The sequence below is a fragment of the Pseudomonas sp. MF09150 genome (assembly GCF_059862355.1).
On record NZ_JCBCUS010000005.1, the window covers coordinates 168,597 to 226,267 of the forward strand.

General features: G+C 60.7%; 50 protein-coding genes (2 of these 50 cut by a window edge). 15 read left to right on the forward strand and 35 right to left on the reverse strand.

What is annotated here, in order from left to right; translation table 11 throughout:
- Positions 1–437: the 5' portion of an XRE family transcriptional regulator gene (locus AC19YX_RS19730; protein ID WP_078470086.1), read on the reverse strand. It extends 307 nt beyond the left edge of the window; the window shows 437 of its 744 coding nt (coding positions 1–437); its start codon is at positions 435–437; its stop codon lies off the left edge, out of view.
- Between the two features lie 188 nt (positions 438–625).
- On the opposite strand from AC19YX_RS19730, the gene mutS reads away from it, so the two are divergent.
- Positions 626–3,205 (forward strand): DNA mismatch repair protein MutS, encoded by a 2,580-nt coding sequence (mutS, locus tag AC19YX_RS19735; protein WP_500606826.1) that lies wholly within the window; start codon positions 626–628, stop codon positions 3,203–3,205.
- A gap of 143 nt (positions 3,206–3,348) precedes the next feature.
- Entirely contained in the window at positions 3,349–3,672 is a 324-nt protein-coding gene (gene fdxA / locus AC19YX_RS19740) for a ferredoxin FdxA (RefSeq protein ID WP_020296593.1), read from the forward strand.
- Between the two features lie 522 nt (positions 3,673–4,194).
- Here the strand turns inward: fdxA and rpoS are convergent.
- From rpoS to AC19YX_RS19780, 8 genes are all read right to left on the reverse strand, one after another.
- On the reverse strand, positions 4,195–5,202 hold the full coding sequence (rpoS, locus tag AC19YX_RS19745) for an RNA polymerase sigma factor RpoS (protein ID WP_020296594.1): 1,008 nt from the start codon (positions 5,200–5,202) through the stop codon (positions 4,195–4,197).
- A 105-nt stretch (positions 5,203–5,307) separates the two neighbouring features.
- Positions 5,308–6,141, reverse strand: a complete 834-nt coding sequence (locus AC19YX_RS19750; RefSeq protein WP_020296595.1) for a peptidoglycan DD-metalloendopeptidase family protein — start codon at positions 6,139–6,141, stop codon at positions 5,308–5,310.
- A 211-nt stretch (positions 6,142–6,352) separates the two neighbouring features.
- Positions 6,353–6,988, reverse strand: coding sequence for a protein-L-isoaspartate(D-aspartate) O-methyltransferase (locus AC19YX_RS19755; RefSeq protein WP_177326767.1), 636 nt, complete (start codon positions 6,986–6,988; stop codon positions 6,353–6,355).
- 41 nt (positions 6,989–7,029) lie between these two features.
- The gene (surE, locus tag AC19YX_RS19760) at positions 7,030–7,779 is read right to left on the reverse strand and encodes a 5'/3'-nucleotidase SurE (protein ID WP_078470084.1); all 750 of its coding nucleotides are present in this window, start codon (positions 7,777–7,779) and stop codon (positions 7,030–7,032) included.
- Positions 7,767–8,825 carry a tRNA pseudouridine(13) synthase TruD gene (gene truD, locus AC19YX_RS19765; RefSeq protein ID WP_500606827.1) on the reverse strand — a complete coding sequence of 353 codons (1,059 nt, stop codon included), beginning with the start codon at positions 8,823–8,825 and terminating at the stop codon, positions 7,767–7,769. Before truD ends, surE begins: the two co-directional genes overlap by 13 nt.
- Positions 8,822–9,295, reverse strand: a complete 474-nt coding sequence (ispF, locus tag AC19YX_RS19770; protein ID WP_020296599.1) for a 2-C-methyl-D-erythritol 2,4-cyclodiphosphate synthase — start codon at positions 9,293–9,295, stop codon at positions 8,822–8,824. Before ispF ends, truD begins: the two co-directional genes overlap by 4 nt.
- Before the next feature lie 52 nt (positions 9,296–9,347).
- Positions 9,348–10,193, reverse strand: coding sequence for an S-formylglutathione hydrolase (gene fghA / locus AC19YX_RS19775; RefSeq protein ID WP_500606828.1), 846 nt, complete (start codon positions 10,191–10,193; stop codon positions 9,348–9,350).
- A 93-nt stretch (positions 10,194–10,286) separates the two neighbouring features.
- Entirely contained in the window at positions 10,287–11,399 is a 1,113-nt protein-coding gene (locus AC19YX_RS19780; protein WP_020296601.1) for an S-(hydroxymethyl)glutathione dehydrogenase/class III alcohol dehydrogenase, read from the reverse strand.
- A gap of 108 nt (positions 11,400–11,507) precedes the next feature.
- On the opposite strand from AC19YX_RS19780, the gene AC19YX_RS19785 reads away from it, so the two are divergent.
- Complete coding sequence (locus tag AC19YX_RS19785) at positions 11,508–12,407, forward strand: LysR substrate-binding domain-containing protein (RefSeq protein ID WP_020296602.1); 900 nt, start codon at positions 11,508–11,510, stop codon at positions 12,405–12,407.
- A gap of 171 nt (positions 12,408–12,578) precedes the next feature.
- On the opposite strand, the gene ispD is transcribed toward AC19YX_RS19785, so the two are convergent.
- The 23 genes from ispD to rpsB all read right to left on the reverse strand — a co-directional run bounded on the left by ispD (position 12,579) and on the right by rpsB (position 38,715).
- Complete coding sequence (ispD, locus tag AC19YX_RS19790; protein WP_500606829.1) at positions 12,579–13,286, reverse strand: 2-C-methyl-D-erythritol 4-phosphate cytidylyltransferase; 708 nt, start codon at positions 13,284–13,286, stop codon at positions 12,579–12,581.
- The gene (ftsB, locus tag AC19YX_RS19795) at positions 13,283–13,561 is read right to left on the reverse strand and encodes a cell division protein FtsB (protein ID WP_011059544.1); all 279 of its coding nucleotides are present in this window, start codon (positions 13,559–13,561) and stop codon (positions 13,283–13,285) included. The genes ispD and ftsB overlap by 4 nt, the downstream gene beginning before the upstream one ends.
- Before the next feature lie 172 nt (positions 13,562–13,733).
- Positions 13,734–15,023, reverse strand: a complete 1,290-nt coding sequence (eno, locus tag AC19YX_RS19800; RefSeq protein WP_078470079.1) for a phosphopyruvate hydratase — start codon at positions 15,021–15,023, stop codon at positions 13,734–13,736.
- Positions 15,024–15,179: 156 nt separating this feature from the next.
- On the reverse strand, positions 15,180–16,025 hold the full coding sequence (gene kdsA, locus AC19YX_RS19805; RefSeq protein ID WP_020296605.1) for a 3-deoxy-8-phosphooctulonate synthase: 846 nt from the start codon (positions 16,023–16,025) through the stop codon (positions 15,180–15,182).
- 6 nt (positions 16,026–16,031) lie between these two features.
- Entirely contained in the window at positions 16,032–17,663 is a 1,632-nt protein-coding gene (gene pyrG / locus AC19YX_RS19810) for a CTP synthase (RefSeq protein WP_020296606.1), read from the reverse strand.
- 274 nt (positions 17,664–17,937) lie between these two features.
- Positions 17,938–19,254 (reverse strand): tRNA lysidine(34) synthetase TilS, encoded by a 1,317-nt coding sequence (gene tilS, locus AC19YX_RS19815; protein WP_500606830.1) that lies wholly within the window; start codon positions 19,252–19,254, stop codon positions 17,938–17,940.
- 120 nt (positions 19,255–19,374) lie between these two features.
- Complete coding sequence (locus AC19YX_RS19820) at positions 19,375–20,322, reverse strand: acetyl-CoA carboxylase carboxyltransferase subunit alpha (RefSeq protein ID WP_078470077.1); 948 nt, start codon at positions 20,320–20,322, stop codon at positions 19,375–19,377.
- Between the two features lie 152 nt (positions 20,323–20,474).
- On the reverse strand, positions 20,475–23,996 hold the full coding sequence (dnaE, locus tag AC19YX_RS19825; protein ID WP_500606831.1) for a DNA polymerase III subunit alpha: 3,522 nt from the start codon (positions 23,994–23,996) through the stop codon (positions 20,475–20,477).
- A gap of 70 nt (positions 23,997–24,066) precedes the next feature.
- On the reverse strand, positions 24,067–24,699 hold the full coding sequence (gene rnhB / locus AC19YX_RS19830) for a ribonuclease HII (RefSeq protein ID WP_500606945.1): 633 nt from the start codon (positions 24,697–24,699) through the stop codon (positions 24,067–24,069).
- An 11-nt stretch (positions 24,700–24,710) separates the two neighbouring features.
- Entirely contained in the window at positions 24,711–25,841 is a 1,131-nt protein-coding gene (gene lpxB / locus AC19YX_RS19835) for a lipid-A-disaccharide synthase (protein ID WP_500606832.1), read from the reverse strand.
- A 2-nt stretch (positions 25,842–25,843) separates the two neighbouring features.
- A complete protein-coding gene (gene lpxA, locus AC19YX_RS19840) occupies positions 25,844–26,620 on the reverse strand; it encodes an acyl-ACP--UDP-N-acetylglucosamine O-acyltransferase (protein WP_020296612.1) in 777 nt (258 codons plus the stop codon).
- Positions 26,617–27,057, reverse strand: coding sequence for a 3-hydroxyacyl-ACP dehydratase FabZ (fabZ, locus tag AC19YX_RS19845; RefSeq protein ID WP_007907157.1), 441 nt, complete (start codon positions 27,055–27,057; stop codon positions 26,617–26,619). Before fabZ ends, lpxA begins: the two co-directional genes overlap by 4 nt.
- 109 nt (positions 27,058–27,166) lie before the next feature.
- Entirely contained in the window at positions 27,167–28,222 is a 1,056-nt protein-coding gene (gene lpxD / locus AC19YX_RS19850) for a UDP-3-O-(3-hydroxymyristoyl)glucosamine N-acyltransferase (RefSeq protein WP_078470072.1), read from the reverse strand.
- Positions 28,223–28,225: 3 nt separating this feature from the next.
- The gene (locus AC19YX_RS19855; protein ID WP_020296614.1) at positions 28,226–28,729 is read right to left on the reverse strand and encodes an OmpH/Skp family outer membrane protein; all 504 of its coding nucleotides are present in this window, start codon (positions 28,727–28,729) and stop codon (positions 28,226–28,228) included.
- 45 nt (positions 28,730–28,774) lie between these two features.
- Positions 28,775–31,165, reverse strand: coding sequence for an outer membrane protein assembly factor BamA (gene bamA / locus AC19YX_RS19860; RefSeq protein ID WP_020296615.1), 2,391 nt, complete (start codon positions 31,163–31,165; stop codon positions 28,775–28,777).
- A gap of 74 nt (positions 31,166–31,239) precedes the next feature.
- On the reverse strand, positions 31,240–32,592 hold the full coding sequence (gene rseP, locus AC19YX_RS19865; protein ID WP_500606833.1) for a sigma E protease regulator RseP: 1,353 nt from the start codon (positions 32,590–32,592) through the stop codon (positions 31,240–31,242).
- A 52-nt stretch (positions 32,593–32,644) separates the two neighbouring features.
- Complete coding sequence (ispC, locus tag AC19YX_RS19870) at positions 32,645–33,835, reverse strand: 1-deoxy-D-xylulose-5-phosphate reductoisomerase (RefSeq protein ID WP_500606834.1); 1,191 nt, start codon at positions 33,833–33,835, stop codon at positions 32,645–32,647.
- Positions 33,832–34,638 carry a phosphatidate cytidylyltransferase gene (locus tag AC19YX_RS19875; RefSeq protein WP_078470069.1) on the reverse strand — a complete coding sequence of 269 codons (807 nt, stop codon included), beginning with the start codon at positions 34,636–34,638 and terminating at the stop codon, positions 33,832–33,834. Before AC19YX_RS19875 ends, ispC begins: the two co-directional genes overlap by 4 nt.
- Positions 34,638–35,393: a polyprenyl diphosphate synthase gene (gene uppS, locus AC19YX_RS19880; RefSeq protein ID WP_020296619.1), complete on the reverse strand. Its 756-nt coding sequence runs from the start codon at positions 35,391–35,393 to the stop codon at positions 34,638–34,640. The genes AC19YX_RS19875 and uppS overlap by 1 nt, the downstream gene beginning before the upstream one ends.
- 15 nt (positions 35,394–35,408) lie before the next feature.
- On the reverse strand, positions 35,409–35,966 hold the full coding sequence (gene frr, locus AC19YX_RS19885; protein ID WP_020296620.1) for a ribosome recycling factor: 558 nt from the start codon (positions 35,964–35,966) through the stop codon (positions 35,409–35,411).
- The gene (pyrH, locus tag AC19YX_RS19890; RefSeq protein WP_003189161.1) at positions 35,963–36,706 is read right to left on the reverse strand and encodes a UMP kinase; all 744 of its coding nucleotides are present in this window, start codon (positions 36,704–36,706) and stop codon (positions 35,963–35,965) included. The genes frr and pyrH overlap by 4 nt, the downstream gene beginning before the upstream one ends.
- Before the next feature lie 208 nt (positions 36,707–36,914).
- Positions 36,915–37,778: a translation elongation factor Ts gene (gene tsf / locus AC19YX_RS19895; protein ID WP_020296621.1), complete on the reverse strand. Its 864-nt coding sequence runs from the start codon at positions 37,776–37,778 to the stop codon at positions 36,915–36,917.
- A 199-nt stretch (positions 37,779–37,977) separates the two neighbouring features.
- On the reverse strand, positions 37,978–38,715 hold the full coding sequence (gene rpsB / locus AC19YX_RS19900) for a 30S ribosomal protein S2 (protein WP_020296622.1): 738 nt from the start codon (positions 38,713–38,715) through the stop codon (positions 37,978–37,980).
- Between the two features lie 406 nt (positions 38,716–39,121).
- Between rpsB and map the strand changes: the two genes are divergently transcribed.
- Genes map through dapC form a run of 3 tightly spaced genes read left to right on the forward strand, consistent with a single transcriptional unit; the run spans position 39,122 to position 43,901 of the window.
- Positions 39,122–39,904: a type I methionyl aminopeptidase gene (gene map / locus AC19YX_RS19905; protein WP_078470067.1), complete on the forward strand. Its 783-nt coding sequence runs from the start codon at positions 39,122–39,124 to the stop codon at positions 39,902–39,904.
- Between the two features lie 49 nt (positions 39,905–39,953).
- Positions 39,954–42,656, forward strand: a complete 2,703-nt coding sequence (locus AC19YX_RS19910) for a [protein-PII] uridylyltransferase (protein ID WP_020296624.1) — start codon at positions 39,954–39,956, stop codon at positions 42,654–42,656.
- A gap of 42 nt (positions 42,657–42,698) precedes the next feature.
- A complete protein-coding gene (dapC, locus tag AC19YX_RS19915; protein WP_500606835.1) occupies positions 42,699–43,901 on the forward strand; it encodes a succinyldiaminopimelate transaminase in 1,203 nt (400 codons plus the stop codon).
- Positions 43,902–43,960: 59 nt separating this feature from the next.
- Here dapC and AC19YX_RS19920 read toward each other — a convergent pair whose 3' ends face one another.
- Positions 43,961–45,607, reverse strand: coding sequence for a Na+/H+ antiporter (locus tag AC19YX_RS19920; protein ID WP_500606836.1), 1,647 nt, complete (start codon positions 45,605–45,607; stop codon positions 43,961–43,963).
- Between the two features lie 235 nt (positions 45,608–45,842).
- Between AC19YX_RS19920 and AC19YX_RS19925 the strand changes: the two genes are divergently transcribed.
- The 4 genes from AC19YX_RS19925 (at position 45,843) to AC19YX_RS19940 (ending at position 49,045) form a co-directional block, all read left to right on the forward strand.
- Positions 45,843–46,205 carry an ArsC family reductase gene (locus tag AC19YX_RS19925; protein ID WP_043229113.1) on the forward strand — a complete coding sequence of 121 codons (363 nt, stop codon included), beginning with the start codon at positions 45,843–45,845 and terminating at the stop codon, positions 46,203–46,205.
- 33 nt (positions 46,206–46,238) lie between these two features.
- On the forward strand, positions 46,239–47,273 hold the full coding sequence (dapD, locus tag AC19YX_RS19930; protein ID WP_078470064.1) for a 2,3,4,5-tetrahydropyridine-2,6-dicarboxylate N-succinyltransferase: 1,035 nt from the start codon (positions 46,239–46,241) through the stop codon (positions 47,271–47,273).
- A gap of 165 nt (positions 47,274–47,438) precedes the next feature.
- On the forward strand, positions 47,439–48,644 hold the full coding sequence (locus tag AC19YX_RS19935; protein ID WP_500606837.1) for an aminotransferase class V-fold PLP-dependent enzyme: 1,206 nt from the start codon (positions 47,439–47,441) through the stop codon (positions 48,642–48,644).
- Positions 48,641–49,045 carry a SufE family protein gene (locus tag AC19YX_RS19940; RefSeq protein ID WP_500606838.1) on the forward strand — a complete coding sequence of 135 codons (405 nt, stop codon included), beginning with the start codon at positions 48,641–48,643 and terminating at the stop codon, positions 49,043–49,045. Before AC19YX_RS19935 ends, AC19YX_RS19940 begins: the two co-directional genes overlap by 4 nt.
- 112 nt (positions 49,046–49,157) lie before the next feature.
- Here the strand turns inward: AC19YX_RS19940 and tcdA are convergent, their stop codons facing one another.
- Positions 49,158–49,967: a tRNA cyclic N6-threonylcarbamoyladenosine(37) synthase TcdA gene (gene tcdA / locus AC19YX_RS19945; protein ID WP_421547964.1), complete on the reverse strand. Its 810-nt coding sequence runs from the start codon at positions 49,965–49,967 to the stop codon at positions 49,158–49,160.
- A gap of 217 nt (positions 49,968–50,184) precedes the next feature.
- Here tcdA and AC19YX_RS19950 point away from each other — a divergent pair, with 217 nt between their 5' ends.
- The 4 genes from AC19YX_RS19950 to AC19YX_RS19965 all read left to right on the forward strand — a co-directional run bounded on the left by AC19YX_RS19950 (position 50,185) and on the right by AC19YX_RS19965 (position 55,383).
- Positions 50,185–52,776 carry a glycosyltransferase gene (locus AC19YX_RS19950; protein ID WP_201129623.1) on the forward strand — a complete coding sequence of 864 codons (2,592 nt, stop codon included), beginning with the start codon at positions 50,185–50,187 and terminating at the stop codon, positions 52,774–52,776.
- 185 nt (positions 52,777–52,961) lie between these two features.
- The gene (dapE, locus tag AC19YX_RS19955; RefSeq protein ID WP_020296633.1) at positions 52,962–54,113 is read left to right on the forward strand and encodes a succinyl-diaminopimelate desuccinylase; all 1,152 of its coding nucleotides are present in this window, start codon (positions 52,962–52,964) and stop codon (positions 54,111–54,113) included.
- On the forward strand, positions 54,113–54,922 hold the full coding sequence (locus tag AC19YX_RS19960; RefSeq protein ID WP_500606839.1) for a putative RNA methyltransferase: 810 nt from the start codon (positions 54,113–54,115) through the stop codon (positions 54,920–54,922). Before dapE ends, AC19YX_RS19960 begins: the two co-directional genes overlap by 1 nt.
- An 83-nt stretch (positions 54,923–55,005) precedes the next feature.
- Positions 55,006–55,383, forward strand: a complete 378-nt coding sequence (locus tag AC19YX_RS19965) for a hypothetical protein (protein ID WP_020296635.1) — start codon at positions 55,006–55,008, stop codon at positions 55,381–55,383.
- 69 nt (positions 55,384–55,452) lie between these two features.
- Here the strand turns inward: AC19YX_RS19965 and AC19YX_RS19970 are convergent, their stop codons facing one another.
- Entirely contained in the window at positions 55,453–55,662 is a 210-nt protein-coding gene (locus AC19YX_RS19970; protein WP_020296636.1) for a cold-shock protein, read from the reverse strand.
- A 260-nt stretch (positions 55,663–55,922) separates the two neighbouring features.
- Here AC19YX_RS19970 and plsB point away from each other — a divergent pair, with 260 nt between their 5' ends.
- Positions 55,923–57,671, forward strand: the 5' portion of a protein-coding gene (gene plsB / locus AC19YX_RS19975; RefSeq protein ID WP_500606840.1) for a glycerol-3-phosphate 1-O-acyltransferase PlsB. Its footprint extends 768 nt past the window's final position; only the first 1,749 of its 2,517 coding nucleotides appear in the window; it begins with the start codon at positions 55,923–55,925; its stop codon lies off the right edge, out of view.

A 57,671-nucleotide genomic window follows, 5' to 3' on the forward strand; every position in this document is an offset into this window, starting at 1 on the left:
TGCACACCGTTATGGCGCAGGCTGCGCTTGCCAAAACGCAGGCTGGCGCGCTCGCTTTCCTCGATGACGAATCTTCCTGATCCTGCAGCCAATTCAACCTCTCGAAGAAAGGGGACCGAGACCTCGTCGTCATCGACAGGCGTATCGTCGTCCCACAGACTTATGTCCTTGAGTTCGGAATGTATCTCGTCGCCAATCGCCGCGCGGCCTGGGGCAATCTCAGCGCGCCCGCGCAGTTGATCAGTACTGACCTGGAAGTACTCGGCGATGCGCGAGATGTGCTTGTCCGACGGATCAACGATCTTGCCGCTGAGGATCCGCGAGAGTGTGGATTGAGGCACGCCGGTTCGACGGTGAAGCTCCGTAGGGGAGATTCCGTTGCGATCGAGCAGTTCTCTTAAGACGGTAGAAACATTGCGTTTTTGCATAACGCGCATATTGCTCGTTCTTTTCGCCGATGACAAATGCTGATTTGCATATTTTATGCATTCTTTTCAGAAACAACCTACGGCCTCACGCCTGCGAAGGGCCGACCGCCCATGGTAACCTTGCGCCCATCGCGGAAACGCCGGGCCGATGCCCCGCCCTTGCCCCACCACTTTCAACGAATTTGCCTACCTACCCGATGAATAAAGCACTCTCAGACTTGTCCTCCCACACACCGATGATGCAGCAGTACTGGCGCCTCAAGAACCAGCACCCTGATCAGTTGATGTTCTATCGCATGGGCGACTTCTACGAAATATTCTACGAAGACGCCAAGAAGGCCGCCAAGCTGCTCGACATCACCCTGACAGCACGCGGGCAGTCGGCGGGCCAGGCGATTCCGATGTGTGGCATTCCTTACCATGCGGCGGAAGGTTACCTGGCGAAGCTGGTCAAGCTCGGCGAGTCGGTGGTGATCTGCGAACAAGTGGGCGACCCGGCCACCAGCAAAGGTCCAGTGGACCGCCAGGTGGTGCGCATCATCACCCCGGGCACGGTCAGTGACGAGGCGTTGCTCGATGAACGCCGCGACAACCTGATCGCCGCGGTGCTGGGTGACGAGCGTCTGTTTGGCCTGGCGGTCCTGGACATTACCAGCGGCAACTTCACCGTGCTGGAGATCAAAGGCTGGGAAAACCTGTTAGCCGAACTGGAGCGGGTCAACCCGGTCGAGCTTATGATCCCGGATGACTGGCCACAGGGTTTGCCGGCAGAGAAGCGTCGTGGTGTGCGGCGTCGCGCACCTTGGGACTTCGAGCGTGACTCGGCCCACAAGAGCCTGTGCCAGCAGTTTTCGACCCAGGACCTCAAGGGCTTTGGCTGCGAGAACCTGACCCTGGCCATCGGCGCCGCCGGTTGCCTGCTCAGTTACGCCAAGGAAACCCAGCGCACCGCCCTGCCCCATCTGCGCAGCCTGCGGCACGAGCGCCTGGACGACACCGTGGTGCTGGACGGTGCGAGCCGGCGCAACCTGGAGCTGGACACCAACCTGGCCGGTGGCCGCGACAACACCCTGCAATCGGTGGTCGACCGTTGCCAGACCGCCATGGGCAGCCGCCTGCTGACTCGCTGGTTGAACCGTCCGCTGCGTGACCTCAAGGTCCTACAGGCGCGGCAGACCTCGATTACCTGCCTGCTGGATGGCTATCACTTCGAGAAGCTGCAACCGCAGCTGAAAGAGATCGGCGATATCGAGCGGATCCTCGCCCGTATCGGCCTGCGCAATGCCCGTCCGCGCGACCTGGCACGCCTGCGTGACGCATTGGCGGCGCTGCCCGAATTGCAAGTGGCGATGGCCGAACTGGAAGGCCCGCACCTCACTCAACTGGCACAGACCACCAGCACCTACCCGGAGCTCGCGGCGCTGCTGGAAAAAGCCATCATCGACAATCCACCGGCGGTCATCCGCGACGGTGGCGTACTGAAGACCGGCTACGACGTCGAGCTCGATGAACTGCAATCCTTGAGCGAGAACGCCGGGCAGTTCCTGATCGATCTCGAGGCCCGGGAAAAAGCCCGCACCGGCCTGGCCAACCTGAAGGTCGGCTACAACCGCATTCATGGCTACTTTATCGAGCTGCCAAGCAAACAGGCCGAACAGGCTCCGGCGGACTACATCCGACGCCAGACCCTCAAGGGCGCCGAGCGCTTTATCACCCCAGAGCTCAAGGAATTCGAAGACAAGGCCTTGTCCGCCAAGAGCCGGGCCCTGGCCCGCGAGAAAATGCTCTACGAGGCCCTGCTGGAGACCATGATCAGCCACCTGCCGCCCTTGCAGGACACCGCCGCGGCCCTGGCCGAGCTGGACGTGCTGAGCAACCTGGCAGAGCGTGCGCTGAACCTTGACCTGAATTGCCCGCGTTTTGTCAGCGAGCCCTGCATGCGCATCAGCCAGGGGCGCCACCCGGTGGTCGAGCAGGTGCTGAGCACGCCGTTCGTGGCCAATGACCTGAGCCTAGATGACAACACCCGCATGCTGGTGATCACCGGTCCGAACATGGGCGGTAAATCCACCTACATGCGTCAGACCGCCTTGATTGTGCTGCTGGCCCATATCGGCAGCTTCGTACCCGCCGCCAGTTGCGAGCTGTCACTGGTGGACCGGATCTTCACCCGGATCGGTTCCAGCGACGATCTGGCGGGCGGCCGCTCGACCTTCATGGTGGAAATGAGCGAAACCGCGAACATCCTGCACAACGCCACCGAACGCAGCCTGGTGCTGATGGACGAAGTGGGCCGCGGCACCAGTACCTTTGACGGTCTTTCCCTGGCCTGGGCTGCGGCAGAACGTCTCGCCCACCTGCGCGCCTACACACTGTTCGCCACCCATTACTTCGAGCTGACGGTGCTGCCGGAAAACCAGCCGCTGGTGGCCAACGTGCACCTCAATGCCACCGAGCACAACGAACGTATCGTCTTCCTGCACCACGTGCTGCCAGGGCCGGCCAGCCAGAGCTACGGCCTGGCCGTGGCCCAGCTGGCCGGGGTCCCGAGCGAGGTGATCCTGCGTGCCCGCGAGCACCTGAGCCGTCTGGAAACCACCAGCCTGCCCCATGAAGTCGCACGCCCGGCTTCGGAAAAAACGTCGGTTCCACAGCAAAGCGACATGTTCGCCAGCTTGCCTCATCCGGTGCTTGAAGACCTGGCCAAGCTCGATCTGGACGACATGACGCCACGTAGGGCATTGGAAATGCTCTATACATTGAAGACACGCATCTAACGCAGACGCCTTCAAGCTGTTAGAATCTCGCGCGGTTTGGGATGCTGCGGACTTTTAAGCCTGGTCCGCAGACTATCGCTCCCAAACCTGGCGACCCCGTCATGAAGGGGCTCCGCTGCCGCCGCCTGAGGAGAGAATTAGAAATGACCTTCGTCGTCACCGACAACTGCATCAAGTGCAAGTACACCGACTGCGTAGAAGTCTGTCCGGTGGACTGCTTTTACGAAGGCCCGAACTTCCTGGTGATTCACCCGGATGAGTGCATTGATTGCGCGCTGTGCGAGCCTGAATGCCCAGCTGTAGCCATTTTCTCCGAAGACGAAGTCCCGGACGAGATGCAGGAATTCATTCAGCTGAACGTTGAACTGGCCGAGATCTGGCCCAACATCACTGAGAAGAAAGAATCGTTGCCGGATGCCGAAGAGTGGGATGGCGTCAAAGGCAAGATCAAAGACCTCGAACGCTGATTACCGCCGCGTTCCCGAAAAGGCCCCTTGCGGGCCTTTTTTGCTTTTCAGGGAAAGAGCTTTTCTACTGTCACTTTTTTACAGGCGAAAAAAAGGGGCGGTATGACCCGCCCACATTTTTCCCTATTCCCTGTAGTCCTTTTCATCGTCCTGATGAATCGCTTCCTGCGATGTCCCTGACCATCTTCCTTGATGGCAGTGTCTATCCGTCGACACAGGGCTGATATTAAAGACTTTCAGCCGGGTAGCAACTGCTGCCGACCCTGTAAGAAGTGCCTTTACTCAACCGCCGCATAAAAATAAATCCATATATATCAATTACTTAGAAAAATACCCACACATAAAAGGGCAACTTCCAAGCCGTTAGAGCCCAAACACTTACGAAAGAGTAGGCTTTGGCTTACACGCGATTTCTAACTACTCCCATTTGGCAGTGCATCTCCTTTGCTAAAAACATTCCATAGCCCATAAAAAAGCCCCGAACAGGTCGGGGCTTTTTATCGACTGCGGCGGCCAGCGCTGTTATTGGAACAATGACTCGCTGGAAAGGCCGTTCTTCTCAAGGATTTCCCGCAGGCGTTTCAGACCTTCTACCTGAATCTGTCTGACTCGTTCCCGAGTAAGACCGATTTCGAGCCCTACGTCTTCAAGGGTGCTGCTTTCATGACCGCGCAAGCCGAAGCGCCTGATGACGACTTCACGCTGCTTGTCGGTTAACTCGGACAGCCATTGATCGATGCTCTGGGACAGGTCGTCATCCTGCAGCAGCTCGCAAGGGTCAGTTGGACGGTCGTCGGTGAGGGTGTCCAGCAAGGTTTTATCCGAATCCGGACCCAGCGAGACATCAACCGAAGAAACCCGCTCGTTCAAGCCCAGCATGCGCTTGACCTCTCCCACTGGTTTTTCCAGCAGGTTCGCGATCTCTTCGGGGGAAGGTTCATGGTCGAGCTTTTGAGTCAGCTCACGTGCGGCCCGCAGGTAGACGTTGAGTTCTTTGACCACATGAATCGGCAACCGAATGGTGCGGGTCTGATTCATGATCGCGCGTTCGATGGTCTGACGAATCCACCAGGTCGCGTAGGTCGAGAAGCGAAAACCACGCTCCGGATCGAATTTTTCCACCGCCCGGATCAGCCCGAGGTTGCCCTCTTCGATCAGGTCCAACAGTGAAAGGCCGCGGTTGACATAACGTCGGGCGATTTTCACCACAAGTCGCAAGTTGCTTTCAATCATGCGCTTGCGCCCGGCCGGGTCACCGCTCTGCGACAGTCGCGCAAAGTGGACTTCTTCTTCCGGGGAGAGCAACGGGGAAAAGCCGATCTCATTGAGGTACAGCTGCGTCGCGTCGAGCGCTCGCGTGTAATCAATGTACTTGTGTTGCTTAAGCGTTGCGGAGTGTTTGGATTTGGCGCGAACGGAAGGCGGTGCAGCCCCTTCATTATTCGACATCGAATCCATAGCGATGCCGGTCTCCATAAGGAGCACCTCATCGTCGATGTCAAACTCCGGCACTTCTTTACTGAGAGCCATTGTTATAGTCCTTTGGTGAGTTCGACCTCAAGCTCAAGCGGCGCCTTTATCCTTGGCAACGCTGGAGCCTGTTCCCTCTACGTGACGGAACAGGCTGGTAACCGATCAACGACGTGGCAAGAATTGCAGCGGATCTACAGGTTTCCCTTGTCGGCGAATCTCAAAGTGCAGTTTCACCCGGTCTGTACCAGTTGACCCCATTTCGGCAATTGTCTGTCCGACTTTGACCTGCTGCCCCTCCCGAACCAACAACCTGCGGTTATGACCGTAGGCACTGACGTAGGTATCGCTGTGTTTGATGATGACTAATTCGCCGTAGCCCCTTAAGCCACTCCCGGCGTAAACCACCGTCCCATCAGACGCAGCTAAAACAGGCTGTCCCAAATCCCCGGCGATATCAATGCCTTTATTCAAACTACCGTTTGAAGAGAATTTACCAATCAAAATACCGTTCGAAGGCCAGCCCCAGCCAGTCGGGGCGGGGCCTGCAGGCGGTAATGGCGCCGGCGCCGGCTTGCTCGCAATCGTTGGCGAGGCGCCGACAGGGCGCCGCGTGACCGTAGTTTTACTCGAAGAAGAGGCGGTTGATTGTGAACTAGTGACAACTGTCGTTGGCGCCGAACCTGTACGGCCGTCAAAACGGATCGTCTGCCCAGGGTGAATGGTGTAGGGCTCGGGAATGTTGTTGCGCGCCGCCAGTGCCTTGTAGTCCCAACCGTAACGAAAGGCGATCGAGAACAAGGTATCGCCACGCCTGACGGCATATTGCCCAGTGGTCACGGTCGGGCGCTGTGGGGCCGCATTGTTGCGGTCAACCACGCCGACGCTGCTGGATTTGGTACTGGAACAGCCGACCAACAAGGAACTCAAGACAAAGCCGATCATCAGTCGCTGAAAGCTTGTGGTACCCATACGCTGCGCAATGACCGTGAGACTCACCCGCCGCTCCCTTTGTGGTGGTGGAATATGAAAGCTGCCCGATTCGGGCATCAAGTGTCGCCAGTATAACTGGCCGCTCGCGCTTTACCGTGGGCTTGACCAAATCATTGGACGCACCACCAGGCTTGCGGGGGCACATGGCGGGTTTCTTGATTCGTCCGGCTGTAAGACACAGCCGATCAAACAGAATTCACCCCGCGTAAACAAATGCTCAGGCCAGCGGGCCATTGAGCAACGGCACAAACCGCACGGCCCCCAGCACATGCCGTGAAAAGCCCTGCTCTTCACGGACAATCAGCATCAGTTGCTGGACTTCGCCGGCGCCGACCGGGATCACCAGACGCCCGCCAGGAGCCAGTTGATCCAGTAACGCCTGGGGCACGTCGGTGGCGACAGCGGTCACGATGATGCCGTTGTAGGGCGCCAGCGCCGGCCAGCCTTCCCATCCATCGCCCCAACGGAATACCACATTGCGCAGGTTCAACTCGACCAGGCGCTCCTTGGCCCGATCCTGCAGCACCTTGATGCGCTCGACGGAAAACACGCGCTCGACCAATTGCGAAAGTACTGCCGTCTGATACCCCGACCCCGTACCAATCTCCATCACCTTGTCCAGGGGCCCGGCAGCCAGCAGCAGCTCGCTCATGCGCGCCACCATGTAGGGCTGGGAAATGGTCTGGTTGTGGCCGATCGGCAGTGCGGTGTCTTCGTAGGCTCGGTGCGCCAATGCTTCATCGACGAACAGATGGCGTGGTGTCCGCCGGATGACTTCCAGTACCTGGGCGTTGGACAGGCCTTCGTCGTACAGGCGCTGAATCAGCCGCTCGCGGGTGCGTTGGGAAGTCATTCCGATACCGCGACGCAGCAAATCGTCTTGCTCACGAGCCATCAGCGCAGCCCCTCCAGCCAGCCATCGAGGCTGTTGAATGCATCGCTGAAGGTGCGATCGAGCTGCAACGGAGTGATGGACACGTAACCCTGCATGACGGCATGGAAGTCCGTGCCCGGGCCGCCGTCTTCGGCGTCGCCGGCGGCGGCAATCCAGTAGCCGGCCTTGCCGCGCGGATCAACCACCTTCATCGGCGCCGCCGCACGTGCACGATGGCCCAGGCGAGTCAGCTGAATGCCGCGAATATGATCGAGTGGCAAGTTGGGAATATTCACGTTCAGCACTGTACGCGGCGGCAGATCCAGCGAGCCATGGGCCTCCACCAGCTTGCGCGCGAAATAGGCGGCAGTGGGCAGGTTCTCGACCTGGCGCGATGCCAGCGAAAAGGCAAAGGCCGGAAGCGCAAGGAAACGCCCCTCGAGTGCAGCCGCGACAGTGCCGGAATACAGCACGTCATCTCCCAGGTTCGCCCCCAGGTTGATCCCGGAAACCACCATGTCCGGCTCGCGCTCAAGCAGGCCATTGAGGCCAAGGTGCACGCAATCGGTCGGCGTACCGTTGATACCGATAAAGCCGTTGCTCAGGGTATGCGGATGCAGCGGACGGTCGAGCGTCAGCGAGCTGCTGGCGCCGCTTTTGTCTTGATCCGGGGCGATAACCACGCATTCGGCATAATCCGCCAGCGCAGCATGAAGCGCGGCGAGACCGGGTGCTGTTACCCCATCGTCGTTAGAAATCAGAATACGCATGAGCTGTCCGTCTGCCCTACCGGCACCAGATCGACCAGTTCGCGCACCAATACGGTGGCGAAGCATCCAGCCGGCAGGACGAATTCCAATTGCAGAATGTCAGGCTCGGGATAATGCCACGTCAACCCGCCAATGGGCAGCCGCAGGATGCGACGTTCGTGGCTCATTCCGGCTTTTATCAACCAATCGCACAGGTCAGCCTCGCGGGTAGCGACTTGCTGCTCCAGGGCATGGGTCAGACCGGCGGCGGGCGATTCGCCCTCCCCCCACTGCGGCCCGGTCGGGTGCAGGTCAAGAATCGCCAGCCTTGGATCGCTGCATTCCGCCTCACCGGCCGGGAAAAAACTGCGGCTGTCGGTGAACGCCAGCAAATCGCCGACCTGGGCACGCTGCCAGCTGCCATCGGCCACTCGCGCCGCCAGCACCTGGTTGAACACATAACTGCGGGCCGTCGAAAGCAGACGCGAGCGCACATTACGTTGCTCCGGCAACGCCTTGCGTGCCGCCCAGCCGCGGGCGTCCACCAGGTTGCCGCCGTCATGGCCGAAGCGCTGGGCACCGAAGTAATTGGGAATGCCCTGTTGCGCGATCAGTTTCAGGCGCTCGTCGATAGCGGCCTGGTCGGCCTTGAGCTGGGTCAGACGCAGGGTAAAGCCATTGGCGGCATGGGCACCGCGTTGCAGCTTGCGTTTGTGGCGGGCGGTCTTGAGGATCTTCAGGGTGTCGTTTTCCGCCGCGGCAAGATCGGGGTCGGCCTTGCCGGGCAATTGCACGCTAAACCACTGCCGGGTCAGCGCCTGGCGATCCTTGAGGCCGGCATAGCTGACGGTGCGCAAAGGCACACCCGCCGCCTTGGCAATCCGCCGGGCCGCCTCTTCGGTGTTCAGGCCACGCTTTTCCACCCACAACCACAGATGCTCGCCTTCACCCGTCAGCGGAATATCCAGCACTTCGTCGACCTGGAAATCCTCGGCGCTGGCTTTCAGCACCGCTCGGCCCAAAGCCTGGCCATAGGCCCGCGGGCCCAGCAATTCCTGTTCCGTCATGCGCGCAGCAACAAGGCGACGCTGTGCACCGCGATGCCTTCTTCGCGACCGACAAAGCCGAGTTTTTCGGTGGTGGTAGCTTTCACGTTCACTTGATCCAGTTCAACTTGCAGATCCGCGGCAATCAGCGCGCGCATCGCTTCGATATGGGGTGCCATCTTCGGCGCCTGGGCCACGATGGTGTTGTCGACATTGCCGACTTTCCAGCCTTTGCCGTGGATCAGTGCGACCACGTGACGCAGCAGCACACGGCTGTCGGCGCCCTTGAATTGCGGGTCGGTGTCCGGAAAATGCTTGCCGATATCGCCCAGCGCCGCAGCACCGAGCAAGGCATCGCTCAAGGCGTGGAGTACCACGTCACCGTCGGAATGGGCGAGCAGCCCGAAGCTGTGTGCAATTCGCACGCCGCCCAGAGTAATGAAGTCGCCTTCAGCAAAACGGTGCACATCATAGCCGTGGCCAATACGCATAAAAAAACGCCCCGATTTAGTCAGGGCGTGATTCTACCTGCTTTGTCGGACATTAGGCGCTAAGAGCACGCGCGTGATGCTGCAGGTGGTCGTCGATGAAACTGGCGATGAAGAAATAGCTGTGGTCGTAGCCCGGTTGCAAACGCAGGGTCAGCGGATGACCCGCGGCCTTTGCCGCCTGCTGCAAGGCTTCCGGCTTGAGCTGGGTCGCCAGGAAGTCATCCCGATCGCCTTGATCCACCAGCAGCGGCAGCTTCTCGCTGGCTTCGGCGATCAGCACGCTGGCATCCCACTCACGCCAGCGCGAACGCTCTTCGCCCAGGTAACGGGAGAAGGCCTTCTGGCCCCATGGGCAATCCATCGGGTTACTGATCGGCGCAAGGGCCGACACCGACAGATAGCGCCCGGGATTGCGCAAGGCGCAGACCAAGGCCCCGTGCCCGCCCATGGAGTGCCCACTGATACCGCGCTTGTGCGAGGCCGGGAAATGCGCCTCGACCAATGCCGGCAGCTCCTGCACCACGTAGTCGTGCATCCGGTAGTGCTGTGCCCAGGGCTCCTGGGTTGCATTGAGGTAGAACCCGGCACCCAGGCCGAAATCCCAGGCACCGTCGGGATCCGCCGGCACGCCGGGGCCACGGGGGCTGGTGTCCGGGGCAACGATGATCAGCCCAAGTTCTGCGGCCATGCGCATCGCGCCGGCCTTGTGCATAAAGTTTTCATCCGTGCAGGTCAGCCCGGATAACCAGTACAGCACCGGCAGCTTGCTCCCCGCCTCCGCCTGTGGCGGCAGGTATACGGCAAACACCATGTCGCAGCCCAAGACCTGGGAGTGGTGCTTGTAGCGCTTATGCCAGCCGCCAAAGCTCTTTTGACACGAAATATTTTCCAAGCTCATAGGGCCTCCAGAGGCAATTGCAGGCCATCAGCTTCAAGTGGCAAGACTGCTGGAACCACTTGCCGCTGACAGCCTGCAACTCCCCGCTGCTCCTCAGAAATGAATGACGGTACGAATGCTTTTACCTTCATGCATCAGGTCGAAAGCCTTGTTGATGTCTTCAAGACCCATGGTGTGGGTGATGAAGGTGTCCAACGGGATCTCGCCGCTCTGGGCCATTTCTACGTAGCTTGGCAGCTCGGAACGACCGCGCACGCCACCAAAGGCCGAACCGCGCCAGACGCGCCCGGTGACCAGCTGGAATGGACGGGTGGAAATTTCCTGGCCGGCACCGGCAACGCCGATGATCACCGACTCGCCCCACCCCTTGTGGCAGCATTCCAGCGCCGCACGCATCAACTGCACGTTGCCGATGCATTCGAAGGAGAAATCCACGCCGCCATCGGTCATGTCGACAATGACCTCCTGGATAGGACGATCGAAGTCTTTCGGGTTGACGCAGTCGGTAGCGCCCAGTTGCTTGGCGATTTCAAACTTGGCCGGGTTGATGTCAATGGCAATGATCCGCGCCGCCTTGGCCTTGACCGCACCGATCACGGCCGACAGGCCGATACCGCCCAGGCCGAAGATGGCCACGGTATCGCCGGGCTTGACCTTGGCGGTGTTGATCACCGCGCCGATACCGGTGGTGACACCGCAGCCCAGCAGGCAGACTTTTTCCAGTGGTGCTTCTTTCGGGATCTTGGCGACAGAGATTTCCGGCAGCACGGTGTATTCGGAGAAGGTCGAGGTGCCCATGTAATGGAAGATCGGCTGACCCTTGTAGGAAAAGCGCGTGGTGCCGTCCGGCATCAGGCCTTTGCCCTGGGTGGCGCGAATTGCCTGACAGAGGTTGGTCTTGCCCGACAGGCAGAATTTGCACTTGCCGCATTCCGGGGTGTACAGCGGGATGACGTGGTCGCCGACTGCAACCGAGGTCACGCCTTCACCGATGGCTTCAACCACGGCCCCGCCTTCGTGCCCCAGAATCGACGGGAAGATACCTTCCGGATCGGCGCCGGACAGGGTGTAGGCATCGGTATGGCACACACCGGAAGCGACCACCCGCAGCAAGACTTCACCGGCCTTGGGCATGGCCACATCGACTTCGACGATTTCGAGAGGCTTCTTGGCCTCGAAGGCAACGGCAGCGCGCGACTTGATCATCCTAGGGGTCTCCAATGAATAAAAACGAGACGCGCAGTGTAAAACACCGCTGAACGATTAATAATCCAAGCAAAAGCAAAACATTATTGCTGTACAGGGATAATCGACATGAGTGAAAACCGCTGGGAGGGCATCGACGAGTTTGTCGCAGTGGCCGAATACAGCCAGTTCACTGCAGCAGCCGAGCGCCTGGGGGTGTCCTCCTCCCATATCAGCCGGCAAATTGCCCGCCTCGAGGAGCGCCTGCAAACTCGCCTGCTCTACCGCAGTACCCGCCGCGTCACCTTGACCGAGGCAGGTCAGACGTTTCTTCAACATTGCCAGCGCCTGCAGGACGGCCGCGAGGAAGCGTTGCGCGCCGTGGGTGATTTGACCAGCGAGCCCAAAGGCATGCTGCGCATGACCTGCGCCGTGGCTTATGGCGAGCGCTTTATCGTGCCGCTGGTGACCCGCTTTATGGGCCTCTATCCGCAACTGCGGGTGGACATCGAGCTCAGCAACCGCCCACTGGACCTGGTGCATGAGGGACTGGACCTGGCGATTCGCCTGGGGCGGCTCCAGGATTCACGCCTTGTGGCCACGCGCCTGGCGCCGCGGCGCATGTACCTGTGCGCCTCGCCATCGTATCTGGAGCGCTACGGGCGCCCCCATAGCCTGTCGGAGTTGAGCCGACACAATTGCCTGATCGGCAGCTCGGATATCTGGCAACTGGAACAGAACGGGCGGGAGTTTTCCCAGCGGGTGCAGGGCAATTGGCGCTGCAACAGTGGGCAGGCAGTACTGGACGCGGCGTTGCAAGGGGTTGGGTTGTGTCAGTTGCCGGACTACTACGTGCTCGAACACCTGCGCAGCGGTACGTTGATCTCCCTGCTGGAGGCCCACCAACCGCCAAATACTGCCGTCTGGGCGCTGTATCCACAACAGCGGCATTTGTCGCCCAAGGTGCGCAAGCTGGTGGATTACCTCAAGCAAGGCCTGGTCCAACGCCCCGAGTACCAAGACTTGTAGCGGCTGACGCGGGGCCTATTGGGCGTTGGGCTGAATCTGGGAGAGAGCCGGTGTTGATCAGGGCCAGCGCAGCCTCGCGGGCTCGGCAGCGGCTACGGGGGCGACGTATGTAGCCGCTGCCGCAGGCTGCGCTGGCCCTTACGTGTACCTAGGTGGTTCGCTGCTACGCAATCAGCGGCGGTTGGCCCAGCGCTGGCGCAGCCATTCGAGGTCTTCGGGGCGGGTGACTTTGATGTTGTCCGAACGCCCTTCGATCAGGCGTGGCGCCTGGCCCGACCATTCCACTGCCGAGGCTTCGTCGGTGATCAGCACATCCGCCACCAGGCTGTCAGCCAATGCCCGATGCAAGGCGCCCAGGCGAAACATCTGTGGCGTGTAGGCCTGCCAGATCAGGCTGCGATCGACGGTTTCCACCACACGGCCGTGCTTGTCGACGCGCTTCAAGGTGTCCCGAGCCGGCACGGCAAGCAAGCCACCCACGGGGTCGTCCGCCAATTCAGCGAGCAGCTTGTCCAGGTCATCGCGGGTCAGGTTGGGCCGAGCCGCGTCGTGCACCAGCACCCAGTCCTCATCCGCCGCGCCCTGGGCATGCAGGTGCAACAAGGCATTGAGGACCGAACCGGAGCGCTCCTGCCCACCGTCCACGCGCTGAATCCGCGAGTCATGGGCACAGGCCAGGGTCGGCCAGAAGGGATCGTCGACAGCGAGACTGACCACCAGCCCCTTGAGGCAAGGATGGTCGAGGAAACAGCCGAGGCTGTGTTCAAGAATAGTGCGTCCGCCCAACTGCAAATACTGCTTGGGACGGTCCGCGGCCATACGGGCACCAACGCCCGCGGCAGGAATCACGGCCCAGAAGGCCGGCAAACGCTCGATCATTGGGCCAACTGGTAGAGGGTTTCGCCCTCTTTGACCATGCCCAACTCATGGCGAGCCCGTTCTTCAACGGTCTCCATGCCCTTTTTCAACTCCATGACTTCCGCATCGAGTACGCGATTACGCTCCAGCAAACGCTCGTTTTCGGCGTGCTGATCGGCAATCTGCTGAGTCAGGTCAGCTACCTGCGCCAAACTGCCATTCCCCACCCACAGGCGGTACTGCAGGCCAGCCAGCAGCAAGAGCAAGACGAGGAACAACCAATTGGGACTGCGCATCGAATATCGGGTATCCAGTGAAAAAAGACAGCCATGCCTACAACTTCGAACCTACTGATAGCACGAAGCCTGGAAGAACCAGGCTTGTGCTCATAAGGCATCAGATTAGAGGCAAAAAAGCCGCTATAGCGATTTTTCCGACACAATCCGGTGTCTTTTTACCATCTACCGCTTAGCCGCGAAACTCGCTGCGACCGTTGTACTTGGCTTTGCCATTCAATTGCTCTTCGATGCGCAGCAATTGGTTGTACTTGGAAACTCGGTCGGAACGGCACAGCGAACCGGTCTTGATCTGGCCAGCCGCAGTGCCCACGGCCAGGTCGGCAATGGTCGAATCTTCGGTTTCACCGGAGCGGTGCGAGATGACGGCGGTGTAACCGGCGGCCTTGGCCATCTGGATGGCTTCCAGGGTTTCGGTCAGGGTGCCGATCTGGTTGAACTTGATCAGGATCGAGTTGGCGATCTTCTTGTCGATGCCTTCTTTCAGGATCTTGGTGTTGGTCACGAACAGGTCGTCGCCTACCAGTTGGATTTTCTCGCCGATCTTGTCGGTGAGGACTTTCCAGCCGGCCCAGTCGGACTCGTCCAGGCCGTCTTCGATGGAGATGATCGGGTAGCGCTCGGTCAGGCCTTTGAGGTAGTCGGCAAAACCTTCGGAAGTGAATACGTGGCCTTCACCGGACAGGTTGTACTTGCCGTCTTCATAGAATTCGCTGGCCGCGCAGTCCAGAGCCAGGGTCACGTCAGTGCCCAGGGTGTAACCGGCGTTGGCCACGGCTTCGGAGATCACTTTCAAAGCGTCTTCGTTGGATGCCAGGTTCGGCGCGAAACCACCTTCGTCACCTACTGCAGTGCTCAGGCCACGGGCCTTCAGCACAGCCTTGAGGTGATGGAAAATCTCGGTGCCCATGCGCAGGCCTTCCGAGAAAGACTTGGCGCCAACCGGCTGCACCATGAATTCCTGGATATCGACGTTGTTATCGGCATGCTCGCCGCCGTTGATGATGTTCATCATTGGAACCGGCATCGAGTACACGCCTGGGGTGCCATTGAGGTTGGCGATGTGGGCGTACAGCGGCAGGTCCTGGTCCTGTGCAGCAGCCTTGGCCGCAGCCAGGGATACAGCGAGGATCGCGTTGGCGCCCAGGGTGGCTTTGTTTTCAGTGCCGTCGAGCTTGATCATCGCGTGATCCAGCGCTTTCTGGTCGCTTGGGTCTTTGCCCAGCAGCAGGTCGCGGATCGGACCGTTGATGTTGGCTACAGCCTTGAGCACGCCTTTGCCCAGGTAACGGCTCTTGTCGCCATCACGCAGCTCGAGCGCTTCACGCGAGCCGGTGGAAGCACCGGACGGCGCGCAGGCGCTACCGATGATGCCGTTATCGAGAAGCACGTCCGCTTCGACGGTGGGATTGCCACGGGAGTCGAGAACTTCACGACCTTTGATGTCGACGATTTTTGCCATTGTTGTAAACACTCCAAAGTTGACGAAAACGACGCAGCTGTAGGAAATCTCTTTACCGTCGGCAAGTGATGGGCAGCGGGCAGGCTTGCAGACGATAAGGCTCAGGCCCGAGGGCCTGAGAAATAATCGTGCGGTACTTTACCGGAGAAATCGGTTTTAGGCGGTTTCTACCGTCGGAAAACTCTTCACCAGTTCGTCCAGCGCCTTGAGCTGAGCCAGGAACGGCTCGAGCTTGTCCAGGCGCAGGGCGCAAGGACCGTCACACTTGGCGTTGTCCGGGTCCGGGTGGGCTTCCAGGAACAGGCCTGCCAGGGACTGGCTGATACCGGCCTTGGCCAGGTCGGTGACCTGGGCCCGACGACCACCCGCCGAATCGGCACGGCCGCCCGGCATCTGCAGGGCATGGGTCACGTCGAAGAACACCGGGTATTCGAACTGCTTCATGATGCCGAAGCCGAGCATGTCGACGACCAGGTTGTTGTAGCCGAAGCTGGAACCGCGCTCGCAGAGGATCAACTGATCGTTACCCGCTTCTTCGCACTTGCTCAGGATGTGTTTCATTTCCTGGGGCGCAAGGAACTGGGCTTTCTTGATGTTGATCACCGCACCGGTCTTGGCCATCGCGACCACCAGGTCGGTCTGGCGCGACAGGAAGGCCGGCAACTGGATGATGTCGCAGACTTCAGCGACGATCGCCGCCTGGTCAGGCTCGTGGACGTCGGTGATGATCGGCACGCCGAAGGCTTGCTTGATGTCCTGGAAGATCCGCATGCCCTCTTCCAGGCCGGGGCCACGGTAAGAGGTCACGGAGGAACGGTTGGCCTTGTCGAAGCTGGCCTTGAACACGTAAGGGATCCCAAGCTTCTGGGTCACCTTGACGTACTCTTCGCAGACCTGCATCGCCATATCGCGGCTTTCCAGCACGTTCATGCCACCGAAAAGCACCATGGGCTTGTCGTTGGCAATCTCGATATCGCCTACACGGATGATCTTCTGGGCCATCAGGGTTTATGCCTTCTTCTGGTGTTGAGCCAAGGCCGCCTTGACGAAACCGCTGAACAACGGGTGACCGTCGCGCGGTGTCGAGGTGAACTCAGGGTGGAATTGGCAAGCGACGAACCATGGATGATCCGGTGCTTCAACCACTTCAACCAGCGCGCCATCACCGGAACGACCGGAGATTTTCAGGCCGGCTTCCATGATTTGCGGCAGCAGGTTGTTGTTCACTTCGTAGCGATGACGGTGACGCTCGACGATCACGTCCTTGGCGTAGCAATCGTGAACCAGGGAACCCGGCTCCAGCAGGCAATCCTGGGCACCCAGGCGCATGGTGCCGCCCAGATCGGAAGCCTCGGTGCGGGTTTCGACAGCACCGGTGGCATCTTCCCACTCGGTGATCAGGCCCACGACCGGGTGACCGCTGGCGCGATCGAACTCGGTGGAGTTGGCGTCTTTCCAGCCCAGCACGTTACGTGCGAACTCGATAACGGCCACTTGCATGCCCAGGCAGATGCCGAGGTACGGCACCTTGTTTTCACGAGCGTATTGCACGGCGGTGATCTTGCCTTCCACGCCACGCAGACCGAAGCCGCCAGGTACGAGGATGGCATCGACACCTTCGAGCAGCGCGGTGCCCTGGTTTTCGATGTCTTCGGAATCGATGTAGCGCAGGTTGACCTTGGTCCGGTTGCTGATGCCGGCATGACTCATGGCTTCGATCAGCGACTTGTAGGCGTCCAGCAGCTCCATGTACTTGCCGACCATGGCGATGGTGACTTCGTGTTCCGGGTTCAGCTTGGCGTCAACCACGGCTTCCCACTCGGACAAGTCAGCGCTGCCGCATTGCAGGCCGAAACGCTCGACGACGAAATCATCCAGGCCCTGGGAGTGCAGGATGCCCGGAATCTTGTAGATGGTGTCCGCATCTTCCAGTGCAATCACCGCACGCTCTTCAACGTTGGTGAACTGGGCGATCTTGCGACGCGACGAGATGTCGATCGGGTGATCGGAGCGGCATACCAGTACGTCCGGCTGCAGGCCAATGGAACGCAGTTCCTTGACAGAATGCTGGGTCGGCTTGGTTTTGGTTTCGCCGGCGGTGGCGATGTATGGCACCAGGGTCAGGTGCATCAGCATCGCGCGCTTGGCGCCGACTTCGAAACGCAACTGGCGGATGGCTTCGAGGAACGGTTGGGACTCGATGTCACCCACGGTGCCACCGATTTCAACCATGGCCACGTCGGCATCGCCCGCGCCCTTGATGATCCGGCGCTTGATCTCGTCGGTGATGTGCGGGATCACCTGAATGGTCGCGCCCAGGTAATCACCACGGCGCTCTTTGCGCAGCACGTGCTCATAGACACGGCCGGTGGTGAAGTTGTTGTTCTGGGTCATGGTCGTGCGGATGAACCGCTCGTAGTGGCCCAGGTCCAGGTCAGTCTCGGCGCCGTCGTGGGTGACGAACACTTCACCGTGCTGGAACGGGCTCATGGTGCCCGGGTCGACGTTGATGTACGGGTCCAGCTTCAGCATGGTGACCTTAAGTCCCCGCGCCTCCAGGATGGCCGCCAATGAAGCCGAGGCAATGCCTTTCCCCAATGAAGAAACAACACCGCCCGTGACGAATATGTAGCGCGTCATGAAAAACCCTAGAAGTCTGCGTTAAAGCGGTCCGAGCCGCCGGGGAAAGCGAAGGAAGGCCGAAGCCCCCGATCACCTGCATTAATCACAGTGCATCTTTCGAAAAAACCGCCGCGTTGTGACAGACCGGATGCAAAAACACCGGTACGTTGCTCGCTACACATTTTTTGGAATCGCCCAGCAAAGACTGCTTGGTAATCGGCAACTTCTGCAATTCAGGCGAATCCACAGAAGTTGTATCAAGAAGGGAGCGTAGTCTACCGGAAAGGGCCTTTCAGCTCAAACCTTGATCGCTCGTCGGCGGCTGCCAATGCAATTGCCAACAACCATGGGCGTTTGCGACAAGACCTGGCAGGTTTGCCACCGCCAACAACTGCTCGCCCTGATACAGCAGCGGCAATCTGCCACGGGCAAAGGCCGGCAGGCCACTTTCATTGAGCAAGCGCTTCAGGTCGCGATGGCCTCGACCCGGTAAATGCATGACTTCGCCACCTTGACGATAAGCCACCTGCAACGGCCCCTGGGGCCCCTGGCCGGTGATATGCAACTGCCCGTTATCCGGTAGCACCAGCGGTCGGGAAACGTCCACCCAGGATGGCGCATCAGGCATCGGGCGCAACCAGGCGCCCGCCAACCACCACAACCGCCCGCAGGCTCGATGCAGTTCGCCGTCCGCCAGGCGCCAGATCGGACGCCCATCTTGCGCCGCATCGCGTAGCGTCTCCCAACCCACCCAGTGCTCGCTATCCGGCAAACGGCTGCGAAGGCTCAGCCAGTGGCTCAAGGCGTTGCGCTGGCGAGCGGGAGAAAGCGCTTGCAGGGGAGCCAACTCCAGTGACGGCAGGCGCAACCAACTGAAGTCGCTGGCAGTGTCGGCCGCAGCAAGATCCATCTGCGCCAGCTCATCGAGCAGCCCTTGAGCCTCACTCAAATGCGCCGCGCTGCGCGCCATGCTGGCCAGTGCCCGAGGCCAGCGAGCAGTGAGCTGGGGAAGCACCGCGTGGCGCAGGTAATTGCGTGAAAACTGCTGATCGAGATTGGAGGGATCCTCGATCCAGCTCAATCCACGCTCATCGGCATAACGCAGCAGTTCGGCCCGCGATACATCCAGCAACGGCCGCAGCAAATGTCCCAGGCCCAAAGGGCGGGATTCAGGCATCGCTGCCAGCCCTCTTGCCCCCGCGCCGCGCAACAGCCGAAACAACAGGGTTTCCGCCTGATCGTCACGATGCTGCCCAGTCAGCAGCAACTCGTTACCAGCTGTTGCGCGCTCAAAGGCGCCGTAACGCGCATCACGGGCCGCACGCTCGAGGCTGGCGCCCACTTGCACCTGCACGCGCATGACCTGCAAGGGCACCCCCAGCGCGTCGCACACGGACTGACAATGAGCCGGCCAGGCATCGGCCGCAGCCTGTAGACCGTGGTGGATATGCAGGGCAGTCAAAGGTGGAAGTGGGTGTTGTTGCGCCAGATCGGCAAGCAGGTGCAGGAGGACGGTGGAGTCCAGACCGCCGGAATAGGCAATACGCCAGGCGCAGGCGTCACGCCAAGGAGCCAGGCGATGCAGCAATTGGGCAGATAGGTGATTCATCAACGGACAGGACCTGTGGGAGCCGGGCTTGCCTGCTGCAGACGCTGGAGCGGTGAAGGGATCCACCGCCGCGTCCGGATCGCAGGCAAGCTCGCTCCTACAAGAAGGAGCGACGGCGTATCAGAGACCGTAGCTCATCAGGCGGTCATAACGACGCTTGAGCAAGGTTTCGGTGTCCATGCCCTTGAGCATCGCCAACTGCGAAGTCAGCTCGGCACGGATCGAGGCAGCAGCGGCTGCTGGGTCACGGTGTGCGCCCCCCAGAGGCTCGCCGATCACCTTGTCCACAATGCCCAGGCCTTTGAGACGCTCGGCAGTGATACCCATGGCTTCGGCGGCATCCGGGGCTTTCTCGGCGGTTTTCCAGAGGATGGACGCGCAACCTTCAGGGGAAATTACCGCATAAGTCGAGTACTGCAGCATGTTCAACTGATCGCAAACGCCGATCGCCAATGCGCCACCAGAACCACCTTCGCCGATGACCGTGGCGATGATCGGGGTCTTCAGGCGGGCCATGACACGCAGGTTCCAGGCAATGGCTTCGCTCTGGTTGCGCTCTTCAGCGTCGATACCCGGGTAGGCGCCCGGCGTGTCGATAAAGGTCAGGATCGGCATCTTGAAGCGTTCGGCCATTTCCATCAGGCGGCAAGCCTTGCGGTAGCCTTCCGGACGCGGCATGCCGAAGTTGCGACGAACCTTTTCGCGGACTTCGCGGCCTTTCTGGTGACCAATGATCATCACTGGCTGGTCATCCAGACGGGCAACCCCGCCGACAATGGCAGCATCGTCCGAGAAGTGACGGTCGCCATGCAGCTCGTCGAACTCGGTGAAGATGTGGTCGATGTAGTCCAGGGTGTACGGACGACGCGGGTGACGCGCCAGACGAGCGATCTGCCAGCTGGTCAGCTTGCCGAAGATGTCCTCGGTGAGCGTGCTGCTTTTATCCTGCAGGCGGGAGATCTCATCGCCGATATTCAGCGAATTGTCATTACCGACCAAGCGCAACTCTTCGATCTTGGCTTGCAGGTCGGCGATCGGCTGTTCGAAATCTAGAAAATTCGGGTTCATAGGCGTCCGTCTTGGGTCGACATCCAAGAGAGCTTGGGTCGGCCGGTTGTCTATTCGCGCATTACCTTAAGGGACAGGCGCGTTCAGGTCGAGATTAAAATCCGGGTCGAGGTCAGGGCAAACCCGATAACGCAAGGAATGCCCGCTGACCATCAACGGTATTGGAGGAAGACGTTGTCTCGCCCGAACTGGTCACGCAGGGCTTGAATCAATGCATCCGCCGGGTCGATTCGCCAGCCTTCGCCGAACTGCAGCAAGGCCTTGGAATCATCCCGGGCATATTCCATGGTCACCGGGCAGGCACCGCGATAACGCTTGAGCAACTCGCCCAACCAGCGTAGCTGATCACCCTTGAGGGCCTCGGTATGAACCTTGAGCCGCAGGCTTTCCGCCAGGTTGGTCCGCGCATCCTCCATGCTCATCACGCGCTTGACCCGCAGGCGCAGGCCGCCGGAGAAGTCATCGTTGCTGACCTCGCCCTCGACCACCACCATCGCGTCGGTCTGCAGCAGGGACTGCGCCGAATGGAAGGCCTCGGCAAACAGTGAAGCCTCAATCCGCCCCGAACGGTCGTCCAGGGTAATGAAGCCCATCTTGTCGCCCTTTTTGTTCTTCATGACCCGCAGGGCAATAATCATCCCCGCCACGGTCTGGGTATCCCGCGCAGGCTTCAGATCGATGATGCGCTGGCGGGCAAAACGGCGGATTTCACCTTCATACTCGTCGATCGGGTGACCGGTCAGGTACAGCCCCAGGGTGTCTTTCTCGCCTTTGAGGCGCTCCTTGAGGGTCAGCTCCTTGGCCTTGCGGTGATTGGCGTAGACATCGGCGTCTTCTTCCACGAACAGGCCGCCAAACAGGTCGGCGTGGCCGCTGTCGTGGGTCCGGGCCGTCTGTTCGGCCGCCTTGATCGCTTCTTCCATGGCGGTCAGCAACACCGCCCGGTTCTGGTCGATGTTGGCCTGATAGGCCTTGGGCTCATCGTGGAAATATGGGCCCAGTCGGTCCAGGGCGCCACTGCGGATCAAACCGTCAAGGGTGCGCTTGTTGATACGCTTGAGGTCCACGCGGGCGCAGAAATCAAACAGGTCCTTGAACGGCCCGGCCTGGCGCGCCTCGGTAATGGCCTCTACCGGCCCTTCGCCAACCCCCTTGATCGCCCCCAGGCCATAAATGATCCGACCTTCGTCGTTCACCGTGAACTTGAACTCCGAGGTGTTCACGTCTGGCGCATCGAGGCGCAGCTTCATGATCCGCACTTCCTCGATCAAGGTCACGACCTTGTCGGTGTTGTGCATATCCGCCGAGAGCACCGCAGCCATGAACGGCGCCGGGTAGTGAGCCTTGAGCCAGGCGGTCTGGTACGACACCAGGCCATAGGCCGCGGAGTGGGATTTGTTGAAGCCGTAACCGGCGAATTTCTCCACCAGGTCGAAAATGTTACCCGCCAGGTCCGGGTCGATATTATTGGTGGCGCAACCCTCAATGAAACCGCCACGCTGCTTGGCCATTTCCTCGGGTTTTTTCTTACCCATCGCCCGGCGCAGCATGTCCGCACCACCGAGGGTGTAACCGGCCATGACCTGGGCGATCTGCATCACCTGTTCCTGATACAGGATGATGCCGTAAGTCGGTGCCAGTACCGGCTTGAGGCCTTCGTACTGGTAATCGGAGTGCGGGTAGGCCAGTTCGGCGCGACCGTGCTTACGGTTGATAAAGTCATCCACCATGCCCGATTGCAAAGGGCCCGGACGGAACAGGGCCACCAGTGCGATCAAGTCTTCCAGACAGTCGGGCTTGAGCTTTTTGATCAGCTCCTTCATGCCTCGCGACTCAAGCTGGAACACCGCCGTGGTTTCAGCCTTTTGCAGCAGGCTGTAGGTCGGCTTGTCGTCGAGCGGGATAAAGGCGATATCCAGCGGCTCTTCGTCGACCTTGGCCCGCTCGCGATTGATGGTCTTGAGGGCCCAATCGATGATGGTCAGGGTCCGCAGACCGAGGAAGTCGAACTTCACCAGGCCCGCGGCCTCGACGTCATCCTTGTCGAACTGGGTAACCAGGCCATCGCCTTCTTCGTCGCAATAGATCGGCGAAAAGTCGGTCAGCTTGGTTGGCGCGATAACCACGCCACCGGCGTGCTTGCCGACGTTGCGCACCACGCCTTCAAGCTTGCGCGCCATCTCCCAGATTTCCGCCGCTTCCTCATCGACCTTGATGAAGTCGCGCAGGATCTCTTCCTGTTCGTAGGCTTTTTCCAGGGTCATGCCGACTTCGAACGGGATCATCTTCGACAGGCGATCCGCCAGGCCGTAGGACTTGCCCTGGACCCGGGCCACGTCCCGCACCACAGCCTTGGCGGCCATGGAACCGAAGGTGATGATCTGGCTGACCGCGTTGCGGCCGTACTTCTCAGCCACGTAGTCGATCACCCGGTCGCGACCGTCCATGCAGAAGTCGACGTCGAAGTCGGGCATGGAGACCCGTTCCGGGTTGAGGAAACGTTCGAACAGCAGGTCATATTCCAGCGGATCGAGGTCGGTGATCTTCTGCACGTAGGCCACCAGGGACCCGGCACCCGATCCACGGCCCGGACCTACCGGGACACCGTTGCTCTTGGCCCACTGGATAAAGTCCATAACGATCAGGAAGTAACCGGGGAAGCCCATCTGGATGATGATATCCAGCTCGAAATTCAAGCGATCGACGTACACCTGGCGCCGGGCTTCGTAGTCTTCGGTCGTGTCTTTGGGCAGCAGCACCGACAACCGCTCTTCCAGGCCGTCGAACGAGACCTTGCGGAAATACTCATCGATGGTCATGCCATCGGGAATCGGGAAGTTGGGCAGGAAGTGAGTGCCCAGCTTGACCTCGATATTGCAGCGCTTGGCAATTTCGACCGAGTTCTCCAGCGCCTCAGGCAAGTCACTGAACAGTTCGGCCATCTCATCGGCGCTTTTCAGGTATTGCTGGTCGCTGTAGTTCTTCGAACGCCGCGGATCGTCGAGGGCGCGGCCCTCACCGATGCAAACACGGGTTTCGTGAGCTTCGAAGTCTTCCTGCTTGATGAAACGCACATCGTTGGTCGCCACCAACGGTGCACCGAGCTTGTCGGCCAGGGCCACGGCTGCGTGCAACTGTTCTTCGTCATTCGGACGATTGGTGCGCTGGACTTCCAGATAGAAGCGATCCGGGAACACCGCCATCCAATCGCGAGCGAGGTTCTCGGCTTCCGCCAGGTCACCACTGATCAAGGCGATGCCGATCTCACCTTCCTTGGCGGCCGACAGCATGATCAAGCCGTCCGCGGCCTCGGCCACCCATTCCCGCTCGATAATCACCTGGCCATTACGCTGCCCATCGATAAAACCGCGGGAGATCAGCTCGGTCAGGTTGCGATAGCCGACGGCGTTCATTGCCAGCAGGCTGATCCGGCTCAGTGGGTTGTCCGGATCCTTGTTCGACAGCCACAGGTCGGCGCCGCAGATCGGCTTGATACCCGCGCCCATGGAGGCTTTATAGAATTTGACCAGGGAACACATGTTGTTTTGGTCGGTGACCGCCACGGCGGGCATGCCCATGCCGGCCAGCGTCTTGACCAGCGGCTTGATCCGCACCAGACCGTCGACCAGTGAGTATTCAGTGTGCAGGCGCAGGTGAACGAATGAAGCCGGCATAGTGATCCTGTAAGTAAGCACAAAAACAACAAGGCCCGGATTGTACCGGGCCTCGGCTAAAACATCAGCCTCAGGACTGTGTCTCGCTCAAGCTCTCACGTGCTTCATAGGCTTGGCGGACCGGCGCGAACGAACGCCGGTGAATCGGCGTCGGCCCCAGGCGGGCCAGCGCTTCGAGGTGCACAGGCGTCGGATAACCCTTGTGGCCGCCGATGCCGTAACCCGGATAGATCAGCTCGAACGCCGCCATTTCACGGTCGCGACTGACCTTGGCCAGAATCGACGCTGCGGCGATTGCCGGCACCTTGCTATCACCCTTGACCACCGCCTCCGCGGGCATGGCCAACCTCGGGCAACGATTACCGTCGATCATCGCCAGCTTCGGAGTAATGCTCAGCCCTTCCACCGCGCGCTGCATGGCGAGCATGGTCGCGTGCAGGATATTCAGTTCGTCGATTTCCTCGACTTCAGCGCGGGCAATGCACCAGCTCAGGGCTTTCTCGCAGATCTCGTCGTAGAGTTTTTCTCGCCGGGCTTCGGTGAGTTTCTTCGAATCGTTGAGACCAAGGATCGGCTGGTTCGGATCCAGAATGACCGCCGCCGTGACCACCGCACCGCACAACGGACCGCGTCCGACTTCATCGACGCCGCACACCAGCTCTTCAGTGGCGGCTACCAGGGTAAAGTCCAGGCCCATCTGCATCTTCAGGTTACTCATTGCGCTTTGCCGATCAGGTTCAGGACTGCATCAGCCGCCTGGTTCGAGGCGTCCCGACGCAACGTCCGATGGATTTCGTCGAAGCCGCGAGTCTGCTCCTCGCCCCCCTCGATGAGCGGCGACAACGTCCGCGCCAGGGCTTCGGGCGTCGCCTCATCCTGCAGCAACTCGGGCACCAGCAAACGCTGGGCCAGCAAGTTGGGCAGGGAGATGTAGGGGCTTTTAACCATGCGTTTGAGAATCCAGAACGTCAGCGGCGCCAGGCGATAGGCGACCACCATCGGCCGCTTGTACAGCAGCGCTTCCAAGGTCGCGGTGCCGGAGGCAATCAATACCGCATCGCAAGCCGCCAAGGCCCGGTGGGACTGGCCGTCAAGCAAGGTCAACGGCAAGTCACGACCGGCCAGCATCTGCTCCAACTGGCTACGGCGCTCGGGGCTGGCACAGGGCATGACAAAGCGCACGCCGGGGCGCATGGCTCGCAGACGTTGCGCAGTATCGAGAAACAGCGCACCCAGGCGCCCGACTTCACCGCCACGACTGCCTGGCATCAATGCCACCAGCGGGCCATCGGACAAACCCAGTTCAGCACGAGCCGCAGCACGATCAGCTTCCAGCGGAATCGCATCGGCCAGGGAGTGACCGACAAACCGCACCGGGACACCCTTCTCTTCGTAGAATTTTGCCTCGAACGGGAACAGCGTCAGCATCAGATCGCAACCTTCGCGAATCTTCAGCACACGCTTCTGCCGCCAGGCCCAGACGGACGGGCTGACATAGTGCACCGTCTTGATCCCCGCCTGTCGCAGCTTGAGTTCGATATTCAGGGTGAAATCAGGTGCGTCGATACCGATAAACACGTCAGGTTTTTCGGCGATGAGGGTCTGGATCAGCTTCTTGCGCCGTGCCAACAACTCACGCAGCCGCCCCAGCACTTCCACCAACCCCATGACCGCCAGGCGCTCCATGGGGAAGTACGAAACCAGGCCCTCGGCCTGCATCAACGGGCCGCCGACACCGATAAATTCAACCGCAGGATGCCGGGCCTTGAGTGCGCGCATCAAACCGGCGCCGAGAATATCGCCGGAGGCCTCGCCAGCCACCAGCGCAATACGCAGATTGCTCATGATTAACGAGTGATGCCACGGGTCGAAGACTGGATCGAGTCACGGAAGATCGCGACTTCGGGGAATTGCACAGAAGGCTCGGCCAACTCGGCCAGGGCCTGGTCAACGGTCAGCCCCTGGCGGTACACCACTTTATAGGCGCGGCGCAGGGCGTGGATCGCGTCTTCGCTGAAACCACGGCGGCGCATGCCTTCAAAGTTCATGCTGCGGGCTTCTGCGGGGTTGCCGAATACCGTGACGAACGCGGGTACATCCTTGCCGATGGCAGTGCCCATGCCGGAAAAGCTATGGGCGCCAATGTGGCAATACTGGTGAACCAGGGTGAAACCGGAGAGGATTGCCCAGTCATCCACGTGCACATGCCCGGCCAACGCGGTGTTGTTGACCAGGATGCAGTGGTTGCCGATCACACTGTCATGGCCGATGTGGGCATAGGCCATGACCAGATTGTGATCGCCCAAGGTGGTTTCGGAGCGATCCTGGACCGTACCGCGGTGAATGGTCACGCCCTCACGGATGACGTTGTGATCGCCGATCACCAGGCGGGTTTCTTCGCCTTTGTACTTGAGATCGGGCGTGTCCTCACCTACCGAGGAAAACTGGTAGATGCGGTTATGTTTGCCGATCCGGGTTGGCCCCTTGAGAATCACATGGGGGCCAATCACTGTACCCTCGCCGATTTCCACACCAGCGCCGACGATCGACCAGGGGCCGACCTCGACGTCGTCGGCCAGAACGGCCGTCGGATCGATGATTGCGCGAGGGTCAATCAAACTCATAGCTTGCGTTCCGCACAGATGATTTCAGCGGAGCAGACTGGCTTGCCATCGACCGAAGCCTGGCACTCGAACTTCCAGATCTGACGCTTGCAGCTGAGGAACTTGGCTTCAAGGATCAGTTGATCACCCGGCAGCACCGGCTGGCGGAAGCGCAGCTTGTCGGAACCAACGAAGTAGTAAAGGGTGCCATCGGCCGGCTTCACGTCCAGCATCTTGAAACCAAGGATGCCGGCAGCTTGAGCCATCGCCTCGATGATCAGCACGCCCGGCATGATTGGATGCGCGGGAAAGTGACCATTGAAGAAAGGCTCGTTGATGCTGACATTCTTGTAGGCACGAATGCGCTTGCCCTCAACATCCAAGTCCACCACCCGGTCCACCAGCAGGAACGGGTAACGGTGAGGCAGGTATTCGCGAATTTCGTTGATGTCCATCATTTCGTGGGGAAGCCTGTAGTAAAGATTGGGAGCGCGCGACTAATGCGTGCTCCTCTAGCAAATCAAGGAGGCAGTCTAGCGGCTGTGCACACTTGATATGGAAATGGTTTCAGCCATCTGATGAAGCATTACCGTCAGGGGTCACGTCCCCAACGCGCTTTTCCAGATGCCGCAGGCGTCGCGCGATGTCATCGAGCTGACGGATACGGGCCGCGCTTTTGCGCCACTCGGCAGCAGGTTGCATGGCAGTACCGGAGGAGTAGGAGCCAGCCTCGGTAATCGAGTGGGTCACCATGGTCATCCCGGTCAGGAAAACGTTGTCACAAATCTCGATATGGCCGACCAACCCGACGCCACCTGCAAGCATGCAGTGCTTGCCAATCTTGGTGCTGCCGGAAATCCCCACACAGGCGGCCATGGCGGTGTGATCACCGACTTGCACGTTGTGGGCGATCTGAATCTGGTTGTCCAGTTTCACACCATTGCCAATGACGGTATCGGCCAAGGCGCCACGGTCGATGGCGGTATTGACGCCAATCTCCACATCGTCGCCAATGGTGACCCCGCCAATCTGGGCAATCTTCTGCCAGACGCCCTTCTCATTGGCGAATCCAAACCCTTCGCCACCCAGTACCGCACCGGACTGAATGACCACTCGCTTGCCGATCCGCACGTCGTGATACAGCGTGACCCTTGGCGCAAGCCAGCCGCCTTCGCCAACCACGCTGCGAGCCCCCACAAAGCAATGCGCACCAACCGTCACCCCGGCGCCAATCGACGCGCCGCTTTCAACCACCGCAAACGGCCCGATACTGGCCGACGGATCGACCACGGCGTCATCGGCAATCACCGCTGAGGGATGAACGCCAGCCACAGCCTTGGGCTTGGGGTCGAACAGATGGGAAATTCGCGCATAGGCCAGATAAGGATCAGGCACCACCAACGCATCACCGGCATAACTCTCGGCATCAGCCGCTTTAAGCAGCACAGCACCCGCCTGGCTATCAGCCAGGTACTTGCGGTACTGCGGATTTGCCAAAAAGCTCAACTGAGCTGGGCCAGCCTCCTGCAAGGTGGCTAGCCCAGTGATTTCTTTCTCCTGGTCGCCACGCAAGGTGGCGCCGAGGAACTCGGCCAATCGGCCGAGCTTAATAATCGCGGTCATGGGTTACTTCAGCTGATTCATGCGCTCGATAACCTGGCGAGTGATGTCGTACTGAGGTTTGACATCAATGACTGCGCCACGCTCGAAGACCAGGTCGAAACCGCCCTTCTTGATCACTTCTTCCACTGCGCTGTCGAGCTTGGGCTTGAGTTGCTTGAGCATTTCGCGGTCGGCAACAGCCTTGGCTTCGTTCAGCTCCTTGGACTGGAACTGGAAGTCACGGGCCTTTTGCTTGAATTCAAGCTCCAGGCGCTCACGCTCGCCCTGCTGCATCTTGTCGCCACCGGCAACCAGACGATCCTGAATGCCCTTGGCACTGCTTTCCAGAGTCTTGAGCTTGGTCAACTGAGGACCGAACTTCTTCTCGGCATCCACTGCGTACTTCTTCGCAGCGTCCGACTCCAGCAGAGCCATCTGATAGTTCAGTACCGCGATCTTCATGTCTGCAAAGACCGGGGTCGCGACCAGAACGGTGGCCAGGAGAACCAATTGAGTCAACTTACGCACGATGCACTCCTACAAAATCCATTGTCATTATCTTGGATCAGACTCTTAGAAAGTCTGACCGAGGGAGAATTGGAACACCTGGGTTTCAGCGTCATCCGGTTTCTTGATCGGCATCGCCAGGGCGAAGCTCAATGGTCCCAGGGCGGTGACCCATGTCACACCGACACCCACGGAACTGGCCAGATTGCTGAGACTGATGTCGTTACATTCCGTTTTAACGTTCGAAGCGGCGATGGTGTTGGAAGTCGAATCGCACTTGGAACTGAACACGTTACCCACATCCCAGAATACCGAGGTACGCAGGGAGCGCTGATCTTTGACGAACGGCAGCGGGAACAGGATCTCGGCACCACCCTGGATCAGAACGTTACCGCCGAATGGCAGTGGATCCTGATCCGGGTCGGCCGCTGTACCGGCGTTACCTGTCACACCTACACCACGACTCGGCGTACTGCGCGGACCCAGGGTGCTGTCCTTGAAGCCGCGAACCGAGTTGAAGCCACCAGCATAGTAGTTCTCGTAGAACGGCAAGCCCTTGGTGTCGCCAAAACCATCGCCATAACCCAGCTCGGTGTGCAGGCGCATGGTGTAGTTTTCGCTCAGAGGCTGGAACAACTGGCCACGGTAGTCGAGCTTGAAGAACGACAGGTCACTGCCAGGCGTGGTGGTTTCCAGAACCAGGCTCTGAGAGTGGCCACGGGTTGCCAGAACACCTTTGTTCAAGGTCGACTCGGACCAGCCGGCCGAAGCCTTGAAGTTCAGGTAGCTGTCGCCCTGCTTGTTCACGAAGTCGAAGATTTCGTCGACGGTGTACAGGCCAGTCTTGATCTTGTCTTGTTGCGCGGTCAGGCCGAAGGTCAGACGCGAGGTCTCGCTGATCGGGTAACCGACGCTGACACCTGCACCCAAGCTGTCTACGGCGTAGCTGGCAACATCGACATCAAGGTCTTTGTAGTCAGTGGTGCGATAGAAAGCGTTGTAACCCAGGCTCACGCCATCAGCGGTCCAGTAGGGGTCGACATAACCGAAGTTATAGCGGCTCTGGTATTCACTGCGGGTCAAACCGATGCTGACCTTGTTACCCGTACCCAGGAAGTTGTTCTGAGTGATGGAACCACCCAGGATCAGGCCCGCACTCTGGGCGAAACCGACGCTGGCGGTGATCGAACCGGACGCTTGCTCTTCAACTGCATAGTTGACGTCGACCTGGTCATCGACACCCGGAACTGCCGGGGTTTCGACGTTGACTTCCTTGAAGAAGCCCAGGCGCTCAAGACGGGTCTTGGATTGATCGATGAGGTAGGTCGAAGCCCAGCCACCTTCCATCTGACGCATTTCACGACGCAGCACTTCGTCTTCGGACTTGGTGTTGCCACGGAAGTTGATGCGGTTGACGTAGGCACGCTTGCCTGGATCCACGACAAAGGTGATGTCGACCGTGTGGTCTTCATCGTGCGGCTGAGGCACGCCGTTGACGTTGGCGAAGGTGTAGCCCTCGTTACCCAGACGGCGTGTGATCAGTTCGGAAGTAGTGGTCATCAGCTTGCGCGAGAACACCTGGCCTTTTTCCACCAGCAACAGGGACTTGACCTGGTCTTCAGGCACTTTCAAGTCGCCACTGAGCTTGACGTCGCGAACGCTGTACTTTTCGCCTTCGTTCACGTTGACCGTGATGTAGACGTGCTTTTTGTCCGGGGTGATGGACACCTGGGTCGAAGCGATATCCATATTGATATAGCCGCGATCCAGATAGTAGGAACGCAGACGCTCCAGGTCACCGGAGAGTTTTTCACGGGCGTACTTGTCGTCGTTCTTGAAGAACGACAACCAGTTGGTGGTCTTGAGTTCGAACAGGCCGATCAGGTCTTCGTCAGGGAATACAGTGTTGCCCACGACGTTGATGTGCTGGATCGCAGCAACCGTGCCTTCGTTGATGTTGACCTTGAGGCCGACGCGGTTACGCGGCTGCGGCACCACTTCGGTGTCGACGGTGGCCGAGTAGCGACCCTGAGCGACGTACTGGCGCTGCAGCTCGTTACGTACGCCTTCGAGGGTCGCACGCTGGAAGATTTCACCTTCGGCCAGACCGGACTGCTTCAGGCCTTTCATCAGGTCTTCAGTCGAAATCGCCTTGTTGCCTTCGATCTCGATACTGGCAACAGACGGACGTTCGACTACCGTAATGACCAGGACGTTGCCATCGCGGCCCAGCTGGATGTCTTGAAAGAAACCGGTTTTGAACAGCGCACGAGTGGATTCCACCAGGCGACGATCATCCGCCTGCTCGCCGACGTTCAACGGCAAGGCACCAAAGACGCTACCCGCGGAGACCCGCTGGAGGCCGTTGACGCGGATATCGGAGATAGTGAAGGACTCGGCGTGAACTTCGGCGATCATCAATACGGTGAGAACCGCAGTTAGCAGCAGACGTTTCATGAAGTCCTTTCTTATTCCAACTGGCAATAAACAAACTGCCGCAAAATGCGGCAGATTCGCAATTCAGCGAAGCGTTACAGTCGACCCAAATCGTTGACCAGGGCAAGTAACATCACCCCGACCACCAAGCTGATACCGATCTGTATCCCCCAACCCTGCACCCGATCCGACAAGGGGCGACCACGCACCCACTCGATCAGATAGAACAACAAATGCCCCCCATCCAGTACAGGAATGGGCAGCAAATTCAGAACCCCCAGGCTAATACTCAGATAAGCAAGGAAATTCAGGAAATCAGCGACACCCGACTGGGCAGAAGCGCCCGCCACTTTAGCAATGGTTATCGGTCCACTCAAGTTTTTTACCGAGAGCTCGCCGAACAACATTTTCTTCAGTGAATCGAGGGTCAATACACTCATGGTCCAGGTGCGTCGGGCACCTTCGCCAATAGCCGCCAACGGACCGTAGCTGACCTCGCGAATCATCTCCGGCGGCCAATCGACCGCTTTCACTCCAGCTCCCAGATAACCGGTAGCCGCCTTGGCTTCGCCACGGCTTGCCAAGGTCACAGGGACGTCGATTTGAGCACCATCACGCTCGACTTGCAGCACAATTTTGGTATCAGGACGTACACGCACCCAATCGACGACCTGCTGCCAATCGCCCAGCGCCTGACCATCCAGCGCCAGCAGGCGATCGCCGGTCTTCAACCCGGCCGCCAGGGCCGGCCCTTTCGGATCGAGTTCAGCCAAAACCGGAGGCAACGCAGGTCGCCAAGGTCGAATCCCCAGGGAGTGGATCGGGTCCGGCTCATCTGCACCCTTGAGCCACTTGTCCAGCACCAGCTGGCGCGGCGAGTCGACCGTCGCACCCTGCTCGCGCACCGAAAACAGCAACGAGCCACTCTCGCCCAGACGTCGCACCAACTGCAGGTTGACCGCAGCCCAACCCGATGTCGGCTCGCCGTCGATGGCGACGATTTCCTCGCCGACATGCAAGCCGGCCTTGGCAGCAATACTGCCCGCCTCCACCGCGCCGATGACCGGTCGTACCTGCTGGCTGCCGAGCATCGCCAACACCCAGAAGAACACCAGGGCCAGCAGGAAGTTGGCAATCGGGCCCGCCGCAACAATAGCGATACGCTGGCGCACAGACTTGCGATTGAAAGACTGATCGAGCTGGTCGGCAGGCACCTCGCCTTCGCGCTCATCAAGCATCTTCACGTAGCCGCCCAGCGGGATCGCGGCGATGACAAACTCAGTGCCACGGCGGTCATGCCAGCGCAGCAGCGGCATACCAAAGCCCACGGAGAAACGCAAAACCTTGACGCCACAGCGGCGCGCCACCCAGAAGTGGCCGAATTCATGGAAGGTAACCAGCACGCCCAACGCAACCAGGGTGCCGACAATCATATAGAGCGCGCTCATCTACTTTCTCCGCAATCCTATCCGGTGCCGACCGCTTGGCCAGTCACAACGCCTATCGCCCGTTGCGACTCAACCATTGCTCAGCCAAGGCACGGGCTTTGGCGTCCGCCGCGAATACAGCGTCCAGTTCGTCGACCGCAACCACCGGCTCGAGGCTTAAAACTTCTGCGATGATACTCGCGATCTCAGGGTAACGGATGCGCCGTTCGAGAAACGCGGAAACTGCCACTTCATTGGCCGCATTCAGCATGGCCGGAGCACTATTGCCTGCCTCCGCCGCCTGACGCGCCAAGCGCAAGCAGGGGAATCGCTGTTCATCCGGAGCCTGGAAATCCAGGCGCGCAATGGCAAACAGATCCAGGGGCGCAACACCGGAGTCGATGCGCTCAGGCCAGGCCAGGGCATTGGCGATAGGCGTGCGCATATCGGGATTGCCCAACTGCGCCAGCACCGAACCGTCCACATAGTCGACCAGGGAGTGAATCACGCTCTGAGGATGGATCACCACTTCGACCTGGGAAGGCTTGGCGTCGAACAGCCAGCACGCCTCGATCAGCTCCAGGCCTTTATTCATCATGCTCGCGGAGTCGACCGATATCTTGCGCCCCATCGACCAGTTGGGATGGGCGCAGGCCTGTTCCGGAGAAACATCCCGCAACTCATTCAACGGCGTCTGCCTGAATGGGCCACCGGAAGCAGTCAGCAGGATCCGTCGTACACCAACACTGCTCAAGCCGCGGGAAAAGTCCGTCGGCATGCACTGAAAAATCGCATTGTGCTCACTGTCGATCGGCAGCAGTACCGAGCCACTTTTACGCACAGCCTGCATGAACAAGGCGCCGGACATCACCAGCGCCTCTTTATTGGCCAGGAGAATCTTCTTCCCTGCCCCGACCGCCGCCAGGGTCGGGCGCAAACCCGCCGCACCGACAATGGCCGCCATGACCGCATCGACCTCGGGGTCGGCAGCCACCTGACACAAACCTTCTTCACCCACCAGGACCCGGGTCTGCAGCCCGGCAGCGCGCAGGTCATCCTGCAGGCTGCCGGCTGCTGCGGCCTCAGGCACCACGGCAAAGCGCGGCGCATGGCGCACGCACAGCGCCAACAACTCCGCCATGCGACTGAAGCCGCTCAAGGCAAACACCTGGTAACGCTGCGGATGCCGGGCAATCACATCCAGGGTACTGAGGCCGATAGAACCTGTGGCGCCGAGAACCGTAATCTGCTGAGGACGACTCACAATCCAGCCATCCACAACAGCACCGCAAACACCGGAATAGCAGCCGTCAGGCTGTCGATGCGATCCAACACACCGCCGTGACCGGGCAACAGGTTACTGCTGTCCTTGATCCCGGACTGACGCTTGAACATGCTCTCGGTCAGGTCGCCGACCACCGAGATAAACACCACCAGCGCTGCACCCAGCAGGCCCAGCAGTATCTGAGCGACAGACCAATCGCGAACCAGGCCCACCACCGCGGTGATCACCAGGCTCAGTGCCAGGCCGCCATACACGCCTTCCCAGCTCTTGCCCGGACTGACCTGCGGCGCCAGCTTGCGCTTGCCGAACGCCTTGCCGGAAAAGTAGGCGCCGATATCAGCCCCCCAGACCAGAACCATCACCGCCATGATCAACCAGTTGCCCAACGGCAGCTGCTTGATGAACACCAGGCCTTGCCAGGCCGGCAACAGGATCAACAGGCCGATCACCAGCTTGGCGGCAGCGCCCGCCCAATGTTCGCTGGTGCGCGGATAGGTCAGCACCAGGAAGGTCGCTGCCGCCCACCAGAGCACCGCAGCACCCAGCACCCAGGGCGCGATGCCGGGCACCAGGTACATGAGAAACAGCAGCACCGCGACCACCGCGGCATATACCACGCGTGCCGCCTGGCCATCGAACCCGGCCAGACGCGCCCATTCCCACGCCCCAAGCGTCACTACCAGCCCGATAAACAGGGCGAAACCGGCCCCCTGGAGCAGGAAGAACCCGCACAAGGCGATCGGCAGCAGGATCAGCGCAGTAATGATTCGTTGTTTAAGCATTAAACCCGGGCTCCAGCCTCGACCTGCTCGCTCGTTTTACCGAAGCGCCGCTGGCGAGAAGCGTAATCGGCCAGCGCAGTACGCATGGCATCGTGTTTGAAGTCCGGCCAGAACAGGTCGGAGAAGTACAGCTCGGCGTAAGCCAGCTGCCACAGCAGGAAGTTACTGATGCGGTGTTCACCGCCGGTACGGATGCACAGGTCGGGCAACGGCAGGTCGCCGGTCGCCAGGCAGGTCTGCAACAACTCCGGAGTGATGTCCTCCGGCCGCAGATGACCGGCCTGCACTTCGCGCGCAAGGCGCTGGGCGGCCTGGGCAATGTCCCACTGACCGCCGTAATTGGCGGCGATCTGCAGGATGAAGCGATTGCTGCCCGCCGTGATGGCCTCAGCCTCGCGCATCGCCGCCTGCAGTTCCGGGTGGAAGCGCGAACGGTCACCGATGATCCGCAGGCTGATGTTGTTCTCATTGAGACGCTTGGCCTCGCGACGCAGCGCCTTGAAGAACAGATCCATCAAGGCACTGACCTCGTCCGCCGGACGCTGCCAGTTCTCGCTGGAAAAGGCGAACAGGGTGAGCACTTCGACCTTGGCCTCGGCGCACACCTCTATCACTGCACGAACAGCGTCGACACCCGCTTTATGCCCGGCGACACCGGGCATAAAGCGTTTTTTAGCCCAGCGATTATTACCGTCCATGATGATCGCGACATGTCGCGGCACCGAAAACGATACGGACTGCTTGGTCTTTTCCATGAAAACGTCTGACCCTTATACGGCCATCAAATCCGCTTCTTTCTGCTTGGTGGCGGTTTCGATATCAGCCACCGCCTTGTCGGTCAGCTTCTGCACGTCATCAGCGGCACGACGCTCTTCGTCTTCGCTGATTTCCTTTTCCTTGACCAGGTCTTTCAACTGGCTCAGCGCATCGCGACGGATATTGCGCACGGCAATCCGCGCGTCTTCCGCTGCGTCACGCGCCTGCTTGGCGAAAACCTTACGGGTTTCTTCGGTCAGGGCAGGCATGGAAATCAACAGCAATTCGCCCAGGTTGGTCGGATTGAGGTTCAGGCCGGCGCTCTGGATCGCCTTGTCGACAGCCGCCAGCATGTTGCGCTCGAAAGCCACGACTTGCAGGGTGCGGGAGTCTTTTACAGTGACGTTGGCCACTTGGCTCAGCGGGGTGTCCGAACCGTAGTAAGGCACCATCACGCTACCCAGGATGCTCGGGTGCGCCTTGCCGGTACGGATCTGACCAAATGCATGGGCCAGGGACTCCAGGGATTTTTTCATGCGCTCTTGAGCGTCTTTCTTGATCTCGTTGATCATTGTTGGCCTTCCTCGATCAGGGTTCCTTCGGCGCCACCATGCACAATATTGAGCAGGGCGCCGGGCTTGTTCATGTTAAATACACGCAACGGCATTTTGTGGTCGCGGCACAGGCAGATGGCTGTCAGGTCCATGACACCCAGCTTGCGATCCAGCACTTCATCGTAAGTCAGATGATCGAACTTCTCGGCATGCGGGTCTTTGAACGGATCTGCAGTGTAAACACCATCGACCTTGGTTGCCTTGAGCACTACGTCGGCATCGATCTCGATCGCGCGCAGGCACGCAGCGGAGTCGGTGGTAAAGAACGGGTTGCCGGTACCGGCAGCGAAAATCACCACTTCCTTGGAGTTCAGGTGGCGCATGGCTTTGCGGCGATCATAGTGATCGGTCACACCCACCATGGAAATAGCCGACATGACGATGGCCGAGATATTCGCACGTTCCAGCGCATCACGCATGGCCAGGGCGTTCATCACAGTGGCCAGCATGCCCATGTGGTCGCCCGTGACACGATCCATGCCCGCTGCACTCAGCGCTGCGCCACGGAACAGGTTGCCGCCGCCAATCACCAGACCGACCTGAACGCCGATGCCGACCAGTTGGCCAACCTCCAGCGCCATGCGATCCAGGACTTTGGGGTCGATCCCGAACTCTTCCGAGCCCATCAGGGCCTCGCCGCTAAGCTTGAGTAGAATGCGTTTATAGCGAGCTTGATAACCACTGCCCTGCTGAGCCATTGCGAATCTCTCCTGCGGCGTATTTTAAAAATTCTCTGCAAGCTGTTTGCAGCCTGCGCTTACTCTAGCTTGACGCTGTCACAGCGCCATCAGAACACGGCTTTGTAAGCCAGTTCCGGAGGCAGCCAACTAAAATTGGCCTCCCCATTTGAAAAGAGGCTGCGCGCGTGAGCGGGCAGCCTCTTCAGGGCGACAGTTGAAAACTGTCTTATTGCTTGCTGGCAGCCAGCTGGGCAGCAACTTCTTCAGCGAAGTTGTCGACCGGCTTCTCGATGCCTTCGCCTACCTGGAAGCGAGTGAAGGAAACGATTTCAGCGCCGCCTTGCTTGGCCAGAGTACCGATGGTCACTTCTGGATTCTTGACGAAAGGCTGCTCAACCAGGCTGGCTTCAGCCAGGAACTTGCTGATACGGCCAGCAATCATCTTCTCGACGATTTCAGCAGGCTTGCCCTTCATCTTGTCTTCGTTGAGGCTCAGGAACACGGCTTTTTCGCGTTCGATGGCTTCAGCGGAAACTTGCGAAGGCAGCAGGAACTCAGGGTTGCTGGCTGCTACGTGCATGGCGATGTCTTTAGCCAGTTCAACGTTGCCGCCTTTGAGGGCAACCACAACGCCGATCTTGTTGCCGTGCAGGTACGAACCCAGCACGTCAGCTTCAACGCGAGCCAGACGACGGATGTTGACGTTCTCGCCTACTTTGCCAACCAGCGCTTCACGAGCCGGCTCTTGAGCAGCGATCAACGGAGCAACGTCGGTCAGCTTGTCAGCGAACGCTTTTTCAACGCTGGCAGCAACGAAGTTTTTGAAGTCTTCTTGCAGAGCCAGGAAGTCGGTTTGCGAGTTGACTTCGATGATCACGGCAGCTTTGCCGTCTTCTTTGATGGCGATCGCGCCTTCAGCAGCTACGTTGCCTGCTTTCTTGGCTGCTTTGATCGCGCCCGAAGCACGCATGTCATCAATGGCTTTCTCGATGTCGCCGCCAGCCTTGGTCAAGGCCTTTTTGCAGTCCATCATGCCTTCGCCAGTACGCTCACGCAGTTCTTTAACCAACGCTGCAGTAATCTCTGCCATTTTCAAATTCCTCTTGGATAGGTTTTCAACCATTCCACCCGACCGAACGGGCGATCAAATCTTGAGCTCTGCCTCGAATACACTTGATAGCCGCATCGCGTTACAAAACAGCAAATACGCACACAACAAATGATTTCCGAGTTGGCAAAAAGGGGGCCAAGCCCCCTTTTTGCTTACTGAGTCAACGCCAAGGCGTCAATTACTCAGCTGCAGCTACCGGAGCTTCTTCGACGAACTGCTCGGTGCCGCCAGCAACGTGGTTGCGACCCTTGATAACAGCGTCAGCCATCGCACCCATGTACAGCTGGATAGCGCGGATTGCGTCATCGTTGCCTGGGATGATGTAGTCAACGCCTTCCGGGCTGCTGTTGGTATCGACTACGCCGATGACCGGGATGCCCAGCTTGTTGGCTTCGGTGATCGCGATGCGCTCGTGATCAACGTCGATAACGAACAGTGCGTCTGGCAGACCGCCCATGTCCTTGATACCACCCAGGCTACGATCCAGCTTTTCCAGATCGCGAGTGCGCATCAGCGCCTCTTTCTTGGTCAGCTTGGCGAAGGTGCCGTCTTCGGCTTGCACTTCAAGGTCACGCAGACGCTTGATGGAAGCACGGATGGTTTTGAAGTTGGTCAGCATGCCGCCCAACCAGCGGTGATCGACGTACGGCGAACCGCAACGTGCTGCTTCTTCAGCAACGATCTTGCCAGCGGAACGCTTGGTGCCGACGAACAGAATCTTGTTTTTGCCCTGGGCCAGGCGCTCTACGAAAGTCAGAGCTTCGTTGAACATTGGCAGGGTTTTTTCAAGGTTGATGATGTGAATCTTGTTACGCGCGCCGAAAATGTACTTACCCATTTTCGGGTTCCAGTAACGGGTTTGGTGACCGAAGTGCACACCGGCCTTCAGCATATCGCGCATGTTGACTTGGGACATGATAGTTCCTTAATAAGTCGGGTTTGGCCTCCACGTATCCCAATGACCAACCAGCAGCATGAAAGCTTCCGGCACCCAGGTCATCGTGTCGACACGTGTGTGGATTTAAGCTTTTCAGGGTATCCCCGGAAAGCGGCGCATTTTATACCACAGGAAGGGTAAAAACGGAACCAGGATTGTGCATTGCGCTGTGGGGCTTTTTTACCAGGCCCTTGGAATCGGGCCAGAATGCTCCATTCTATAGAGAGAAGCGGCGTCAGAGGGTCAGATTTGCCTTGGCCGTCTGTTAGAATCGCACCTTTGCGGCTTTTGAAAACGTCGCGAGCCCACCCAGGCTTTGCCTTCAATGCTGCCGTTTTCAAGCCATTCCGTGTTTATAGCGCCACCGAGCGTCGAGAGAGCCTGTATGACCGTCACCCTCAAAACCCCCGAGGACATCGCCAAAATGCGTGTCGCTGGCAAACTGGCCGCCGACGTGCTGGAAATGATTGCCGAGCATGTCAAACCCGGTATCACCACCGAAGAGCTGGACCGCATCTGCCACGACTACATCGTCAACGTGCAGCAGGCAATTCCTGCGCCGCTGAACTACAAGGGCTTTCCCAAGTCGATCTGCACCTCGATCAATCACGTGGTCTGCCACGGCATCCCGAACGAGAAGCCGCTCAAAGACGGCGACACCCTGAACATCGACGTCACCGTGATCAAGGATGGCTACCACGGCGACACCAGCCGCATGTTCCACGTCGGCAAAGTGCCGGTCTGGGCCGAACGCCTGTCGCAGATCACCCAGGAATGCATGTACAAGGCCATCGAGCTGGTCAAGCCAGGCTGCCGCCTGGGCGATATCGGCGAAGTGATCCAGAAACACGCGGAAAAGAACGGCTTCTCGGTGGTTCGCGAATTCTGCGGCCACGGCATTGGCAAGGTATTCCACGAAGAGCCGCAGATCCTGCACTACGGCCGCGCGGGCACCGGCATGGAACTCAAGGCCGGCATGACCTTCACCATCGAGCCGATGATCAACCAGGGCAAAGCCGACACCAAGGTCCTGGGCGACGGCTGGACCGCCATCACCAAGGACCGCAAGCTGTCCGCGCAGTGGGAACACACCCTGCTGGTGACCGAGACCGGCTACGAGATCTTCACCTTGCGCAGCGACGACACCATTCCCCGCGTTTCGGCCTGATTCCCTACGCCGGGTTGTTGCCCTTATAGAAAGAAAGGAAAGCCAATCGATGCCGCAGGTGGATCCCGAGTTGTTCGACCGCGGCCAGTTCCAGGCTGAACTGGCCCTGAAGGCAAGCCCCATCGCGGCCTTCAAGAAAGCCATCCGTCAGGCACGGGAAGTGCTCGACACACGCTTTCGCAACGGACGGGATATCCGCCGGCTCATCGAGGACCGCGCCTGGTTCGTCGATAACATCCTGCAAAAGGCCTGGGACCAGTTCAGTTGGAGCGAAGACGCCGACATCGCCCTGGTGGCGGTCGGCGGCTACGGCCGGGGTGAGTTGCACCCCTACTCCGACATCGACCTGCTGATTCTGCTCGACAGCGCCGATCATGAGATTTTCCGCGACTCCATCGAGCGTTTCCTGACCCTGCTCTGGGACATCGGCCTGGAAGTCGGGCAAAGCGTACGTTCGGTGGACGAATGCGCCCAGGAGGCGCGGGCCGACCTCACGGTGATCACCAACCTGATGGAAAGCCGCACCATCGCCGGCCCCGAACACCTGCGCCAGCGCATGCTGGAAGTCACCAGCACCGAACACATGTGGCCGAGCAAGGATTTCTTCCTGGCCAAGCGTGCCGAGCAAAAGGCCCGGCATCACAAGTACAACGACACCGAATACAACCTGGAACCCAACGTCAAAGGCTCCCCCGGCGGCCTGCGCGATATCCAGACCATTCTCTGGGTCGCCCGCCGCCAGTACGGCACGCTGAACCTGCGGGCCCTGGCGGGTGAAGGGTTCCTGGTGGAGAGCGAAAACGCGCTGCTGGCGTCGTCCCAGGAATTCCTGTGGAAGGTGCGCTACGCCCTGCACATGCTGGCTGGACGCTCGGAAGACCGCTTGCTGTTCGATCACCAGCGCTCGATTGCCAAGCTGCTGGGGTTCGAAGGCGATGACGCCAAGCAAGCCATCGAAAGCTTCATGCAGCAGTACTACCGGGTGGTGATGAGCATCGCCCAGCTCAGTGACCTGATCATCCAGCACTTCGAGGAGGTGATCCTCGCCCCCGAAGACGAAGCACCGCCGCAGCCGATCAACTCGCGTTTCCAGCTGCACGACGGGTACATCGAGGCGATCAACGACAACGTGTTCCGCCGCACGCCGTTCGCCATGCTGGAAATCTTCGTGCTGATGGCCCAGCACCCGGAAATCAAGGGCGTACGGGCCGACACCATTCGCCTTTTGCGCGAACATCGGCACCTGATCGACGACGAGTTCCGCAACGACATCCGCAACACCAGCCTGTTTATCGAACTATTCAAATGCGAATTCGGCATCCATCGCAACCTGCGGCGGATGAACCGCTACGGCATTCTCGGGCGCTACCTGCCGGAGTTCGGCTTTATCGTCGGGCAGATGCAGCACGACCTGTTCCACATTTATACCGTCGATGCCCACACCCTGAATCTGATCAAGCACCTGCGCAAACTGCAGTACACCCAGGTCTCGGAAAAATTTCCGCTGGCCAGCAAGCTCATGGGCAAGCTGCCCAAGCCCGAGCTGATCTACCTCGCCGGCCTGTACCACGACATCGGCAAGGGCCGGCATGGCGATCACTCGGAAATCGGCGCAGTGGATGCCGAAGCCTTTTGCCAACGTCACCAGTTGCCGGTGTGGGACAGCCGCCTGATCGTGTGGCTGGTGCAGAACCACTTGGTGATGTCGACCACCGCCCAGCGCAAGGATTTGTCCGACCCGCAAGTGATCCACGACTTTGCCCAGACCGTGGTCGACCAGACGCACCTCGACTACCTGTACGTCTTGACCGTCGCCGACATCAACGCCACCAACCCGACCCTGTGGAACTCGTGGCGTGCCAGCCTGTTGCGCCAGCTGTACACCGAGACCAAGCGCGCCCTGCGCCGCGGCCTGGAAAACCCGGTGGATCGCGAAGAGCAGATCCGCCAGACCCAGAGCGCCGCCCTGGACATCCTGGTGCGCAGCGGCACCGATCCGGACGACGTCGAGCAGCTTTGGTCGCAACTGGGGGATGACTACTTCCTGCGCCACACCGCTGGCGACGTGGCCTGGCACAGCGATGCCATCCTGCAGCAACCCGCCGACGGCGGCCCGCTGGTGCTGATCAAGGAAACCACCCAGCGCGAATTCGAGGGTGGCACCCAGATTTTCATCTACGCCCCCGACCAACACGACTTCTTCGCCGTGACCGTGGCCGCGATGGATCAGCTCAACCTGAACATTCACGACGCCCGAATCATCACCTCCAGCAGCCAGTTCACCCTCGACACCTACATCGTGCTCGACAACGACGGCGGCTCGATCGGCGATAACCCGCAACGCATCAAACAGATCCGCGACGGCCTGACCGACGCCCTACGCAACCCGGATGACTACCCGACCATCATCCAGCGCCGGGTTCCGCGCCAGCTCAAGCACTTTGCCTTTGCGCCCCAGGTGACCATTCACAACGACGCCCAGCGTCCGGTGACCGTGCTCGAACTGAGCGCCCCCGACCGCCCCGGCCTGCTGGCACGGATCGGCAAGATTTTCCTCGAGTTCGATCTGTCGCTGCAAAACGCCAAGATCGCCACCCTGGGCGAGCGCGTGGAAGACGTTTTCTTCATTACCGACGCGCACAACCAGCAATTGTCCGACCCGCAACTGTGCAGCCGCCTGCAGGACGCCATCGTCGAGCAGTTGAGTGTCAGCCAGGAACCGAATATTGAATTGTCGCGCCTGAGCATCTAACCGCGCGCCACGACCCGCCGCATTGAGTGAGATACCGCACCGATGAACAACGCTCTAAACCAGTTGCAGCCCTACCCGTTCGAGAAACTGCGCGCCCTGCTCGGCAGCGTGACACCCAATGCCGACAAGCGGCCGATCGCGCTGTCCATCGGCGAGCCGAAGCACCGCTCGCCAAGCTTTGTCGCCGAAGCCCTGGCCAACAACCTGGACCAGATGGCGGTCTACCCGACCACCCTCGGCATCCCCGCCCTGCGTGAAGCCATCGCCGGCTGGTGCGAGCGACGCTTTGGCGTGCCCGGCGGCTGGCTGAATCCAGCGCGCAACGTGCTGCCGGTCAACGGCACCCGCGAAGCGCTGTTCGCCTTCACCCAGACCGTGGTCAACCGTGGCGACGATGCGCTGGTGGTCAGCCCGAACCCGTTCTATCAGATTTATGAAGGCGCAGCCTTTCTCGCCGGCGCCAAGCCCCATTACCTGCCGTGCCTCGACGAAAATGGCTTCAACCCGGATTTCGACGCGGTTTCGGCCGACATCTGGCAGCGCTGCCAGATCCTGTTCCTGTGCTCGCCGGGCAACCCGACCGGGGCCCTGATCCCGCTGGACACCCTGAAGAAACTGATCGCCCTGGCCGATGAGCACGACTTCGTGATCGCCGCCGACGAGTGCTACAGCGAGCTCTACTTCGACGAACAGACCCCGCCGCCGGGCCTGCTCAGCGCCTGCGTCGAACTGGGCCGCAAGGACTTCAAGCGGTGTGTGGTGTTCCACAGCCTGTCCAAACGCTCCAACCTGCCGGGCCTGCGCTCCGGTTTCGTCGCCGGCGATGCCGAGATCCTCAAGGGCTTTTTGCTGTATCGCACCTACCACGGTTGCGCCATGCCGGTTCAAACCCAACTGGCCAGCGTCGCGGCCTGGAACGATGAAGTGCATGTGCGGGCCAACCGCGCGCTGTATCGCGAGAAGTTCGATGCCGTGCTGGAAATCCTCGCGCCGGTGCTCGACGTGCAGCGCCCCGACGGCAGCTTCTACCTGTGGCCGAGCGTGGCCGGTGACGACGCAGCCTTCTGCCGCGACCTGTTCGCCGAAGAACACGTGACCGTGGTTCCGGGCTCGTACCTGTCGCGAGAAGTGGACGGCACCAACCCGGGCGCCGGGCGCGTGCGCATGGCCCTGGTGGCGCCATTGGCCGAATGCGTGGAAGCCGCCGAGCGGATTCGCGACTTCGTGCTGCGTCGCCGCGGCTGACACCTCGCCCGACTGGCACCTGCACTTATCCCCCGCAGGCGCCAGTTGGCATCAGCCGATCACTTGACTGGACCCAGATTCGCTTCGCTCAAATCCAGTTCGCCCAGCACTTCGCGCAATACATCGTCGCCAATCTGGTGATGCCGGCTGAGCCGGTACAGTTCCAGGCGTTGCGCGCGCAGGGCTTTCAGACGCAGGCGCCGCTCCAGTTGGTCCATCTGGAAGGCCAGGGCCTGAGCCTCGGCGGAATCGTTGAAGACCTCCAGTTGATGGCGGTATTCCGACATCAGGCGCGCCTTGAGTTCGGTGGCCAGGGCGGCCTGGGCCGCGTCCGGCTCATCGCTGGTTTCCACCAATTCCTCGGCCTCCAGGGCATGAATCGCCGCCTCGGCCGTCTTGCGCCAGGCATCACGCACCTCGCCACGCCGCTTGTCATCCGGGCTCTGCTGGATACCGCGCAACAGCAATGGCAGGGCGATGCAGGCCGCCACCAATGACAACAGAATCACGCCGGCGGCAATGAAGATCAGCAGATCGCGCTCGGGGAACGCCTCCTCGGCCCCCAGCATCAGGGGCACCGACATCACGCCCGCCAGGGTCACCGCACCGCGCACCCCACCCACCGTCAACAGCCAGCAGGAACGGGCGGTCGGCACCAGGGTCAATTCACCCTTGCCGCGCCAACGGCGCAGCCAGCCCGACAGGCGCCAGATGCTTTGCACCCAGACAAAACGCAGCACCAGCAACACCAGGAAGATCGCCAGCACGTCCAGGCAACGGTAGAACAAGGTCGGCCAGAGCGAGGTTTCGTGGCTGGCCACGGCCTTGATGATGTCCGGCAACTGCAAGCCCAGCAGCAGGAAGATCAAGCCGTTGAAGGCGAACTCGAGCAATGACCAGACGCTGCGGTTGAGCAGCCGGGTACTGGTCTGACGCGGCAGCAGGTCGAGCCAGCTCTGCATCATCCCCGCCGCCACCGCCGACAGGATCCCCGATGCGCCCAGGCGCTCGGCCAATACATAAGCGGCGAATGGCAGCAGCAACATGAACACCACGTGGGTGGCCGGATCATCCCAGCCCCGGGCGATCATCCACGCCCGCAGGCGCCCGACCAGCCAGCTCAGGGCCACGCCTATGGCCAGGCCGCCGAGCGCCACCAGGACAAAGGTCAGGCTGGCATTGGTCAGGGAAAACACCCCGGTGACCGCCGCCGCCAAGGCGAACTTGAACGTCACCAGGCCCGAGGCATCGTTCATCAGCGCCTCGCCCTGCAGCATGTGCATCAAGGGCCGAGGCAAGCGGTTCTGGGCGATCGCCGAGACCGCCACGGCGTCGGTTGGCGAGAGCACCGCCGCCAGTGCGAAAGCGACCGGCAACGGAATGGTCGGCAGCAGCCAGTGAATAAAGTAGCCAGCGCCGACCACGGTAAACAGCACCAGGCCCACCGCCAGGGTCAGGATAGGCCCGCGCAACTGCCAGAACTCGCGCTTGGGCATGCGCCAGCCATCGGAGAACAGCAGCGGCGGCAGGAACAGAAAGAGGAATAGCTCCGGGTCCAGCGCCACATGCAGTCCAAGGGTCGGCCAGGCCAGCAAGGCACCGGCGGCAATCTGTACCAGGGGCAGCGGCACCGGAATCATCCGCCCGACCAGTCGTGAAACACTCACCAACATCAGCAGAATGAGTACGGTGTAGGCGGTTTGCATAAAGCGAAAATTCTCCATCTAAACCAGGCAAAAGCGCATGCAGCTACGGCAACAGTCACCCGTAGAAGTGCCATATTAGCCGCTTAGACTGATCCCGACCGCTGCACAAAGGTCGCAATCACCCCATTCGCGCAATACATTGCGACAAAGCCGGCCGCTGGGCGACGCCGAAGTCGCGCGGCCATGGCATAATCCGTGACCTTTAATTTTCGGCACCTGCAAAGGGGGCAATTCCTTGACCGTTTCAAGCAAAACGTTGCACCTTTTCGGCATCAAAGCCTGCGACACCATGAAAAAGGCGCGCACCTGGCTCGATGAACACGCTGTCAGCTATGACTTTCACGATTACAAAACCGCCGGCATCGACCGCGAACACTTGACCCAGTGGTGCAATGAGCACGGCTGGCAGGTGGTGTTGAACCGTGCAGGCACGACCTTTCGCAAACTCGAAGACGAACGCAAAGCCGATCTCGACCAGGCGAAAGCTATCGAACTGATGCTCGCACAACCCTCGATGATCAAGCGCCCGGTGCTCGATCTCGGTGACCGAACCCTGATTGGCTTCAAGCCAGATATTTATTCGGCGGCCCTCAAGTAGGCCTGCCCATTCATTTTTTGTAGAGGTAACAACATGTCCAATTCCCTGTTCAGCCTGGGCTTCGGCGTCGGCACTCAGAACCGCCAAGGTGCCTGGCTGGAAGTGTTCTACGCGCAGCCACTGCTCAACCCATCTGCCGAAATCATCGCGGCCATCGCCCCGGTACTGGGTTACACCGAAGGCAACCAGGCCATCACCTTCACCGTGGCCCAGGCCTCGCAACTGGCCGACGCACTGAAAAATGTCGATGCCGCCCAGGCTGCCCTGCTGACCCGCCTGGCCGAAAGCCACAAGCCGCTGGTCGCCACCCTGCTGGCCGAAGACGCCGCGCTGACCTCCACTCCCGAGGCCTACCTCAAGCTGCACCTGCTGTCCCATCGCCTGGTCAAGCCCCACGGCCTGAGCCTGGCGGGCGTGTTCCCGCAGCTGCCGAACGTGGCCTGGACCAGCCAGGGCGCGATCGACATCAGCGAGCTGGCCGAGCGTCAACTGGAAGCCCGCCTGCGTGGCGACCTGCTGGAAGTGTTCTCGGTGGACAAGTTCCCGAAAATGACCGACTACGTGGTGCCGGCAGGCGTGCGTATCGCTGACAGCGCGCGTATCCGCCTGGGCGCCTACGTGGGCGAAGGCACCACCGTGATGCACGAAGGTTTCGTCAACTTCAACGCCGGCACCGAAGGCCCGGGCATGATCGAAGGCCGTGTTTCGGCTGGCGTATTCGTCGGCAAGGGCTCGGACCTGGGCGGCGGTTGCTCGACCATGGGCACCCTGTCGGGCGGCGGCAACATCGTGATCAAGGTCGGCGAAGGCTGCCTGATCGGCGCCAACGCCGGTATCGGTATCCCGTTGGGCGACCGCAACACCGTGGAATCGGGCCTGTACATCACCGCCGGGACCAAGGTTGCGCTGCTCGATGAAAACAACGCACTGGTCAAGGTGCTCAAGGCTCGCGAGCTGGCTGGCCAGCCGGACCTGTTGTTCCGTCGCAATTCGCAGACCGGCGCCGTGGAGTGCAAAACCCACAAGTCGGCCATCGAACTGAACGAAGCGCTGCACGCTCACAACTAGGATCTGTACCAAAACTCGCCGAGCAAAGATCAGGCGCGCCTGTTTTTAACGCCGCATGATCGAAGCGCAGGCAGTTGTCGTACAGAGACTAAGCAGCAACTCGCACCAGCAGCGTCCGGGCGCGTATCATCAGCGCCCGGCCTGCTTATACGAGTCCCGACCACCATGCTTGTGCCCTCCCCCTGGCGCGCCGACTTTCCGGCCATCGCCGCCCTGCAACGGCAAGACCAGACCTACCTGGACAACGCCGCCACCACGCAAAAGCCCCAAGCCCTGATTGACGCCCTGACCCATTACTACGCCAATGGCGCAGCCAATGTGCATCGCGCGCAGCACCTGCCCGGCGCCCATGCGACCCAGGCGTTCGAGGACAGCCGCAGCAAAGTGGCGCAATGGCTCAATGCCGGTGACAGCGGGCAGATCGTCTTCACCCACGGCGCGACCTCTGCGTTGAACCTCCTGGCCTACGGCCTGGAACACCAATTCAACCCGGGCGACGAGCTGGTCATCAGCGCCCTGGAGCACCACGCGAACCTGCTGCCGTGGCAGCAACTGGCGCAACGCCGCGGCCTGGAGCTGGTGGTCTTGCCCCTGGACACTGCCGGCCTGATCGATCTCGAGGCCGCCGCGCAGTTGATCGGCCCGCGCACCCGTTTGCTGGCCGTCAGCCAACTGTCGAACGTGCTCGGCGCCTGGCAGCCGCTGCCGCAATTGCTGGCCATGGCCAAGGCGCGGCAGGCGCTGACCGTGATCGATGGCGCCCAGGGCGTGGTCCATGGTCGGCATGACGTGCAGGCACTGGGCTGCGACTTTTATGTATTTTCCAGCCATAAGCTCTATGGGCCGGACGGCCTTGGGGTGCTGTACGGGCGCAACGAGGCGCTGCAAGGCCTGCGTCACTGGCAGTTCGGTGGCGAAATGGTGCAGGACGCTGAGTACCAGCACGCGACCTTCCGCCCTGCGCCCCTGGGTTATGAGGCGGGGACACCGCCCATCGCCAGCGTGATCGGCCTGGGCGCGACCCTGGACTACCTGGCCGGCCTCGACCAGGACGCGGTCGCCGCCCATGAAGCCGCGCTGCACGACTACCTGCTGCACGGCCTGCAGGCGCGCAAAGGCATCCGCCTGCTGGGCGCACCGCACTTGGCGCTGGCCAGTTTTGTGGTCGACGGCGTGCATAACGCCGACCTGGCGCACTTGCTCACCGAACAGGGCATCGCCGTACGCGCCGGGCATCACTGCGCCATGCCCCTGCTCAAAAGCTTCGGCCTCGCGGGGGCGATCCGGGTGTCGCTGGCGCTGTATAACGATTCCGCCGATCTGGAGCGCTTCTTCGAAGCCCTGGACCAGGCGCTGGAGATGTTGCGATGAGCCTGCCGGACGAGGCGCTGCTGGCGTTGCAGACCTTTCAACAGGCCACCGGCTGGGAGCAGCGCGCGCGCCTGCTGATGCAATGGGGTGATCGCCTGCCGGCCCTGGACGACGCCGACAAGGTCGAGGCCAACCGGGTGCATGGCTGTGAAAGCCAGGTCTGGTTGCTGGGCGCGGTGCATGCAGGGCATTGGCAGTTTGCCGCCAGCAGCGACGCACGCCTGATTCGCGGGTTGGTCGCGTTGTTGCTGGCGCGGGTCAATGGCTTGTCGACCCAGGAGCTGCAAGAGGTGGACCTGCCCGACTGGTTCAACCAACTGGGCCTGTCGCGCCAGCTCTCCCCCTCCCGCAGCAACGGCCTCAACGCCGTGCTGCAACGCATGCGCGAACTGGCCCTGTAGCCGCTGCCGCAGGCTGCGCTGGCCGGTATGGCCTGTGGGCTGGGGCTGTGCCTGTGGGCGGTCAACTTGTTGCGGTATTGAAGGCCAGCGCAGCCTGGCGGCGGCTACGGGGTTACGCGGGTTTGACGCGCTCTGCGGGGCGGCGTACGCCGGCAACGAGCTTATCCACAGCCTTGGTGGCGGCGACCATGCCGAAAGTGGCGGTGACCATCATCACTGCACCGAAACCACCGGCGCAGTCGAGCTTGACCCCATCGCCGACAAAGCTCTTCTGCAGGCAGATGCTGCCATCGGGCTTCGGATAGCGCAGCTGCTCGGTGGAGAACACGCAGGGCACGCTGTAGTGGCGGGTCACGGTGCGTGAAAAACCGTAGTCCCGACGTAAGGTGGAGCGCACTTTGGAGGCCAGCGGGTCATTGAAGGTGCGGTTCAAGTCGCAGACCTGGATCAGCGTCGGGTCGATCTGCCCGCCCGCGCCACCGGTGGTGATGATCTGGATCTTGCGGCGTTTGCACCAAGCAATCAGCGCCGCCTTGGCGTTCACGCTGTCGATGCAGTCGATCACGCAGTCAATGTTGGGGGTGATGTACTCGGCCATGGTCTCGCGGGTGACGAAATCCGCCACCGGGTGCACGTTGCAGTCCGGGTTGATCCCGCGCAAACGCTCGGCCATGACCTCGACCTTGGGTTTGCCCACGGTGCTGTCCAGGGCATGCAACTGGCGGTTGCTGTTGCTGACGCAGACGTCGTCCAGGTCAAACAGCGAAATTTCGCCCACCCCGCAACGGGCAATGGCCTCGGCCGCCCAGGAGCCGACCCCGCCCACCCCGACGATCGCCACATGGGCCGCGCGCAAGCGTGCCAGGCCCTCGATGCCATATAAACGGGCGACGCCAGCAAACCGTGGATCTTCTGTGCTCATGACCATTACCTGAAAAACCGGCGCGCATTATAGGGCTTCGCAGCGACAAGTTTTAAGTTGCCAGCTACAAGTTAAGAACTTAAGAGCAAATACAGTGCCCAAGGTCTGGCTTTTCTTTGTGCGCTGTACGCTCAATTGAGGGCCGGTGTAGGATGCCCACCGTTTGGCGCCTGCCAACCCTTCCCTCGTTCCACACCTTTTGGAACCCGAAATAGCTATGTCATCGCGTAAATTTGGACTCAATCTGGTGGTGGTGCTGGCAATTGCTGCGCTCTTCACCGGTTTCTGGGCGCTGATCAATCGCCCGGTCACGGCCCCCAACTGGCCTGAACAGATCTCCGGTTTTTCCTACTCGCCTTTCCAGCAAGGCCAGTTCCCACAGAAAGACCAGTTCCCGTCCGACGACGAAATGCGTCGCGACCTGGAAATCATGAGCAAGCTGACCGACAACATCCGTACCTACTCGGTCGACGGCACCCTGCAGGACATCCCCAAGCTGGCTGAAGAGTTCGGCCTGCGCGTGACCCTCGGGATCTGGATCAGCCCGGACCAGGAGCGCAACGAACGGGAAATCACCCGCGCCATCGAACTGGCCAACAGCTCGCGCAGCGTAGTGCGGGTGGTGGTGGGTAACGAGGCGATCTTCCGCAAGGAAATCACCGCCGAAGAACTGAGCGTGATCCTGGATCGGGTCCGCGCGGCTGTGAAGGTCCCGGTGACCACCTCCGAGCAATGGCACGTATGGGAAGAGAACCCGAGCCTGGCCAAGCACGTCGACCTGATTGCCGCTCACGTCCTGCCCTACTGGGAATTCGTGCCGGTGGATCAGGCCGGCCAGTTCGTGCTCGACCGTGCCCGCGACCTGAAAAAAATGTTCCCGAAAAAGCCGCTGCTGCTGTCCGAAGTCGGCTGGCCGAGCAACGGCCGCATGCGTGGCGGTGCTGATGCCAGCCCGGCGGATCAGGCGATCTACCTGCGCACCCTGGTCAACAAGCTCAACCGCCAGGGTTACAACTATTTCGTGATCGAAGCCTTCGACCAGCCGTGGAAGGCCAGCGACGAAGGTTCGGTGGGCGCCTACTGGGGCGTGTTCAACGCTGCGCGCCAGCAGAAATTCAACTTTGAAGGCCCGGTGGTGGCCATTCCGCAATGGCGCGTGCTGGCCATCGGCTCGGTGGTGCTGGCGCTGCTGTCCCTGACCCTGCTGATGATCGACGGCTCGGCCCTGCGCCAGCGCGGTCGGACCTTCCTGACCTTTATCGCCTTCCTCTGCGGTTCGGTGCTGGTGTGGATCGGCTACGACTACAGCCAGCAATACAGCACCTGGTTCAGCCTGACGGTGGGCTTCCTGCTCGCCCTCGGTGCCCTCGGGGTGTTTATCGTGCTGCTGACCGAGGCCCATGAACTGGCCGAAGCGGTCTGGACCCACAAGCGGCGACGTGAATTCCTGCCAGTGGTGGGCGATTCCGACTACCGGCCGAAGGTCTCGATCCACGTGCCCTGCTACAACGAGCCGCCGGAGATGGTCAAACAGACCCTCGACGCCCTGGCCGCCCTCGACTATCCGGACTACGAAGTTCTGATCATCGACAACAACACCAAGGACCCCGCGGTCTGGGAGCCGGTGCAAGCCTACTGCGAGACCCTGGGCCCGCGCTTCAAGTTCTTCCACGTCGCGCCCCTGGCCGGTTTCAAGGGCGGTGCGCTGAACTACCTGATCCCGCACACCGCCAAGGACGCCGAAGTGATTGCGGTGATCGACTCCGACTACTGCGTCGATCCGAACTGGCTCAAGCACATGGTGCCGCACTTCGCCGACCCGAAAATCGCCGTGGTGCAGTCGCCACAGGATTATCGCGACCAGAACGAAAGCACCTTCAAGAAGCTCTGCTACGCCGAGTACAAGGGCTTCTTCCATATCGGCATGGTCACCCGCAACGACCGTGACGCGATCATCCAGCACGGCACCATGACCATGACCCGGCGCTCGGTGCTCGAAGAGCTGGGCTGGGCCGACTGGTGCATCTGCGAAGACGCCGAACTGGGCCTGCGGGTGTTCGAAAAAGGCCTGTCGGCCGCGTATTACCACACCAGCTACGGCAAGGGCCTGATGCCCGATACCTTTATCGACTTCAAGAAACAGCGTTTCCGCTGGGCCTATGGGGCGATTCAGATCATCAAGCGGCACACCGCGAGCCTGTTGCGCGGCAAGGACACCGAGCTGACCCGTGGCCAGCGCTACCACTTCCTCGCGGGCTGGTTGCCGTGGGTGGCGGACGGCATGAACATCTTCTTCACCGTCGGCGCCCTGCTGTGGTCGGCGGCGATGATCATCGTGCCGCAACGGGTCGATCCGCCGCTGCTGATCTTCGCGATCCCGCCTTTGGCGTTGTTCGTGTTCAAGGTCGGCAAGATCATTTTCCTCTACCGTCGCGCGGTAGGGGTCAACCTCAAGGATGCGTTCTGCGCGGCCCTGGCGGGCCTGGCGTTGTCCCACACCATCGCCAAGGCGGTGCTGTACGGCTTCTTCACCAGCAGCATTCCGTTCTTCCGCACCCCGAAGAATGCCGACAACCACGGCTTCTGGGTGGCGATCTCGGAAGCTCGGGAAGAGGTATTCATCATGCTCCTGCTGTGGGGCGCGGCGCTGGGGATCTTCCTGGTGCAGGGCCTGCCGAGCAACGACATGCGCTTCTGGGTGACCATGCTGCTGGTGCAGTCGCTGCCGTATCTGGCCGCGCTGATCATGGCGTTCCTGTCTTCGCTGCCTAAACCGGCGGTGGAAACAGAGGCGGCACCGGCGGTCTAAATCCGCAGCAACGACTAAACGGCGGCCTCTGGCCGCCGTTTTGCTTTAAGATATCCGCCATTTTGCGCGCCCCCCATTACCTGTAGGAGCTGGCTTGCCAGCGATCAACACCACGCGGTGTCCCTGATAAACCGCCACCGCCGGCCAACCGGCCCCTACATAACGCCTTGCACCGGAGTTTTCCCATGACGGCCCCCGCCGAGCTTTCGCCGACCCTGCAACTCGCCTGTGACCTGATCCGTCGTCCGTCGGTGACCCCGATCGATGCCGACTGCCAGAAGCTGATGATGCAGCGCCTGGGTGATGCCGGTTTTGCGCTCGAGCCGATGCGCATCGAGGATGTGGATAACTTCTGGGCCACCCATGGCAAGCATCCCGGCCCGGTCCTGTGCTTTGCCGGTCACACCGACGTGGTGCCCACCGGCCCGGTCCAGGCCTGGCAGAACGACCCGTTCCAGGCGCTGATCGACGAACACGGCATGCTCTGCGGGCGTGGCGCGGCCGACATGAAAGGCAGCCTGGCGGCGATGCTGGTAGCCGCCGAGCGTTTCGTCGGCGACTACCCGGACCACAAGGGCTCTGTGGCGTTCTTGATCACCAGCGACGAAGAAGGCCCGGCCCATCACGGCACCAAGGCTGTGGTCGAACGCCTGGCCGCGCGCAAGGAGCGCCTGGACTGGTGCATCGTCGGCGAGCCGTCGAGCACCAGCCTGGTCGGTGATGTGGTCAAGAACGGCCGGCGCGGCTCCCTCGGCGCCACGCTCACCGTGCGCGGCGTGCAGGGCCACGTGGCCTACCCGCATCTGGCCAAGAACCCGATCCACCTCGCCGCCCCGGCCCTGGCCGAACTGGCCGCCGAGCACTGGGACAACGGCAACAGCTTCTTCCCGCCGACCAGCTTCCAGATCTCCAACCTCAATTCCGGCACCGGCGCGACCAACGTGATCCCCGGTGACCTGGTGGCGGTGTTCAACTTCCGTTTCTCCACCGAGTCGACGGTCGAGGCCCTGCAACAACGGGTCGCCGCCATCCTCGACAAACATGGCCTGGACTGGCACGTCGAATGGGCGCTGTCGGGCCTGCCGTTCCTCACCGAGCCGGGCGCGCTGCTCGACGCCGTATCGGCGAGCATCAAGCAGATCACCGGCCGCGAAACCAAGGCGTCCACCAGTGGCGGGACTTCCGACGGTCGCTTTATCGCGACCATGGGCACCCAAGTGGTCGAGTTGGGCCCGGTGAATGCCACCATCCACCAGGTCAACGAGCGGATCCTGGCCAGCGACCTCGACGTGCTGACCGAAATCTACTACCAGACCCTGATCAAGTTGCTCGCCTGATGCTCGCCTGTCCCATTTGCAGCGCACCGCTGGGCAACGTCGAGAATGGCGTGGCATGCCCGGTCGGCCACCGTTTCGACCGCGCGCGCCAGGGTTACCTCAACCTGCTGCCGGTGCAGCACAAGAACAGCCGTGACCCGGGTGACAACCAGGCCATGGTTGAAGCTCGCCGCGATTTCCTCAACGCCGGACATTACGCCCCCGTGGCCCGGCGCCTGGCGGAACTGGCCGCCGAGCGCGCCCCCCAGCGCTGGGTCGATATCGGTTGTGGCGAGGGTTACTACACCGCGCAAATCGCCGAGGCCCTGCCCGAGGCCGATGGTTATGCCCTGGATATCTCCCGCGAGGCGGTCAAGCGCGCCTGTCGACGCAACCCGCACCTGACCTGGTTGATCGCCAGCATGGCGCGCATTCCCCTGGCTGACGCCAGCTGCCAGTTTCTGGCCAGCGTGTTCAGCCCCCTGGACTGGGAAGAAGCCAAACGCCTGCTCAGCCCCGGTGGCGGCCTGATGAAAGTCGGCCCCACCAGCGGCCACCTGATGGAGCTGCGCGAACGCCTGTACGACGAAGTGCGCGAGTACACCGATGACAAGCACCTGGCCCTGGTTCCCGAGGACATGAGCCTGCAACACAGCGAAACCCTGGAGTTCACCTTGAACCTGGACCAGCCCCAGGACCGTGCCAACCTGCTGGCCATGACCCCTCATGGCTGGCGCGCCAGCGCCGAACGCCGGGCCCAGGTCATCGAGCAGGCCGAGCCGCTCAAGGTCAGCGTGTCGATGCGCTACGATTATTTCGTGCTGCAATAACCCTTTAACCCAAGGCCTTGAGCATCTGCCCGAGGCCGAATAAATCCGCGAATGGATTTTTCAGACCCGCAGTGAGGACATCCATGCGCCAACCCGATATCGAGATTTACCTGAAAGACGCCGACGTCGACTACAAGGCGATTGCCGCCTGGCTCGGCACCGCCCTGGGCCCGTGCACCGACTGGGTTCAGAAAGGCCAGACCTACAAGTGCAAGGCCGGCAATGTCCCGGTCACCTGGCTGCCCAAGGCCGTGGGCAAGTGGAACAGCCTGTACCTGGAAAGCGACCAGACGCCGTGGGAAGACGACATCGCCTGCGCCCGCGCCGCCTTTGCCGCGCTGAACGTTGAAGTGCGTTGCGCGCCCGGCAGCTGGGTCGAGGAAGAAGGTGAGGAGTCGGCTGATCGCTGGATGCGCATCAGCGCCGATGGCGAAGAAGAAATTACCTGGCGTACTGCCTGATTGCGAAGGCCCCATGCGCGGCATGGGGCCTTTCGAAGCGCTGGAGGATGAGCCTGGCCAGCGACCGGATTACAGGCCGACCACGTCTTCGGCCTGCAAGCCTTTCTGCCCTTCCACCACCGCGTATTCCACTTGCTGGCCTTCGAGCAGCGAGCGATGGCCTTCGCCACGGATCGCGCGGTAGTGCACAAACACGTCCGCACCACCCTCACGCTGGATAAAGCCATAGCCCTTGGCGTCGTTGAACCACTTCACATTGCCGGTCTCGCGAGTAGACATGAATCGGTACTCCATCTTTTTATTATGGGATTGGCTCTGGAAAACAGAACCTTGAACGCGTGTCTTGAGAACTTTCGTCAGCATTGGGTAATCCATATGCCGGGTTGACGAGCCCGGCGGACAGCCGGCCGAGTATATGACAGGCAGAAAAACTCTCAACTCAATATTAACGGGTGGCTTTTTTGCCGAACTTCGGCGAATACGGCACACTGTCGAACCCGAGCAACTGCTCGGTTTTCACTCACTTACGCAGAAGCCGTATGACCCGCTCTCCGATCCGTCGTCTTGTGTTTGGCACCTTGCGCCGACTGTTGTACCTCTGGGTTCGCTCGGAGACGATCAACCAGTCGTCCTTCACCCTTAACCTCGACCGCAGCCGGCCGGTGTTCTACGTCCTGCAAAACCCATCGCTGACCGACCTGGCAGTGGTCGACGCCGAATGCACCAAGGCCGGCCTGCCGCGCCCGGTGCTGCCGGTCTCGGTGGGCAACCTGATGGAACCCGCGGCCTTTTTCTACCTGACCCCGGAGCCCGACTGGCTCGGCCGCCAGGACAAACGCGGCGCGCCACCGACCCTGACCCGACTGGTCAGCGCCCTGACCCAGAACGCCGCCGAAGACGCCCAGATCATTCCAGTCAGCGTGTTCTGGGGCCAGTCGCCAGACAGCGAATCCAGCCCCTGGAAGTTGCTGTTCGCCGACAGCTGGGCCGTCACCGGGCGCCTGCGCCGGCTGTTGAGCATCATGATCCTGGGGCGCAAGACCCGGGTGCAGTTCTCGGCACCGATCCACCTGCGCGAGCTGATCGAACACAACAAGGGCCACGAACGCACCGTGCGCATGGCCCAGCGCATCCTGCGGGTGCACTTTCGCAACCTCAAGGCCGCCGTTATCGGCCCGGACATCTCCCACCGGCGCAACCTGGTCAAGGGCCTGCTGAACCAGCCCCTGGTCAAGCAGGCAATCCTCGACGAAGCCGAGCGCGAGAAGATCACCCCGGAAAAAGCCAAGGCCCAAGCCCTGCGCTATGGCAACGAGATCGCCTCGGACTACACCTACACCGCGATCCGTTTCCTGGAAGTGGTGCTGAGCTGGTTCTGGAACAAGATCTACGACGGGATCAAGGTCAACAACATCGAAGGCGTGCAAAAGGTCGCCCAGGGGCACGAGGTGATCTATGTGCCCTGCCACCGCAGCCATATCGACTACCTGCTGCTGTCCTACCTACTGTTCCGCAACGGCCTGACCCCGCCGCACATCGCCGCCGGGATCAACCTCAACATGCCGGTGATCGGCAGCCTGCTGCGGCGCGGCGGCGCGTTTTTCATGCGTCGCACCTTCAAGGGCAACCCGCTGTACACCTCGGTGTTCAACGAATACCTGCACACCCTGTTCACCAAAGGCTTCCCGGTGGAGTACTTCGTCGAGGGCGGGCGCTCGCGCACCGGGCGCATGCTGCAACCCAAGACCGGGATGCTGGCGATCACCCTGCGCAGCTTCCTGCGCAACTCGCGCATGCCGATCGTCTTCGTACCGGTGTACATCGGCTACGAGCGCGTGCTGGAGGGCCGCACCTACCTGGGTGAGCTGCGCGGCGCGAGCAAGAAGAAAGAGTCGATCTTCGACATCTTCAAAGTCATCGGCGCACTCAAGCAGCGCTTCGGCCAGGTCGCGGTGAACTTCGGCGAGCCGATCAAGCTGGCCGAATTCCTCGATCAGGAGCAACCGGACTGGCGCGCCCAGGAGCTGGGCCCGCAGTTCCGCCCGGCCTGGCTCAATGAGACCACCAACCGCCTGGGCGAGCGTGTGGCCCAGCACCTGAACGAAGCGGCGGCGATCAACCCGGTCAACCTGGTGGCCCTGGCCCTGCTTTCCACCAGTCGCCTGGCCCTGGACGATCGCGCCATGGCTCGGGTCCTCGACCTGTACCTGGCGCTGCTGCGACGCGTGCCCTATTCGGCCCACACCACCCTGCCCGAGGGTGATGGTCAGGCACTGATCAAGCACGTC

Bases quoted from the DNA above. Each gene is read 5' to 3' on its own strand.
- mutS (WP_500606826.1), top strand. From the start codon at position 626: ATGAATAAAGCACTCTCAGACTTGTCCTCCCACACACCGATGATGCAG.
- fdxA (WP_020296593.1), top strand. From the start codon at position 3,349: ATGACCTTCGTCGTCACCGACAACTGCATCAAGTGCAAGTACACCGAC.
- rpoS (WP_020296594.1), bottom strand. From the start codon at position 5,202: ATGGCTCTCAGTAAAGAAGTGCCGGAGTTTGACATCGACGATGAGGTG.
- AC19YX_RS19755 (WP_177326767.1), bottom strand. From the start codon at position 6,988: ATGACTTCCCAACGCACCCGCGAGCGGCTGATTCAGCGCCTGTACGAC.
- surE (WP_078470084.1), bottom strand. From the start codon at position 7,779: ATGCGTATTCTGATTTCTAACGACGATGGGGTAACAGCACCCGGTCTC.
- truD (WP_500606827.1), bottom strand. From the start codon at position 8,825: ATGACGGAACAGGAATTGCTGGGCCCGCGGGCCTATGGCCAGGCTTTG.
- ispF (WP_020296599.1), bottom strand. From the start codon at position 9,295: ATGCGTATTGGCCACGGCTATGATGTGCACCGTTTTGCTGAAGGCGAC.
- fghA (WP_500606828.1), bottom strand. From the start codon at position 10,193: ATGAGCTTGGAAAATATTTCGTGTCAAAAGAGCTTTGGCGGCTGGCAT.
- AC19YX_RS19780 (WP_020296601.1), bottom strand. From the start codon at position 11,399: ATGATCAAGTCGCGCGCTGCCGTTGCCTTCGAGGCCAAGAAGCCTCTC.
- AC19YX_RS19785 (WP_020296602.1), top strand. From the start codon at position 11,508: ATGAGTGAAAACCGCTGGGAGGGCATCGACGAGTTTGTCGCAGTGGCC.
- ispD (WP_500606829.1), bottom strand. From the start codon at position 13,286: ATGATCGAGCGTTTGCCGGCCTTCTGGGCCGTGATTCCTGCCGCGGGC.
- ftsB (WP_011059544.1), bottom strand. From the start codon at position 13,561: ATGCGCAGTCCCAATTGGTTGTTCCTCGTCTTGCTCTTGCTGCTGGCT.
- eno (WP_078470079.1), bottom strand. From the start codon at position 15,023: ATGGCAAAAATCGTCGACATCAAAGGTCGTGAAGTTCTCGACTCCCGT.
- kdsA (WP_020296605.1), bottom strand. From the start codon at position 16,025: ATGGCCCAGAAGATCATCCGTGTAGGCGATATCGAGATTGCCAACGAC.
- pyrG (WP_020296606.1), bottom strand. From the start codon at position 17,663: ATGACGCGCTACATATTCGTCACGGGCGGTGTTGTTTCTTCATTGGGG.
- tilS (WP_500606830.1), bottom strand. From the start codon at position 19,254: ATGAATCACCTATCTGCCCAATTGCTGCATCGCCTGGCTCCTTGGCGT.
- AC19YX_RS19820 (WP_078470077.1), bottom strand. From the start codon at position 20,322: ATGAACCCGAATTTTCTAGATTTCGAACAGCCGATCGCCGACCTGCAA.
- dnaE (WP_500606831.1), bottom strand. From the start codon at position 23,996: ATGCCGGCTTCATTCGTTCACCTGCGCCTGCACACTGAATACTCACTG.
- rnhB (WP_500606945.1), bottom strand. From the start codon at position 24,699: ATGCAGATGGGCCTGGACTTTACCCTGGTAGCCGCCACTGAAGAGCTG.
- lpxB (WP_500606832.1), bottom strand. From the start codon at position 25,841: ATGAGCAATCTGCGTATTGCGCTGGTGGCTGGCGAGGCCTCCGGCGAT.
- lpxA (WP_020296612.1), bottom strand. From the start codon at position 26,620: ATGAGTTTGATTGACCCTCGCGCAATCATCGATCCGACGGCCGTTCTG.
- fabZ (WP_007907157.1), bottom strand. From the start codon at position 27,057: ATGATGGACATCAACGAAATTCGCGAATACCTGCCTCACCGTTACCCG.
- lpxD (WP_078470072.1), bottom strand. From the start codon at position 28,222: ATGACCGCGATTATTAAGCTCGGCCGATTGGCCGAGTTCCTCGGCGCC.
- bamA (WP_020296615.1), bottom strand. From the start codon at position 31,165: ATGAAACGTCTGCTGCTAACTGCGGTTCTCACCGTATTGATGATCGCC.
- rseP (WP_500606833.1), bottom strand. From the start codon at position 32,592: ATGAGCGCGCTCTATATGATTGTCGGCACCCTGGTTGCGTTGGGCGTG.
- AC19YX_RS19875 (WP_078470069.1), bottom strand. From the start codon at position 34,638: ATGCTTAAACAACGAATCATTACTGCGCTGATCCTGCTGCCGATCGCC.
- uppS (WP_020296619.1), bottom strand. From the start codon at position 35,393: ATGGAAAAGACCAAGCAGTCCGTATCGTTTTCGGTGCCGCGACATGTC.
- frr (WP_020296620.1), bottom strand. From the start codon at position 35,966: ATGATCAACGAGATCAAGAAAGACGCTCAAGAGCGCATGAAAAAATCC.
- pyrH (WP_003189161.1), bottom strand. From the start codon at position 36,706: ATGGCTCAGCAGGGCAGTGGTTATCAAGCTCGCTATAAACGCATTCTA.
- tsf (WP_020296621.1), bottom strand. From the start codon at position 37,778: ATGGCAGAGATTACTGCAGCGTTGGTTAAAGAACTGCGTGAGCGTACT.
- rpsB (WP_020296622.1), bottom strand. From the start codon at position 38,715: ATGTCCCAAGTCAACATGCGCGATATGCTGAAGGCCGGTGTGCACTTC.
- map (WP_078470067.1), top strand. From the start codon at position 39,122: ATGACCGTCACCCTCAAAACCCCCGAGGACATCGCCAAAATGCGTGTC.
- AC19YX_RS19910 (WP_020296624.1), top strand. From the start codon at position 39,954: ATGCCGCAGGTGGATCCCGAGTTGTTCGACCGCGGCCAGTTCCAGGCT.
- dapC (WP_500606835.1), top strand. From the start codon at position 42,699: ATGAACAACGCTCTAAACCAGTTGCAGCCCTACCCGTTCGAGAAACTG.
- AC19YX_RS19920 (WP_500606836.1), bottom strand. From the start codon at position 45,607: ATGCAAACCGCCTACACCGTACTCATTCTGCTGATGTTGGTGAGTGTT.
- dapD (WP_078470064.1), top strand. From the start codon at position 46,239: ATGTCCAATTCCCTGTTCAGCCTGGGCTTCGGCGTCGGCACTCAGAAC.
- AC19YX_RS19935 (WP_500606837.1), top strand. From the start codon at position 47,439: ATGCTTGTGCCCTCCCCCTGGCGCGCCGACTTTCCGGCCATCGCCGCC.
- AC19YX_RS19940 (WP_500606838.1), top strand. From the start codon at position 48,641: ATGAGCCTGCCGGACGAGGCGCTGCTGGCGTTGCAGACCTTTCAACAG.
- tcdA (WP_421547964.1), bottom strand. From the start codon at position 49,967: ATGAGCACAGAAGATCCACGGTTTGCTGGCGTCGCCCGTTTATATGGC.
- AC19YX_RS19950 (WP_201129623.1), top strand. From the start codon at position 50,185: ATGTCATCGCGTAAATTTGGACTCAATCTGGTGGTGGTGCTGGCAATT.
- dapE (WP_020296633.1), top strand. From the start codon at position 52,962: ATGACGGCCCCCGCCGAGCTTTCGCCGACCCTGCAACTCGCCTGTGAC.
- AC19YX_RS19960 (WP_500606839.1), top strand. From the start codon at position 54,113: ATGCTCGCCTGTCCCATTTGCAGCGCACCGCTGGGCAACGTCGAGAAT.
- AC19YX_RS19965 (WP_020296635.1), top strand. From the start codon at position 55,006: ATGCGCCAACCCGATATCGAGATTTACCTGAAAGACGCCGACGTCGAC.
- AC19YX_RS19970 (WP_020296636.1), bottom strand. From the start codon at position 55,662: ATGTCTACTCGCGAGACCGGCAATGTGAAGTGGTTCAACGACGCCAAG.